This is a genomic window from Arthrobacter oryzae, assembly GCF_037911235.1.
GTDB lineage: Bacteria > Actinomycetota > Actinomycetes > Actinomycetales > Micrococcaceae > Arthrobacter > Arthrobacter oryzae_E.
Map to the genome: position 1 here is coordinate 1 of NZ_JBBLYW010000022.1, position 56,128 is coordinate 56,128.

A 56,128-nucleotide genomic window follows, 5' to 3' on the forward strand; every position below is an offset into this window, starting at 1 on the left:
CGGATGGCCGCTACGCCTACCCGCAGTCCGGGCCACAGAACTTCTTCACCTGGGTCCGGAGCCACGGAGTCCAGCGCGGGCCGGACCGCTGGATCGGCGGCGTCGCCAGCGGCATCGCACACCGGCTGGGCGTCGACCCGCTGATCGTGCGCGGCGTCTTCATCGTCCTTGCCATCTTCGCCGGCATCGGAGTGTTGCTCTACGGTGTCGCCTGGGCACTGCTGCCGGAGCCCGACGGCCGCATCCACGTCCAGGAAGCCGGCGCCGGACGCTGGTCCACCGGCATGACGGGAGCGCTCATCACCACGGTGATCGGCTTCCCCAGCCTGGGCAACGGCTTCTGGGGCTGGGAACGGAATGGATTCGGCGGCTTCTTCTGGACGGTCTTCTGGATCGCCGGCGCCGTCTACCTCATCTACTACCTCTCGCAGCGAGATAAGGCCACCAACGGAGCACCCATCATGAACAACAGCACCGGAGCCGGCGCCGCTGCCGGTGGAACCGCCTTCGCAGCCACATCGCCGGCAGGCACGTCATCGCCAGGCATCTCATCCCCCGCCGCCGGAGCGCCCTATGAGCCCGGAGTGTTTACGGGCGGACCTTACTCGGGCGGGGCGTACTCGGGCGGGGCGTACTCGGGCGGGGCGTACTCGGGCGGCCAGTACGACGGCGGCGCCCCCGGCTCGGGCGGCTACGGCGCCACTCCCCCGTACGGCGGAGGCTACGGCAGTCCGTCCGCTCCCGCCCCGAAGGCGCCTAACGTTGGCCCGGGCGCCCCCGCCGTCGCAGTGACGGCCGGACTTGCCCTGCTGGCGGGCGGCGGCGTCAAGGCACTCGAAGCACTCAACGTAATCAACCTCGGTGACGCCACCAACGCGGTGGTGTGGGCCAGCGGTGCGGCCGTTCTGGGCCTCGGCATCCTGGTCGCAGGCCTTCGGGGCCGGACGTCCGGGATCCTTGGCTTCTTTGCCGTGGTTGCCCTCGTCATCGGCGGGATCTTCAACGTGGTGCCCAACGGTGACCGCTTCCGGTTCCAGGACGCCAACTGGAATCCTGCCAGCATCGAACAGGCGAGCCAAGGCTTTGACATCACCGGAGGCAGCGGAACCGCCGACCTGACGCGGCTGAACATCACGCCGCCGCTGGGCACCGACGTCGTGATTCCCATGGACGTTACCGCCAGCAACCTGACCGTCATCATTCCGGACACGGTCCCCGTGGAAATCCGGGCGGACATGACACTGGGCAACCTCAACGAGGGTTCGCAGAACCACGGCGGCATGACCTCGCAGCAAAGCAACTACAACACCCATAAGCCGGGCGCCGCGCTCATCCTCGAAATCGACGGCACCATGAGCAACATCACCATCCAGGAAGGAAACTGACGTGAGCAGCTACGAACCTGCCCCGGACACAGGGCCGAAGGCACAAAATCAGGCACAAAATCAGGCACAAAAGCAGGCACAAGAGCAGGCGGCACAATCCACATCGGCAGAACAGGCAGGCACCACAGGGGCCCGGCACGGCGGCCCGTCTCCGGCCCGGGTGGGTACCGTGGTCTGGGGCCTCATCGTCCTGGCGCTCGCGGCGTTGATCATCATCGGCCAGCTCGGCCTCGTGGTGCTGAACGGAACCTATGTTCTCATCGGCCTGATGATCGGTGCGGGCGCCGCCCTGGTGGTTGGCGGGCTCCTCTCGGCCCGCGGACGTGACAAAGAATCCACAACAGGGAAGTCTTGAGGCATGGATAAGTTCTTCAGCATCGTCAGGGGCCTTGGCCTGAAACGCGGACCGCAGCGGTGGCTGGGAGGCGTGTGCGGAGGCATCGCCGCCAAGCTCAACGTGGACGTCGCCTTCGTCCGGATCGCGTTCCTTCTCCTCAGCCTGCTGCCCGGTCCGGCCTTCGTGTTCTACGTGGCAGCGTGGCTCATCCTCCCGGACCAGCGCAATGCGATCATCCTCCAGTCCTTCCTGGACAAGCGGTCGATCAACGGATCCTGATCCCAGGCCTGACGCAGGGCCCCTGCTCTCCGGAGCGGGGGCCCTTCCGTTCGCTGTGTGGCTGGGGCCTTTGTAACCAGTTTGTGTCGTAACCCACACTCACCACTAGAATCTAGGTGAGCTCAGCGTGGCGCTCTGCCTGTACACCCTCACACCAGGATTTGAGCCGAGACATGAAAATTGGAATTCTCACCAGCGGTGGCGACTGCCCCGGACTGAACGCCGTCATCCGCGGCGCCGTCCTCAAGGGAATCGCCATCCACGGCCACGAATTCGTAGGCTTCCTCGACGGCTGGCGCGGCGTCGTCGAAGGCGACGTAATCGACATTCCCCGCACGATGGTCCGCGGCATCGCGAAGCAGGGCGGCACCATCCTCGGCACGTCCCGCACCAACCCGTTCGAAAACGGCGGCGGACCCGAGGTCATCAAGGGCCACATGGACCGGCTCGGCATCGACGCGATCATCGCCATCGGCGGCGAAGGAACGCTGGCCGCGGCCAAACGGCTGACCGACGCCGGCCTGAAGATCGTCGGCGTCCCCAAGACCGTGGACAACGACCTTGACGCCACCGACTACACCTTCGGCTTCGACACAGCCGTCCAGATCGCCACCGAGGCCATCGACCGCCTCCGCACCACCGGTGAATCACACCACCGCTGCATGATCGCCGAGGTCATGGGCCGCCACGTGGGCTGGATCGCCCTGCACGCCGGGATGGCCTCGGGCGCCCACGCGATCCTCATTCCGGAGCAGAAGGCTTCCATGGACCAGATCACCGAGTGGGTGCAGGAAGCCCACGCCCGCGGGCGTGCACCACTCGTGGTGGTAGCCGAGGGATTCGTTCCAGAGGGCCAGGAAACCCCGCACTCCGAGCGCGGACTGGACACCTTCGGGCGCCCGCGCCTGGGCGGCATCGCCGAGATGCTGGCTCCCGAGCTCGAAGCACGGACCGGCATCGAGACCCGCGCCACCGTTCTTGGCCACATCCAGCGCGGCGGCGTCCCGTCCGCGTTCGACCGCGTTTTGGCCACGCGACTGGGCATGGCCGCCATCGACTCCGTGGTGGACAAGCGCTGGGGCACCATGGTGTCGCTCAACGGCACGGACATCGTGCACGTCGGTTTCGACGCCGCCCTGGGCAACCTGAAGAGCGTCCCGCAGCACCGCTACGACGAAGCAGCCGTCCTCTTCGGCTAGGCCGCACAGCGCGAACGGACAGTTGTGGCCCTGGTTTTTAGGGCCCCAACTGTCCGTTCGCGCTTAAGGGTCGGGCCCTAACTGTCCGTTCGCGCTTCACTCCGCTGGGTAGGGTTGAGGCATGACTCTCGACCCCGGTTCCGCAGACATCATCCAGCTGGCCTGGGCCCGCCATTTGGGCCTGGATGACGGAGCCTTTGCCGCGGCGCGGAAGCTCGACGCCGATGCCGCCGTTTCGGAGGCCGGTACGGTTGCGCCGGCGGCACGGATCACGCGGGCGGACGAGTCCCGGAAATCAGTGGAGTTTGTGCGCTTGTTTGGGACCTCGGCCCTCGTGGGACCCCAATGGGCCCTCGACGCCGCCGAGGGCATTCCGGATGAGGAACTCGCCCAGCACGTGACGCTCCTGACCATTACGCGGCGGCACGGCGGCCACGGCCAGGGCGCGGCCGCGCTCTTCTTTGCCGACGATCTCCCCCTCCGCCAGCCGGCCGAGGAGCTGACCGTCTCGCACGGCAACCCCGAGGCAATAGAACTCGAAGGCCTCTGCCCTCCGGACGACGTCAACGAGGTGGGTTTGTCCGACCTTGAACACCGGTTCACCATCCTGCGCGATGACAACGGCCGCAAGGTTCCGGTTGCCTGCGGTGCTTACACCGAGTGGGAAGGCATCCTCGCGCACATGGGGGTCCTCGTGGATCCTGACTGGCGGCGCCGCGGACTGGGTTCCCTGGCCGCGTCCATTGCCGCCCACGAAGCCCTCGCGGCCGGCCTCACCCTGCAGTGGCGCGCGGACGTCAGCAACAAGGGAGCCCTGGCAATCGCCCGCAGCCTGGGATTCTCGACCGGGGGAATCCAGACCAGCGTGCTGCTGCGCTGACGAAGGGCCAGCCCGGCAGCAGGGGGTCGAAGGTTGAATTCAGGCGGACTTCGCCTGGGCTGACTCAGCGGCTTCGGGCGCCGGAGCGCCCGGCACGCCCCAGCCCTGAACCGGCTTGGGCTTGGCGAAGAACAGCGCCACCGCCGCGCCGAGCACAATGACGGCTGCGGGGAGCATGATGGACTGGCTCATCGCCGTCGAGAATCCTTCGTGCAGGGCCTCCGGAAGCTGACCGCCGAAGCTCATCGGACCCGCTTCGCCCGCGGCGCCGCCTGACGCCGCGGGAAGCTCCTCCGCCAGCCGTGCCTGCATCAGGACGGCGACGGCGGCACTGCCCAGCACGGCGCCGATCTGACGGGTGGTGTTGTAGACCCCGGCCCCTGCACCTGCCTGGCGCGGCGGCAGGTTCCTGGTGGCCGTGGAGCTCAGCGGCGCCCAGATGCCCGCGTTGGCGAAACCAAGGACCGCGCTGGGCAGCAGGAAGAGCCAGATCGGTGTATCCGGGTGCATCAGCGCCGAGTTCCAGAACAGCGCCACGGACATGAGCGCGAGGCCGCCGGCGGTGATGTACTTCGGGTTCACGCGGTCGATGATCCTGCCCACCACCGGCGCGAGGCCCCCTGAGATGAGCGCCATCGGGATCATCATCAGTGCGGACTGGGTGGGTGTCAGGCCGCGGACCATCTGGTAGTAGAAGATGAGCGGAAGGCCGAACGCCGTCACAGTGAAGCCCACCGTGGTGATCCCGACGTTGGCGAGCGAGAAGTTGCGGTCCCCGAACAGCTGCAGCGGGAGCAGCGGCTCGCCCTTGTTGAACCGCTGCCACACGACGAACCCGACCAGCACCACAAGGCCCGCGATGATCAGGCTCCACACCGTAATAGGGCCGCTGATGGTGCCCCAGTTGTACGTCTCGCCTTCCTGGATGCCGAAGACGAGCAGGAAGAGTCCAACGGCGCTGAGCAGGACGCCGGGGATGTCGAATTTGTGCGGATGCGTGGTCAGCGAGGGCACAAAGCGCAGCGCCAGGATGAAGCCCGCGATTCCCACGGGCACGTTGATGAAGAAGATCCATTCCCAGCCAAGACCGTCCACCAGGACGCCGCCGAGGATCGGACCCACGAGGGTGGCGACTCCGGCCGTGGCGCCCCAGATGCCCATGGCCGCACCGCGACGGTCGGGCGGGAAAATCCGGGTGATGACTGCCATGGTCTGGGGTGTCATGATCGCAGCGCCGAAGCCCTGGACCACGCGGGCCAGGATGAGGGTCTGGACGTCCCCGGACAGCCCGCACCACAGCGACGCGAGGGTGAACACCACGAGGCCGGTGAGGTAGAGCTTCTTGGGTCCGAACCTGTCCCCCAACCGGCCGGTGATCAGCAGCGGCACGGCGTAGGCCAGCAGGTACGCGCTGGTCACCCAGATGACGGAGTTAATGTCCGCATTCAGGCCTTCCATTATCCTCGGGTTCGCCACCGAGACGATGGTGGTGTCGATCAGGATCATAAAGAACCCGATCACCAGTGACCAAAGGGCCGGCCACGGCCTAGCTACGTTTTCCATGTGGATCCTTCAGGGTGGTTGGGGTGTGGTCCGCTACCACGGGAGTTCCCCGGAGCGGAGCTGGTCCTGCAGGCTGCGTATCCAGCCCATTTCGGACCTCAGCATGGTCTGTTGGTACTCGAGGTCGATCCAGTACTTGCGCGCCACGTCCTTCTTCAGGACGATCGCCTCGCCTTTTTGCAGCAACTCCAGTTGGTCCTGCAGCAGCACCAGCCGGCGGTCGAGGAGGTCAAGGACGACGCCGGCAGGCAGGTTGTACGCCTCGGCCACGGCCAGCGGGAACGACGGGTATTCGTTGACCGGTTCGGCGAGCATGTCCTGGAGTCGTTCCGTCAGGGCTTCCCGGCCGGCTGGCGTGATGCGGTAGGTGGTCCGTTCCGGCCGGTTGCCCTCCCGGTCCGTTCCGGCCGTTTCCACGAGCCCGCGTTCCGCCAGCCGCCCGACGGCGTGATAGAGCGTTCCGGGGCGCACCTTGACCAGCCGGTCTTCATGCCGGGCCATCAGGAGCTGGTACATCTCGTACGGATGCATCGGCGCCTCGACAAGCAGCGACAGCGCAGATATGCCGAGCGGCGTCAACGGTGCGGATCGGGGCATTTTTCCGTTCACTCCCAGCTGTTCGACCACACGTTCGCAATTATTCCGCTCCAACTATTCCACATGGAATATTAGGGATGCAAGAAAGCCCGCGGGTCCGTTGACCCGCGGGCTTTCAGGCGGTGGCCCTCCCAGGATGAGCGGTCAGCCCAGCAGGGCCTTGATTTCGGTCCGGGCAAACATGTCCGCCGCCGCACGCGCGGAGGGCGTTCCGGCGTCCGGGTCCGCGCCCGCCCCCAGGAGCGCTGCCGCCACGTCGGTATAGCCCTTGAAGGCCGCTCCGGCGAGCGGCGTCTGGCCGCGGTCGTTGATGGCATTGGCATCCGCGCCGTGTTGCAGGAGAAGCTCCACCGCCGGCGCATGGCCGTGGTAGGCGGCCAGCATCAGCAGGGAGTCGCCCGCCGCATTCGTCATGTTGGCCGGGGCACCGGCGTCGAGATAGCTGGCCAGCAGGGCCGCGTCGCCCTGCCGGGCCGCATCGAAGAGGGCATGCGCCAAGGCGAGGGTCTCGTCGTCGGGTCCGGCTGCGCCTGAGTTATTGGGCATCGGGTTGTCGGGCATCGGGTTGTCGGTCATCGGTGTGTTCCCTTCAGGAAGCCTGTCTGGCGGCCCACCACCTGGCCGGCGTCGGGAGCCACGATGACTTCCTGCGCGGCCGTGTATGGTTCGTCGCCGTCTACGACCGTCAGTATTTCATCCGGTGAGACCGAACGTTTGATGACTGCCAGCGCGATGGGACCCATTTCGTAGTGCTGCACCACGGAGGTCACCGTTCCCACTTTGCGTTCCCCGAGGCGCACTTCACTGCCTGCCGCAGGGAGGGTGTGCTGGGAGCCGTCCAGCTGGAGGAAGACCAGGCGCCGCGGCGGGTGGCCCAGGTTGTGCACCCGGGCGATCGTCTCCTGGCCCTTGTAGCATCCCTTAGCCAAGTGAACGGCGGTGCGCAGGAGGTCCAGTTCATGCGGAATGGTCTTGTCGTCGGTTTCAGCGCCAAGACGGGGACGCCAGGCGGCAATGCGCAGCGCTTCCGAGGCCCAGACGCCCGCCAGCGTCCGGTCGCCGACAGTCGCCTCAAGTTCCGCGGCCGGCACCAGGTATTCAAACCAGGGACGCTCGAGGCCGGGGTGCGATTCCTCTCGGACCACCGAGTAGGCATAGCCGCCGGCAGCCACGTGCGGCCAGGGGTCCTCCCACACCAACAGCTCCGACCATTCCTCCACACGCCGGGTGGTCCCGATGACGGCCCAGTCATCGGAGACATCCGCGATTTCAACGCGGAGCATGAACTTCATCCGGTTCAGCCACTCCGCCAGCGGCGCCGCTTCGGCGGCCTCCACCACCAGCCAGGTGGTCCCGCCGTCGTCAATCACCCGCGCATCGAACTCGATGCGGCCCTGGACGCTGAGCAGCAGCAGTTCGCTGGACTGCCCCGGCGCAAGGTTGGCGACCTGCTGGGACGACAGGGTGTTGAGCCAGCTCAGGCGGTCGGGCCCGGAGACCGTGACCACGCCGCGGTGGGAAAGGTCGACGACGGCGGTTCCGGCCGCCAGCGCGCGCTGCTCACGCAGCGGCTCACCGTAGTGCGACGCGACACCGGAATCCGCGCCGCCGGCCTCGACCGCGCCTGGGCGCGACAACAGGGGGCTCTTGATAGTCATATGTAGTAGAAGTCCTTACGGGCTAGCGGTATTCCGGATTTTCGAAGTCGAACCGGGTGCCGGCTTTCCATTCCTCCGGCAGGTTGCCGTAGGCGGGGATCCCGCCGACGTCCTTGAGGGTCCGTGCCAAGTGCAGCAGGTTCCACGTCATGAAGGTGGTGTTGCGGTTGGTGAAGTCGCTCTGGGGACCTCCGGAGCCTTCATCCAGGTAGCTCGGGCCCGGCCCCACCGGGCCGATCCAGCCGGCGTCGGCCTGGGGAGGGATGGTGAACCCGATGTGCTGAAGGCTGTAAAGAACGTTCATCGAGCAATGCTTGATGCCGTCTTCATTGCCGGTAATGAGGCAGCCGCCCACTTTGGGATAAAAGGCCCACTGGCCCTTGTCGTTCAGCTCCCCGGAATGCGCATACAGGCGTTCGATCAGCTTCTTGGTCTGGGAGGAGTTGTCGCCCAGCCAGATGGGACCGGCCACCACCACGATGTCCGCTTCCTTGACGGCAGGGTACAGCTCCGGCCATTCGTCGGTGGCCCACCCGTGCTCGCGCATATCCGGGTACACCCCGCTGGCGATGTCGTGGTCAACGGTCCGCATCACACGGGTTGTAACGCCCTGCTTCTCCATGATCAGGCGGCTGACCTCAATCAGGCCCTCCGTGTTGGAGGTCTCCGGGGATTTCTTGAGGGTGCCGTTAAAGAACACGGCTTTCAGATCGGCGTAGCTCGCTTTGTTTCGCTGATCCGGCGTACCCGGGCCTGGCTGCTGCCTGTTCACGGTCTTGCTCCCTGCACTCGTTGCGGACAACAAAAATCAGTGAGACCTGGTGGCCGGGCTGCCTTTAGGACGTTTTGCTGAGGATGGCCGAAGCGTGGGCTTCCAAGCCGCCGCCCGGTGTGGAGCCCTTCCCTGCCGCCACGTCCCAGCGCCAGAGCAGTTTTCCGTCCACCAGGCCGAAAATCCGTGTGGCGGCGGTGTACTCCTTGGAGTGGCTGCCGCGCATCACCATGTCGGTGCTCAGCTGAATCTGGGGCCCCTTGATCTGGCCGTAGTACAGCTCGGAGATTCCGCCGGGATGCGAGATGGAAACGGAGATGTCGAAGCCGCCGTCGCTGTTACGAAGCGCCTCGACTTCGTCGGCGCTCTTCAGGACGGGAACGATATCGGCCGGGATCAGGCCCGGACCGCCGTCTTCCTCCCGCTGCTTGCGCTCCAGCGCCCAGAAGCCGGTCTCGACGGTCAGCGGCCGCAGCCTGGTGCCTTCGTCGTCGGTCAGCCAACTCTCGGCGCGGTATTGGAGGTACGGCAGCCCGTTGTGTGTAAAGGAAACGTGCTGGGCAAAATGCTCGGAATCCTCCTCGCCGGCGCCCAACCGTCCGCTGCCCTCCCACTCACCAATGAGCCAGGACAGCGGGACGAGTTCGGGCGTGAGGTCTGTAGGTATTTCGATCGGCACAGTAACTACCTCCGCAGACAACTAGCTCTGGACTGGTATTACTTCTGGCCTTTGAAGAGGCGGTACACCACAAAACCAGCGAACCATGCCATGGAAAGGCTGGCAATGCCAAGCAGGACAAGGAAGAAAATCTCAAATGCAAGTACGGACATGATGCCATCCTAACGCGTTAGTAGATGAGTAGTTTGTCTATGAAGTAGGTGAGCGAACCCACCGCGGCAACGGGCGCGAGGCCCATGCCGAGGGCCGCTGGAAAGTTAAGCCGGTCCCCGCGGAGTATAACCAGTCGGCGCAGGCTGACGAGAACCGCGCCCACCACAACCCCCACTACGGCGGCGGGTATTACGGCGATGTTGGAGAAGATCAGGCCGGCCAGCGGGGCAGTAATGCCGGCCAGCACGATGCCCAGCGGGGCCACGATCCGGTCCGGCCACCGGATGAGTCCGGCCAGCAAGGCAAATGCGGCACTGATGCCGGCTACGAGCACCATCTCCTTGACGCCATTGAACCTTGAAGCCGCAATCCATCCTGCCCCCAGACAGGACAGCAGCACTCCGGCGCTCGAACCCAGCGTCGACTCCAGCCGCTGGGCCTGGCCCGTGCCGCGCATCAGCTGCATCAGGAAAACAGCCATCACGCCTGCCGCGATAAACGCCGGGGTCCAGTCCAGGAAGCCCGGCGCCGGGACATAGGTGGCAGCCACGGCCGAACCTGCGCCCGGGAGTCCGATGATTGCTGCGAGGGTCTTCTTGGCGGGAATGTCCAGGAAGTGGGGCCATCCGACTCCGACAGCCAAAGCCACGAGGACGGCTACGCCGAGCAGCACCTCCGGCGAGGTGTAGGCCCCGCCGACGAAGACAGCAAGCCCGGCCAGGCCGATGGTTCCAATGGTCCACGGCTTCACTGTTTACCCGCGCTCACTCTCTGCTGACGTCTTCTTCGCTGCGTACGCGTCCGGTACTGCCCCGGGGGTCCTGACGGTCCAATCCTGCCTTATGTGACCTGCATATGTCGCAAAACGCGAACTGAACCCGGCCGGATCAGTGTCTGTTAAGGGGCGATTGGGTATACTCAAAGCTCAGCTACGCTTCCTTCGGAGGATGCGGGCCCGGCCGGATTTCCGGCCGGCCACTACCGACGCGGGCAGCCAGTACCGGCCGGTGAAAGCCCGGTTCAGACGCCCAATGATGCGCGGACAGCCCCTTGGAGGAACAATGTCGCACATCCTGCTACTGACGAACAGCACCGGCTCATCGGTGGACATTCTGCCTGCCTTGGAACTTCTGAACCACCGCGTGCACATCCTCCCTGCCGAGCCCACGGCCCTGCTGGAAACGGATCCCTGCGATGTCGTCCTGCTGGACGCGCGCAAGGACCTGGTGGGAGCGCGGTCCCTCACGCAGCTGCTCAAGGCCACCGGACTGAGTGCGCCCTTAATGCTGATCCTCACCGAAGGCGGCATGGCCGCCGTCTCCTCGGCCTGGGCCGTGGATGACATCCTGCTGGACTCCGCGGGTCCGGCTGAAGTCGAAGCCCGCATCCGCCTCTCTGTCGCGCGGGCCGTGCCGGAGAAAGAGGATCTTCCCACCGAAATCCGCGCAGCCGGCGTCGTCATTGACGAAGCAAGCTACACGGCGAGGGTCAACGGCGCTCCCCTTAACCTGACGTTCAAGGAATTCGAACTCCTGAAGTACCTGGCGCAGCACCCCGGCCGGGTGTTCACCCGCCAGCAGCTGCTCACCGAGGTGTGGGGCTATGACTACTACGGCGGCACCCGCACCGTGGACGTCCACGTCAGGCGGCTGCGCGCCAAGCTCGGCGCCGACCACGAAAACCTGATCAGCACGGTCCGCAACGTCGGCTACCGCCTGACCCTGGTCCGGCAGCCCGAAGAGGAGCTGACGGAGGCTTAGCCCCCGGCAGCGCTGCGCGAGCGGGGTTGGCCAAACGCTCCCGCCTAACCTCCGCCGACAAACACGTAAACGAAGAAGCCCCGGACCAGTGGTCCGGGGCTTCTTCGTTGGCTTTCTAGGCCTGCAGTGGAGGACATACGGGTCGAACGTATCGAGGCCACCCCAGTGGTGGATCCCCCTCAGTTCCCGCTTCAGGAAGCCGGAACAGGTAATGACTATACGTGCCGGATCCGGCCGCATCAAATCGGACCCGAATCCAGCCGTCAGCCGGACGGGCCGTATAGCCTGTACACCATGAGTCCTGCGCATCCCGAGAACTGGCCCGTGCTCGTCATCAAAGGCGGAGTGGACGACGAACTGCTCAGGGATTTCGCCGCCCTCGCCGCGGCCGCCGAAGAATCGGACGGAAACCCGCCCCTGTCCGAGCAGACGTTTGTGACGCTTCGCGCCGGTGAGTCCGGCAGCCACTCGCTCCTGGCCCTGGCACTCTACGCCCCTGATGAGGATTCCGATCCTGCCACCGCCCAGGACCTGGCCGGATTCGCCGTGGTGGTGGAGGAACCTGACGGCACCGGCGTCCTGGAAGTGGCAGTTCACCCGAGCTACCGGAACCAGGGGGTGGCGGACCGGCTGATAGCCACACTGAAGACAACCCGGGGTTTCGACCGGCTCACGGCCTGGTCCCACGGGAACCACGAGGCGGCAGCCGACCTCGCGGCCAAGTACGGCTACGCCCCCGTAAGGGAACTGTGGAAGATGCGGCTCACCACCTCCACCGCCGAACTGCCCGACGCCGGCCTCCCGGACCGCGTGGCGCTGCGGGCCTTTGTTCCCGGACAGGATGAAGAGGCCTGGCTGGCAGCGAACAAGGCCGCCTTCAGTCACCACCCCGAACAGGGCAACATGACACGGCAGGACCTGGACGCCCGGATGGCCGAGGACTGGTTCGACCCCGCCGGCTTCCTGCTGGCCGTCGACCCGGCCGGGCGGATCCTCGGCTTCCACTGGACCAAGGTGCACCCGCGCCACGGCAGCCATCCGGCAATTGGAGAGGTCTACGTGGTGGGGGTGACGCCGGAAGCCCAGGGCATGGGCCTCGGCAAGGCGCTCACGGTGGCCGGGATCAAATACCTGCAGGACAAGGGCCTTCACGCGGTGATGCTGTACACCGATGCGGACAACGCCCCGGCCGTTTCCCTGTACCGCGGACTCGGCTTCACGCGGTGGGACGCGGACGTCATGTACGGGCCCAAAATCGGCGGTTAATCCAATCGGCTGACGCATGCACCGCGGTTCAGGAAATCTGCGTAACCGCTGAAACGATTGCTTGTAAGGTTGAAGGTAAACCGCGCCAGCAAAAGGAGTGACCATGCAACCGGAACCTGCCGGAATCGCCACGTCTGAGGCCAAGGTGCTCCCGGTGCGCGCCCGCTTCGGGTCCTCCGAAGTACCGGCATCCCGCGCCACACAGGACCGGATCGACATCCCCGAGTTCGCTCCCAACCTTGAGCCCGAGGGCGACATCAGCCCGGACCGTTTCCTGGACCGTGAATTGAGCTGGCTGGCCTTCAACGCCCGGGTGCTGGAGCTTGCCGAGGACCCCAACCTCCATCTGCTGGAGCGGGTCAGCTTCCTCTCCATCTTTGCGTCCAATCTGGACGAGTTCTTCATGGTCCGCGTGGCCGGGCTGAAACGCCGGATCGCCACCGGGCTGGCCGTCCCGTCACCGGCAGGGCTGAGCCCCATGCAGGTGCTGGACCAGATCGGCGAAGCGGCGCACCGGCTCGCCCAGCGCCACGCACGGGTCTATGCCGAACAGATCCGGCCGGCCCTTGCCTACGAGCACATCCACCTCATGCACTGGGATGAACTGGACGACCAGGCCAAGGACCAGCTCAGCGCCATGTTCGCGGAGAAGGTCTTCCCGATCCTGACACCGCTCGCAGTGGACCCCGCCCACCCGTTCCCGTACATTTCGGGGCTGTCCCTGAACCTGGCCGTGGTGGTCCGCAATCCTGTCAGCGACAAGGAACTGTTCGCCCGCGTCAAGGTTCCGGATCAGCTGCCCCGCCTCATTTCCATCGACGGCCCGCGTGCGGGCTCTGTTCCCGGCCGGGTGGCCCGGTTCATCGCCCTGGAAGAAGTCATTGCCGTCCACCTGGACCAGCTGTTCGCCGGCATGGAGGTCCTGGAGCACCACACGTTCCGCGTCACCCGCAACGAGGACGTTGAGGTGGAAGAGGACGACGCCGAGAACCTGCTGCAGGCGCTCGAAAAGGAACTGCTGCGCCGCCGGTTCGGCCCGCCCGTACGGCTCGAAGTCACCAATGACATCAACCCGAACATCCGCGCTCTCCTGATCCGCGAACTGGGGGTGGAAGAGTCCGAGGTCTACTCCGTTCCGGCACCCCTGGACCTGCGGGGCCTGTCTGTCATTGCCGGGATCGACCGCGCGGACCTGCACTACCCGAAGCATGTGCCGCACACCTCGCGGTACCTGAACGAATCGGAAACGTCCAAAGCAGCGAACGTGTTCGCGGCCATGCGCCGGCGGGACATCCTCCTGCACCACCCGTACGATTCGTTCTCCACGTCCGTCCAGGCCTTCCTGGAGCAGGCCGCGGCGGATCCGAAGGTCCAGGCCATCAAGCAGACCCTGTACCGCACGTCGGGCGACTCCCCCATCGTCGATGCCCTCATTGACGCCGCCGAGGCCGGTAAACAGGTGCTGGCACTGGTGGAAATCAAGGCCCGCTTCGACGAACAGGCGAACATCTCCTGGGCCCGGAAGCTGGAACAGGCCGGTGTGCACGTTGTCTACGGCATCGTGGGCCTGAAGACCCACTGCAAGCTGTCCCTCGTGGTCCGGCAGGAAGTGGACGGGCTGCGGCGCTACTGCCACATCGGCACCGGCAATTACCACCCGCGCACGGCCCGCTACTACGAGGACCTCGGGTTGCTGACGGCCAACGAGCAGGTGGGTGAGGACCTCTCCAAGCTCTTCAACCAGCTCTCCGGCTATGCTCCGAAATCCACTTTCAAACGGCTTCTGGTGGCGCCCCGTTCGGTGCGTTCAGGACTCATTGACCGCATTGAAAAGGAAATCCGCAACGCCAAGGCGGGCATTTCGGCCCGGGTCCAGATCAAGGTCAACTCGATGGTGGACGAGGCAATTATCGACTCGCTGTACCGTGCCTCGCAGGCCGGCGTGAGCGTTGACGTGATCGTCCGCGGCATCTGCTCGCTGCGCCCCGGCATCCCCGGGCTCAGCGAAAACATCACGGTGCGTTCGGTGCTGGGACGGTTCCTGGAGCACTCGCGCGTCTTTGCCTTCGCCAATGGCGGGGACCCGGTGGTCTACATCGGCTCCGCGGACATGATGCACCGCAACCTCGACCGGCGGGTGGAGGCGCTGGTCCAGCTCACCAGCGGCGATGACACGTCCTACGTACTGGACATGCTCCGCCGCTACATGGACCCGGAAACGTCCAGCTGGCACCTGGACAGCCAGGGCGAATGGACGCGGCACCACATCGGCGACGACGGGAAGCTCCTGGAGGACGTCCAGTCCTGGCTGCTCGCGTCCCGTTCCCGCCAGCGCCCGACCGTAAGGCGGTAAGACCCTGGCCTTCAAAAGCGTTGCCAAGAGCGGCACCAACAATGACTCGGGGAACGATTCGCTTATTGCGGACCAGACCGACCATCCCGGCGAGCCGATCGCCGTTACCGCGGCAGGCGCCCTGCCTTGGCGCGCCAGCAAGGACAAGCTGGAAGTCCTGCTGATCCACCGTCCCAGGTACGACGACTGGTCGTGGCCCAAGGGAAAGATCGATCCCGGGGAGACCATACCGGAGTGCGCCGTCCGTGAGATCGAAGAGGAAATCGGGCTCAAGGCCACGCTGGGCATTCCCCTTCCGCCCATCCATTACCACGTAGCGGCCGGCCTGAAGGTGGTCCATTACTGGGCCGTGGATGTGAACGGTGCCGTGCTGCGTCCGGACGGCAAGGAAGTGGACAGCGTGATGTGGTGTTCACCGGAAAAGGCCGCCGCCCTGCTGAGCAACCCCGGTGATGTTGCGCCGCTTGAGTACCTCGTGGCAGCCCACGCCCGCAAGGAACTGGATACCTGGCCGCTGTTGGTGGTCCGGCATGCAAAGGCCAAGCCCCGCTCTTCCTGGAGCAAGGCTGAAGGGGACCGCCCCCTTGCGGCCACCGGGCAGCGGCAAGCGCAGGCCGTCCGCCGGCTGCTCCATGTGTGGAAGCCCCTGCGCGTGCATTCGAGTCCGTGGCAGCGCTGCGTGGCCACCATTGCCCCTTACGCGAAGTCTGCGGACGCCAAGGTGAAACTGCATGATGCCCTGACGGAGCACCGCCACGCCAGAAGCCCGAAGAAGACGGCCGCCGTCGTGGAATCGCTCTTTGACAAGCAGCGTGCCATTGCCCTGTGCACGCACCGGCCTGCGCTGCCCACAGTGATCAAGCAGCTCGGTGAGCACATGAACGGGCGGCTGCGCGCCCTGCTGCCGTCAGCCGACCCGTACCTGGCCCCCGGAGAAATCATCGTGTGCCACGTGGCCCGCGGCAGCAACCACAAGATTGTGTCCGTGGAACAGTTCAGGCCCTTCGACGACTGAGGAGCCGCCGCTCATCGGGCCCGGTCCCGCGCCCACGTCTTGACCCCCCCCGGCTTTGTATCAAATACTCAGTACATTGATGCAAAGCTTGGGGGGATTATGCCGTTCCAATTCGAACTGCCGCCGATGCTGTTGCTGGGACCGCTGGCCGCCGCCGTCGTTCTTTACATCATCCTCAGGTGGGTGGTGTGGGAGCCGCGGATGGGCGCCTCCCCCGAGACTGTTTCCCAACATGCGCTGTGGGTAGGAGTCATTGGCTGGATGACCAGTTCACTGCAGGGTGCCATGAACATCGGCATCATCCCTGCGGCCTCAGGCACCGGCCAGATCACCAGTCCGCTCCTGATCACCGCGGAGGCCATCTTCCCGGTTCTTGCCTGGCCGGTGCTGGGCACCCTGGGGGTCCATGCCCTGGGGCAGCTCAGCTATCCGCGCCCCAGGGGCCTCCGCCGCAAGGCAAGCCTCCACGTCCGGAGGATGCGCGATTATCTTCCGCGGCCGCTCGCCTGGACAACCCTGGCCATCTTTACGGCTGCGGCGGTATTCATCGCCTGGACCGCCACCCTTCCTGCATTTGCCGCGATGCCGTACGGGACGGTGCGTGAGGGCGCGGACGTCTACCGGACGGTGGGCGGCGACGGCCGCATCCCGGGCGTTGAACTGGCTGCGTGGCTGGGCGGGGCTCTGGCCGTACTGGCGGCTGGTGCGTTGCTGGTGCTGCTGCTCATCGCCCGACGACGGCAGCTTGAGCAGCTGACAGGGCACGACAATTCGCTGCTGCGGACCATCGCCATGAACAGGCTCCTGCGGACCGCTGCCACCGTGGCGTCCGGACTCGGCGTCATCGCCGGTAACTATGTGGCCCGGCCGGACCCTGCCGTCGGCAGCACGTCGTGGACGAATTTCGGGGGTCTGGCGGGGGTGGCCGTGCTGCTGTCCATGCTGGTGTGGGCGCCGCCGAAACTGACGGGAACCGAAGCGGCCGCCGCGGCCCTGCGGAACGCGAAGCGGGGGCACCCTGGCTCAGGTAGTCACCCGGCCACCAAGCTTGTTGTCTCCATCGGCGCAGCCATGGGCGGTGCGGCGGCCCTCCCGCTTCTCGTAGGAGTGTTTTTGGTCCCCGCCATCGTCGCTGCCGGCGCATCCGGTCCGGCGGTCTTCGTAGCCGTGGTGGCCGGCCTGGTGCTCCTGGTCCTTGCCTGCGGCGAGCTGCTGCTTGAGCGCAATTACGCCAGCCCTGCCGAACCGCGGACGTGGCCACGACAGCCGGTGGGGCCGGCCCTGCTCACCACGTTCATCCTCTCCGTGCTCACGTTCGTGGCAACGCTGGTGGTTGCGTCAGCCGGAAATTCCCTCCTCGGCAGGGACACCGGCTGGATCATGCCCGCAATCTTCGGCCTCGCGGGGGTTGTCTTGGCGGTCCCGGCCTTCCTGGCGGCCCGCCGCCGGCACGGCATCCCGGATACTCCCGCCGGACTCGATGCAGCGCTGCGGGCAATCACTGTGCACCGAATCGTCCGGACGCTGTCGGCCATGTTCATGGCGCAGGCAGCCATGGCACTGCTGGTGAACAGCCACGCGTGGGCGGCTGTTTTCGGGGTTCCATTCGTGCCGTCCATTCCGTGGTTTCCCGCCTCGCTCGCGGGGACGATCCTGGCCTTCGCGGCGATCGCCACAGCCCTCGTGCCGGTGCGGTCCCTTGCCGGATCCAGTTCCCGGCCGGCCCCCCGGCCCCGGAAAGACAGCTTCACATGACCGCCGGCATCGCAGTTGACCTCCGTTCGGCGGTGCCGCCGTATGAGCAGATCCGCCTGCAGATCACCTCCTTGATTGCCGTCCGTTCCCTCGCTCCCGGCACACGTCTGCCCACCGTCCGCAGCCTGGCGGCGGACCTCGGCATCGCAGCGGGGACCGTGGCGCGGGCCTATAAGGAACTCGAGCAGGCCGGCCTGCTCGCAACACGGCGGCGGAACGGCACTATCGTCCTCGGGATGCCCGACGACGGTCTCCCAGCTGGCGGCGCCGTGCCCGCAGACCTGATCGCCGCCGTCGACCGTTACATTGCGGAAGGCCGTGGAGCGGGCCTGGATGACGGCACGCTCCTGGGCATTCTGCGTGTGAGACTCGGCCTCAGTAGACTGGGACAGTGAGCATTCCAACGCCCTATGAAGACCTCCTGCGTGACGTTCTTGCCAACGGCACGCACAAATCTGACCGAACCGGCACCGGCACCCTCAGCGTGTTCGGACGGCAGATGCGCTTTGACCTCAGCCAAAGCTTTCCGCTGGTCACCACCAAGCGCGTCCATTTCAAGTCCGTGGCCGTTGAACTGCTGTGGTTCCTGCGCGGCGAGACGAACGTGAAGTGGATGCAGGACCAGGGCGTCACCATCTGGAACGAGTGGGCCGATGCCGACGGCGAACTCGGTCCCGTCTACGGCGTCCAGTGGCGCAGCTGGCCCACCCCCGACGGCGGCCACATCGACCAGATCGCCGAGCTGGTGGAGAACCTCAAGTCCAACCCGGACTCGCGCCGGCACATCGTTTCCGCCTGGAACGTGGCGGAACTCCAGGACATGGCGCTGCCGCCGTGCCACGCCTTCTTCCAGTTCTACGTTGCGGACGGCAAGCTGTCCTGCCAGCTGTACCAGCGTTCCGCGGATACGTTCCTGGGCGTCCCGTTCAACATCGCCTCCTATGCACTGCTGACCTGCATGCTGGCCCAGCAGGTGGGCCTGGAGCCCGGGGAATTCGTCTGGACCGGCGGCGACGTGCACATTTACGACAACCACATGGACCAGGTGCTCAAGCAGCTGAAGCGGGAGCCGTACGATTACCCGCAGCTGAAAATCCTCCGGAAGCCGGACTCCATTTTCGACTACACGCTGGACGACTTCGAAGTGGTCGGTTACCAGCACCACCCTACGATTAAGGCGCCGATCGCAGTATGAGCACCGACAACGCCATGGATCCCCTGGCCTTCACTGAAAAAATCGCCGACGCCACCACCGGAGTGGGGCTCGTCTGGGCCCAGACCACGGCCGGCGTGATCGGCAAGGACGGCGACATGCCCTGGCACCTGCCCGAGGACATGAAGCACTTCACCCGGCTCACCAGCGGGCACCCCGTGATCATGGGCCGCAAAACCTGGCTCTCGTTCCCGGACAAATACCGCCCGCTGCCGGGGCGCACCAACATTGTCGTGACACGGCAGGAAGGCTGGGGTGGCACAGCGGAAGCAGAAGGCGCCCTAGCGGTGAAGTCGCTCGACGACGCGCTGCTGGAGTCCCAGTTCGCGCCGGGCCACGAAACGGTGTGGGTGCTGGGCGGCGGGGAAATCTTTGCCCAGACCCTGGACATCGCCGATGTCGCGGTGGTCACCTTCATCGACTCCGAGACCGACGGCGACACCTACGCGCCCGAGCTCGGTTACGAATGGAAGCTTGCCGCCAGTGAGCCGGCCACCGGATGGCTGACGTCCGCCACCGGCACGCGGTACCGCTTCACCATGTGGCGCCGGACGGAGGCCTAGGACCATGCTGAAGAAGCCGGAAACACTTTTTGTCCTGGGCTACATGCTGCTCCCGCTGCTGGCCCTTCTCTCCGCCATCGTGGGGCTGACCATGATCCTGGGCGGCAACAAAATCGCCGGGGCCATCGTGCTGGTGGTGGTCACCCAGGCATTCGCCTTCGGTGCCGTCTACGCGCTGCGCCTCCGCAAGGCGGCGGTCCTGGAGAAGCACGACGCCGAGTAGCGGCTCCGGGGGACCGCGGCCCGGGCGATGGGGCGAGCAGCCCATCGCGACCATGGAGCGGCGCTACTAGAGTGGGGCGGGCGGCCTGAGGAAAATCTGCTGCTCGGACATTTTGGGGGATGATGCCTTGTGGCAGGTAACTTGTGGGGCGCGGATGTTGCCCAGCTACGGACGCTCGCGCAGCAGTTGGGCAAAACGTCCGACCGGCTGCTCCAGCAGTCAACGCAGTTGAGCAACCAGATCAACAACAATCCGTCCTGGAAGGGCCAGGATGCGGTCACGTTCCGGTCCGACTGGAACGGCACTCACCGGGCCGTCATCCAGCAAGCGGCCTTTGCCCTCAAACAGGAGTCCAGGAAACTGCTCGAGCACGCCGACCAGCAGGACCAGGCGAGCAATGCCGGAGGTGCCGGCGTCGGGCCGGCCGGCGTCGGGCCGGTCGGCCGCGGGTCCGGTTCGAGCGGCGGGTCCGGTTCGAGCGGCGACGCTGGCGGAGGAGCCAGCCCCTGGGGTCCCAGCTGGATGTCGGACGGAGATTCCGACTTCCGCAGTGGCTGGGATGCCTACAACGGGGTCCTTGGACTGAAGGCAGTTCCTTTGGGACTCAGGGATCTCACTCAGTTTGTAGTTCGGCACGGCGAAAGTGTCACGGACTTGCTGATGGCTGGAGACGACATCGCCGCCATCAAGCAGTTCATGGACAAGGATCTCTGGGAGACGGCGGCCCGTTCAGACGACCTTCGTGGGGCTTTTTCCGGTACCGGAGACCTGCTCAGCGGCAAATTCGGCGACTTCGCCGAGATGGCGCGCGGCACCGGAGCAGCGGACTTGGGGCCGTGGACAAAGTTTGGGTTGAACTCCGCCGGGCACGTTCTTGGCGGGCTAAGTGTGGGCCTTGATGGCCTGGACACCGTCAACGCAATCCGCAGCGGAGAGACTGGCGATGCAATGAAGTCAGGCCTCAAGACCGCACTTGGCGTCGGTTCGTTCTTCCCTCCTCCAGTGGGGGTGGCCTGCATGGTGGCCGGAGGCGCTTGGGCGGCGGTCGAACTGATCCCCGGAGCCAAAGATACGATCGACAACGCCTTCGACGTGGTTGGAAACGTCACCGAGGAAGGCGTCGAGAATATTGGCGAGGCCGTAGAGAACATGGGCGAGGGCGTCAAGAACTTTTTCGGCTTTTAGGCACGGCTCTCTCATAGGATGAAAAATATGACTATCGCACAAACCACCGTGGACACGTCCCTAGGATTTGGCCTGGCGGAAATGGCCTACCTCTTGCAGCTGCAGTCGACCGCCGGTTCGAAGGCAAGCGCCTCGTGGCTACGCCTCAGCGAAGAGTCAGAAGACGTGGACCTGATCCGTGCAGGCTTGTCTTCACTTATTGCCCGCGGTTTGGCATCCGCAAAGGGGGCCGATGTCGAATTCGATGCGCGTGTCGATGTTGTCGCGTACACCATGGCCAACGCAGCAAGGTGGACACAGCTGGATTTGCTCCTGGACGCCAAGCGCGGCGATTCAGTCCTGCATATCGAGTCGGATCGGACCAAACTGATTCTGCAGCCGAGGACCATGATGAGTTGGTTTGCGCTGCCTCAAGACCCGGGCATGTCTGCGGAAGCAGCTGAAGCCATTATTATCAAAACCCATTTAGATCAAAATCCTGGCGGTGGCGTCAGAGTCCGCTCCGGACTCCACCCCAGCTCCCGGCAGATGCTGGTCCGCAAGGCGGATGGCGGCTGGATCCACGCCAGGGCGCTGGACGACGTCGTTGGGCCCGAGGCATTGGCCAAGAGCGGCGACGAGCTCACGGAAGCGCTGGCTGCCTTCAGGACAGAAGAGGAAGCAACAAATGGTAACTGAGCCGACAGTGCGCACAGCGGTAGTGAAGCGCCCTTACTACTACGCCACCAGCATGGAAAAGACCGTTTACGCCTACACGGCGGCCGAATGGGGTATTGGAGGGTCGCAGCCAAGCGGCAACTATTCGGTTCACACCACCACCGGCCTGTACGTAGTTACCATCCTGATGACCGTACCCGCCATATTTTCGCCGGTTCTCCTCATTATCGCGGTGGCAAGCCTGAACATCATTGTTGGCCTGCTCGCCGCCGTGTGCACCGTCCTGTTTACGGGAGGGTGGCTCCTCGGAATTAGCAATCTTCGCCGGGAGCGGCAGGCATCCAGGCAGCGACAGCTCAAGGGACTGCCGAAGCCCCGCTTCGCCCTCACCGACGACCAGGCCCGGGATTGGTTTGAATCCCGCCCGTCAGGCATTGCCATCACCCGTGAGAATTTTCCCGACAGCAAACGTCCGTTTCCGGGCGAACCGATGTAGTTGAAGGCTGGTCTGCCGACAGCCTTGCCGCCGGCGTTTGTTCCTATAGCCCGCCGGACAGAGACCCCGCCGGACAGTGACGTAACCGACTGCGCCGTGCCGGTTCCGAAGTCTAAACTGGACGAATGACTACAGCAGCTACCCCCTCCGTCGGCCTGGTCGGATGGCGCGGCATGGTCGGCTCCGTCCTGATGCAGCGCATGCAGGACGAAGGCGACTTCGCCAACATCAACCCGGTGTTCTTCTCCACCTCCAACGCCGGAGGTGCGGCCCCGACTCTCGCCGGTGCTGCCGCAGGCGCGGCCGGCAAGCTCGAGGACGCGTTCGACGTCGACACGCTGGCTAAGCTGCCGATTATCGTCACCGCCCAGGGCGGCGACTACACCAAGCAGGTCCACGGCGAGTTGCGCAGCCGCGGCTGGGACGGCCTCTGGATCGACGCCGCCTCCACCCTTCGCATGAACGACGACTCGATCATCGTGCTGGACCCGATCAACCGCGACGTCATCGACAAGGGCCTGGCCAACGGCACCAAGGACTTCATCGGCGGCAACTGCACCGTGTCCTGCATGCTGATGGGCCTCGGCGGCCTGTTCAAGAACGGCCTCGTCGAGTGGGGCACGTCCATGACCTACCAGGCTGCCTCCGGCGGCGGTGCCCGCCACATGCGCGAGCTGCTCAGCCAGTTCGGCACGCTCAACGCCGAGGTCAGCTCGGAACTGGACGACCCGGCGTCGGCCATCCTCGAAATCGACCGCAAGGTCCTGGCGCACCAGCGCACCGACATCGACGCGACCCAGTTCGGCGTTCCGCTGGCCGGCTCGCTGATCCCCTGGATCGACGCGGACCTGGGCAACGGCCAGTCCAAGGAAGAGTGGAAGGCGGGGGTCGAGACCAACAAGATCCTCGGTACGGCCGGCGAGAACCACATCATGATGGACGGCCTGTGCATCCGGATCGGCGCCATGCGGTCACACTCCCAGGCCCTCACCCTCAAGCTCCGCGAAGACCTCCCCGTGGCCGAGATCGAGAAGCTCCTGGCCGAGGACAACGAGTGGGCCAAGGTGGTTCCGAACACCAAGGAAGACTCCATGGCCGCCCTCACCCCCGTGGCCGCCTCCGGCACGCTGGACATCCCCGTGGGCCGTATCCGCAAGCTCGAAATGGGCCCGGAATACATCAGCGCTTTCACTGTTGGCGACCAGCTCCTGTGGGGCGCCGCCGAGCCGCTGCGCCGCATGCTCAACATCGCCACCGGCACGCTCTAGCCGAGGAACTTCACGTACCTCGCGGCCTGCAGCTCAAATGACTTTTGGGCCGCAGGCCGCAGTCCGTTAACGGTGTCAAAGGGCTCAGGTACGACGGCGGCCGTCCGGCCCGTGCCTTTCCGCGCCCAGGTGCCGATCACTTCCCCGCCCGCAACGATGGTCTTCTTGAACATCCCGTTGCCGCCCGGAACCACCTTCTGGGCGTGTTCGGGCGGAAGCACCAGCGACCGGTCCGTGTACCCCAGCAGGAACTCGTCGAACCCCGGCAGGATCAGCAGGGAGCGCTGGCCGGGGACGCCGTCGTCGAGCAGCGCCGCGGTGGCCGGCGCCATCCAGTAGCTGGTTCCCTCGAACTCCAGCTCAGCGAGCTGGTCCTTCACCGTGGCCAGCGCGCTGCGCACCTCCGTCACAGGAGTGTTGGACCACCAGGCGAAGTCACGTTCCGTGGCCGGCCCGTGGCTGAGCATGTACCGCAGCACCAGCTCGGCGATGCCCTCGGCCCGGTCCAGTTCCCGGGATTTTGGAATCCACTCGTCGAAGGCCTTAAGGAGCTGTTGGTTTCCCGTGAGCGGTCCCTGCACAAGCCAGGCCCGCTGGCACAGGACACCCAGCAGGTGGATGCCGCGCTGGCCAGCCGTGGACTGACCCGCGGCTTCGAAGGCCTCGAAGAGCTGCTGGCGCGTGGCCGCTCCGCCGCCGGACACGAGTCCCAGCGCCGTCTCGCGGGCCACGTCGACGTCGCGGGCATCGATCCCCAGCTCCCGGTGCCGGCCGCCCATTCCCCGGATCAGGCGGTCCGCCGTGATGTCAAGGATCCAGCGCAGGTCCTCCGGAGCCAGCAGGTGCAGCGTCCCGCGCATGGGCCAGGAGCGGACCACCAGCCCTTCATCCAGCGCAGACCGGACGGTGTCAACGCCCGCACGGCGGACCCTCAGCCCGACTGCCCACAGCGCGGCCTGCAGGTCCTGGGCCTGCATGGCCGTCATCCATCGCACGGCGTCCGGGACCGAGTCGACGTCCGGTGCCAGCAGTCCCTGCGCGGCGAGCCGCAGCCGTCCGATGACATGCCGGGTGACCCGGGTCCGTTCTCCCATACGCCTATCGTAGGTCGCGGCCCGGCCAATTCCGGTCCCGGGAAGTACACCGCAGGCTCCCAGCCGGTTTACAGCCGGGGTCCCTACTCTGGATGGATGACCGTCGGAGAGCTCTGGCCGCAGCTGCGGCCCCTGTGCCGGGCCCTTGCCCTGCTGGGCTGGGCCGCCAGTGCCGCCGGGATGGCTGCTGGGCTCTCCATTGCTATTGCCGGCGGGACCAGCCTCTCCCCCACCGTGCAGGCCTTGCAGCTGGTGTCGGCGGTCAGCATGGCAGTGGCAGTCATCAGTTTCATCGCCGCTTCCCTGCTGCAGCCCCAACACCGCGGCTGGCGGACAGTTGAACGGGGGCACAGAGACACCGCCCATGAACCTGGCAGCGATCTGCCGCCCACCATCAGGAGCTTCCTGCTGGCCGCCTTCGCTTTGCTGGCCGGCGCAGTGGTGTTCGCCTGTGCGGGGCTGGTCCTCCGCAACGGCCCCAGCGCGCAGTCGGTGGCATTCTGCCAGGTCTTCCTGCTGGGCGCAGCAGCGTCCGGGTTCACTTTCATGCTGTTCAGCAAGGTCGCCCCGCGGCACCGCCGGAACTGAAGCGCCGGAACTGAGTGTCGTTAGAGCTCCACGCCGATCAGCAGCGGTTCGGGGTGCAGTTCAATGCCAAAACGTTCGACTACGCCGCGCCTCACGTCGCGCGCCACGGCCACCATGTCTGCCGCACTCGCGGCACCCCTGTTAGTGATGGCCAGGGTGTGTTTGGTGGACAGCGAGGCCCGGCCGCCGGAGACGCTGCCGGGCTCCAGCCCGTAGCCTTTCCCGAAGCCGGCATGGTCGATCAGCCAGGCGGCGGACAGCTTCACCAGGCCGTCCGCACCGGCCGGGTACCTGGGGGCGTCTGCGGGGAGCGAGTCGGCCGCGTCCGCGGGGACGATCGGATTCGTGAAGAACGATCCCGTGGAATACGTGTCGCGGTCCTCCGGGTCCAGGACCATGCCTTTGGAGGCCCGGAGCCGCAGGACCTCCCGGCGGACATCGTTGGAGTACGCCCTCGTCCCGGGCTCCACGCCGAGGGACTTCGCCAGTTCGGCGTAACGGATGGGGGCACTCATCCGGCCCAGCGGCAGCTGGAACTCCACCGTAAGCACCACGAAGCGGGGGGACCCCTGGACGGTGGTCTGTTTCAGGATCGAATCCCGGTACGCGAACTTCAGCTCCGAATTCGTGAAAGTGCGGACGGCGTTCCGTTCCCGGTCCCAGGTCCGGACTGCGGCGATGGTCTGGGAGACGTCCGAGCCGTAGGCACCCACGTTCTGGACCGGTGTGGCACCCGTGGACCCGGGGATGCCGGACAGTGCTTCGATTCCGGACCAGGCGTGGCGCACGGCGTGCTCCACCAGCGCGTCCCAGTTGTGCCCGGCCTGGACCACCACAGAAACGCCGCCACAGGAGTCCTCGGCGTTGACGGCGAACCCTTCAGAGGCGATCCGGAGCACGGTGCCGGGGTACCCGTCGTCGGAAACCAGCAGGTTGGACCCGCCGGCGATGATCAGCAGCTGCTCACCGGCGGCATCAGCGGAGCGTACGGCGTCGATGATTTCCGACTCCGTCCGCGCCTCGATGTAGTTGCCGGCGGGTCCGCCGACGGCGGCAGTGGTCAGGTCGGAAAGCAAGGTCTGGGTCACGTGTCCAGCCTATAGGTGATTCGGGCGGGACCAGGATTCAGGGGAGCTTCCGGGCCACCGGGGAAAGCAGGAAGCTGACCACGAGCATCACCATCACGGCGAGCAGCGAGTGCAGGATTCCCACATGTTCGGCCAGCAGGCCAAGGAGCGGCGGTCCGCACAGGAACGCGCCGTAGCCGATGGTGGACACTACGGAAACGCGGGCGGCGGCCTTGGCCGGGTCGTCGGCGGCTGCGGACATGCCGACGGGAAAGCCGAGGGAAGCGCCAAGGCCCCAGACGGCCAGCGCCACGAACGCCAGCCAGGGCACGGGGGCGAAGACGAACAGCCCCAGGCCGGCGACGGCCAGCGCGGCGCACCAGCGCATCACGGGAACCCGGCCAAAACGGTCCAGGACCAGCGTCCCGGCGAAGCGGCCGATGGTCATGAAGGTGACGAAGAGCCCGTAGCCCGCTGCTCCGGCGGCGTCGGTCTGGCCGTGGCCGTCGGCCAGGGCAAGGGCCACCCAGTCACCGGCGGCGCCTTCGGCAAGGGCAAGCCCGAGGACCAGGACGCCGAGCAGCAGCGTGCGCTTGTCCCGCCAGGCCTGGGCGATCAGGCGTTTGTTGTCCAGCGGCTGCTCCGGGACCGCATCCGTCTGGCGGACGATGGGAATCGGTCCAGTGGACGGATCCTCGAAAGTGTCTGTACCGGACGCCTTGAACCGGCGTTCCGACTGCACCGGTGTGATATCCGCTCGGAACCAGGAAGCCGCCGTTGCCACCGATCCGGCCACCAGAAGGCCGCCGGCGGCCAGGTGCCAGAACACAGGAATACCGGCGCCGGCGGCCCAGGCACCCAGCCCTGCTCCGGCCACTGTTCCGAGGCTGAAGGAGCCGTGGAGCCGGGGCATGATGTGACGGCGGACGGCACGTTCCACAGCGGCGCCCTCGACGTTTGAGGCGGTGTTCCAGCTGGCGGTGCCCAACCCGATGATCGCCAGTCCGGCGGCAACCGCCACCGGATTGGCGAGCACGGATGTACCGAAGCCGGCCAGCACCAGTCCAATGCCCACCATGATGCTGCCGATCCGGATGGTCCGTTTGGAGCCCAGCCGGAGGACGATCAGCCCCGACGCGGACACCGAAAGGAACGAGCCGGCCGTCATGCACAGCAGGAGCAGCCCGATGGTCCCCGGCGTCAGGTCCAGGCCGTCCCTGATGGCAGGCAGGCGCGACACCCAGGTGGAGAACGCCAGGCCGCTGGCCCCGTAGGCCACCACCACGGCGTTGCGCCAGCGCGTGACCTCGGCAGCCGGGGCGAAGACGTCCCTGGTCACGGCAGTGCCCCTATCACGCAAACTCTGTCACGCAAACTTTGTCACGCAAGCCTGACGACAGCCTGGGCCTTCATCAGGACCTTCTGGCCGGCGAAGACCACGGTGAGGTCCACGCGGGCGGTGCCGGCGTCGGCGTCGAGCGCGCCAATGGCGCCGCTGACCTCGATAACCGCCCCTGGCTCGTCCGTCCCGGTGGTGTCGGTGACCAGCACCGGCTTGGTGAAGCGGGTCTGGAAATCCACGACGGCGGCCGGGTCTCCCGCCCAGTCTGTCACCAGCTGGACTGCGGCGCCCATGGTGAACATGCCGTGGGCGATGACGCCGGGCAGTCCCACGCCGGTGGCGAACGCTTCGTTCCAGTGGATCGGGTTGAAGTCACCGGAGGCGCCGGCGTACTTCACCAGGTCCTGGCGGGTGACGGTGATGCTGCGCGTGCCGACGTCCTGTCCGACGCTGAGTTCGGACAATGCGGGGCTGATGGATGCGGTGCTCATGGTTACTGTCCCTCTCCGCGGACAAGGATGGACGAAGTGGTGGTCGAGACGGCCTCCCGGGAGGCGCCCGGGCCGTCTGCATCGTTGCCGGTGAGGGCGAAGATCTCGGATCGGGTGGTGATCATGGCGCCGCCGCCCATGGCACGGACGCCGTCCACGTGCAGCTCTGCCACCAGCCGGTCACCGGCGAAGATGGGCCGGTGGTGGACAAAACGCTGGTCCGCGTGGACCACGCGGGAGAAATCAATGCCCGACTCCGGATCCTCGATCAGCTGCGCATCGGCACGCTGGGCCACGATGATGGCGAAGGTTGGCGGGGCCACGAGGTCGCGGTGGCCAAGGGCCCTTGCCGCTTCCAGGTCGAAGTGCGCGGGATGGGTGGCCTTGACCGCCCGGGCAAACTCGCGGATCTTCTCTCGTCCGACGTCGTACACCTCTGCGGCAGGGTAGCTGCGGCCCTGCAGGTCCGGATTGATAGTCATGGCCTCAAGCCTATCGCTCCCCGCGGTCAGGCCAGCGGCCGGTTACGAGGAGGGGGGCGGGCCGCTCAACGGCCTGTTACGCGGCAGGGTCTGGCAGGTTCTGCGGACCAGCGGTATGATGAATTTATCATTCCATCAAATCACGCGGCGGGCCCTTACCCGGACCACCGCATGACCCAGGCGACAGCAGGTCCCCATGATTTCCCCGGCACAGGCCCCTTTGTACGAAATCAAGGCCAACCTCTTCAAGGCCCTGGCCCACCCGGCACGCATCAGGATCCTCGAACTGCTTGCGGCCGCCCCGGACACAACAGCCCCGGTCAGCTTCCTCCTCTCCGAAACGGGGCTGGAGGCCTCGCACCTCTCCCAGCATCTGGCAACGCTGCGCCGGCACAAGGTGGTGACCTCGGTCCGGTCCGCGAACGCCGTGACCTACCGCCTGGCGAACCCCAAAATCGCAGAACTCCTGGCTATTGCCCGAACGTTCCTGCTGGACACGCTGGCGGACTCCAATGAGCAGCTCCGTCTGGCGCAGGAACTGCCGGGCGCACATCTCACCGGCCCGTCCTTGTGAACGGGATGCGGACCCTGCGGGCGTTCCTGCCGTCCCGCCGCGACTACGACGGGCTGCGGTCCTCCTGGAAAACGGACCTGACAGCGGGCATCACGGTGGGGATCGTCGCACTCCCCCTGGCACTGGCGTTCGGAGTCAGCTCCGGTGTGGGCGCTGAAGCGGGCCTGATCACCGCAGTGGTTGCCGGCCTGGTGGCTGCCGTCATGGGCGGCTCCAACGTCCAGGTGTCCGGCCCGACCGGCGCGATGGTGGTGGTCCTCGCCCCCGTGGTGGCCAGCCACGGTGCGGGCAGCATTCCGATTGTTTCACTGCTGGCGGGGCTCATGGTCTGCGCGCTCGGCATCAGCGGACTGGGCCGCGCCGTCGCATTCATCCCCTGGCCGGTGGTGGAAGGCTTCACCCTTGGCATTGCCGCCATCATCTTCCTCCAGCAGGTGCCGCTGGCCACTGGCACAGCAGGCATCCCGGGCCACAACACCCTCATAGCCGCGATCGAAGCCGCCTCGGGGGCCACGTTTCCCACCGTCATCCAGACCCTCGCCGTGGTGGCGGCGGTCGCGGCCATCATGTTTGTGGTGCCAAAGGTTCATAAGTCCCTGCCTGCCAGCCTGACCGCCGTGCTGCTGGCCACCCTGTCCGCGGAACTCCTTGGCCTGGACATTCCCCGGATCGGCGAGCTGCCGCATTCCCTGCCTGCCCCCGCCCTGCCCTCGATCGATCCCGCGGCGCTGGGGGGTCTGCTGATGCCTGCCGTGTCCATCGCTGCGCTGGCCGCCATCGAATCACTGCTTTCAGCCAGGGTGGCGGCCGGAATGGTGGGGCCCGACGGCAGACCGGGCGGCCGTTACAGCCCGGACCGCGAACTGAGCGGGCAGGGGCTGGCGTCCATCGCGGCCGGCCTGTTCGGCGGAATGCCCGCGACGGGCGCCATTGCACGCTCCGCCGTCAACGTCCGGTCCGGGGCGAAGACACGGCTGGCCGCCGTTGTCCACGCCCTGGTGCTGTTGGCCATCATCTACCTCGCCGCCGGGATGGTGGGCCGGATTCCGCTTGCCGTGCTGGGTGGAGTGCTGATGGTCACGGCTACGCGGATGGTGTCGACCCACACGGTCAGCGCCATCCTCCGCTCCACGCGGGCGGACGCGGCGGTCTTCATTATCACTGCCCTGATCACCGTGGCCTTCGACCTGATCATCGCCATCCAGATCGGACTGGCCGCCGCGGCGCTCCTGACCCTTCGCAAGTTTGCCTCGCTGAGCGGGGTCCGCCGGGAGGCCATCACGGGCGCAGCCGCCGAGGGCGACTCCCACATCGCAATCTTCAGGCTGGACGGCGCCATGTTCTTCGGCGCGGCGGAGCGGATCCTGCAGGAAATCAGCGAGGTGAAGGACATCCAGGTGGCCATCATCCGTTTGTCCCAGGTGCGGATGCTGGACGCCACGGGTGCCCATGCCCTGGTGGAAGTCATCTCAGCCCTGGAACTGCGCGGGATCACCGTTTTGCTGAAGGGCGTCCAGCCGGAGCATCTGGAACTGGTGACGAACGTGGGAGTGATCCGGTCCCTCCGGCATCACAAGCATCTGTTCACCACGCTGCCGGCGGCTGTGGAGCATGCCCGGAGCCACGTGCTGCGGAACGCCGCCGCTAGCGCCTGAGGTTCTTCCTGATCTGCTGGCCGCGCACCACGATCCCCACGATATGCAGCACCAAGCCGAGCCCGATCACCGGAAGCGAGGCAACGGCGAGGCCCTGGTTGCCGGAGGTGTTGCCCACCAGGTTGAGGACGATGCCCACGGCGATCAGGCCCATGGCGCTGAAAACGATCACTTTGTAGGCGGTGGACGCGGTGGCCCAGAATTCAGTCAGCACCGTCCCATTCTATGTGCCCGGTCCCGAAGGCCAGGTCAGAACAACGATTCCTGCACCGCCGGCACCTCTGAGGAGTGGTGGTCTCCGAGTTCCACGGTCCGCGCCTTCAGCTGGCCGAGGTTCACCACGAACTCCATGTCGGCGCCGTCCAGGGCTGCCACCGCGATGCTGCCGCTCACCGCGGCAATCCGGAATCCGTGGGCTCCGGCGCCCAGGTCGTTCGGGTAAGCGTGCCGCGCCGCGGGCGTGCATGCCCGGTCGGCCAGCCCCGGCCGGGACCACCGCTCGTCCACCACGTCGAAGCCCCCTACGCCGGCACGCACCAGCAGGGCGCGGGCGTCACCGGCGAACTGCCGGTTCACGGCATCAAGTTCGACGGCGGGTGCCGGGGCCACCAGCGCGGCTGCCTTGGCCGCCGAACGGACCTGCTGCGGCAGCCCGGCGTCGCGGGTCAGCATGTCTTCAAGAATCCGGACCACCCTGCCGTCGTCCGCGCGCGCCACGTACCTGGCCACCACGGCTCCCTGCTCGGCCAGCCGGTTCCATTTCCGCAGGTTCGAGGCGGTGCCGACCTTGATGGCGCCGTTGGCGAACGTTGCCACATACAACCAGTGCTGCTGCATCAGGTAGGCGCGGAGCCCCTGGGGAACACCTCCGCCCCGGTGGAAGTCGTGGATGAGCCGGAAATCGTCCACCACGAAGCAGCGCTCGCACTGGGTGCCCCTGACAGCGGGCGCCTTGGCCTGGCAAAGAACGTGGTCCCGGTCCGCCGGACCGTGCACCTTGTGGTGGCCCAGGCAGGACTTGCCGCCAGCGGCGACGCGGAAACCCAGCCGGCTGCCGGCGTCGAGCTCCAGTTCCCGGAAACGGCCGGAAGGTTCCTGCAGGCGCATGACCGGAGTGCCGCCGTCGCGGTCTGCCGGCCCTGCGCCGGGCGGCCGGCCCGCCGTGGAACCGGGCGGCGCACCATCCCAAAAGACCCCGTGGACCAGATAGCGGGTATCGGTCACGGGGTCTCCTTGGGCTTTCGGTTTGCTGCCCGGCGCTAGAGCGCCGGCTGCACCCCAAAGGCTACCGCGAGCTTCATGATCTTTTCGGCGCGGCCCAGGCGCGGCAGGTCGGAGCCGTCGCGGATGACGCGGCCGTTGGCCTCGAAGTCGGCCATGAAGTCGGTGGCCCAGGCGACGTCGGACGGCGTGGGGCTGATGACCTCGTTGATGACGTTGGTCTGGTCGATGGCCAGGCAGAGCTTGCCGGTCATGCCCATCATCACGGTGATGCCGGTCTGTTCGCGCAGGATGGGGTGGTTGGTTCCCACCGTGGGGCCGTCGATGGGGCCCGGGAGGTTGCCTACGCGGCTGGCAACAACCAGCTTGGCCCGCGGGTAGGCCATTGCTTCAGGCGTAGCAGCCATGCCGGTGTCGCGGCGGAAATCGCCGGAACCGAAGGCGAGGCGGAAGGCGCCCTGGGCCTTGGCGATGTGGTTGGCTTCTTCGATGCCGACGGCGGATTCCACCAGCGGAATCACGGGGGTCTTGCCGTCCATGCGGTGGTAGCTCTCGGTGACCTGGTCCGCGGACTCGGTCTTGGCCAGCATGACGCCCAGCAGGCCCGGGGTTCCACGCAGGCCGGCGAGGTCCGCGGCCCAGAACGGGCTGGTGGCGTCGTTGATGCGCACCCACGCCCGGCCGCCGGCGGTCAGCCAGTTGATCACGTGTTCGCGGGCGGTGTCCTTCTGCGAGGGGTCCACCGCATCTTCGATGTCCAGGATGATCGAGTCCGCGCGCGACACGGCCGAGACGTCGAAAAGCTCAGGCTTCATCGCGTTCACCAAAAGCCACGAACGGGCGATTTCGGCGGGGATGTTTCGTTCGGGCCGTACGGTGTCGACGGCAGCGGAGGTAGAGGTGGTCATACTCCTACCGTATCCGCCCGGAACGCCCTAACGCTAAGTAACAGCGGTTCGCCCCCGGAACAATACCGCGAACAATACGACCAAAATCCGGAACGGCCGGCGCGTCAAACTCCTTCACGCGCCGTTACCGGGCGAAACCGGGCGTCTTATGACCCGGAGTTTCCTCCTGTTTCCGCTCATTTCCGCGGGTTTCCCGGCGTGACAGCAGCGCTTTTCCTTGCCCCGAAGGTGCGCTTACATCGTTCCAGCGGCAGGCAAACGGCCACCGCTGCTTCAGCCCAAAACTTCCCCCGATGCCTCACAAAGGAACCCCGAATGAAACGACACCTGACCATCATGAGTGCCGCGGCCGCCGTCGTCATCGCGATGACGGTGTCCGGCTGCGGCGGAGCCGCCAACGGCACAAGCTCGGGCGCAAATTCAGTGGCGGATACAGCTGGCGGGGGTGCCGGCGGCGCCACCGAGGTGAAGGAGCTCCGGTACCAGGGCTGGGCCAACAGCGTGACGCTCCCCGAACTCGCGCAGGACCTCGGCTACTTCGGCGACGTCAAGCTGAACTGGGTGGGCAACACCATCAGCGGCCCGCAGGACATCCAGTCGGCGGCCACCGGCCAGACGGACTTTGGCGGCGCGTTCGCCGGCGCGGTGGTCAAGCTGGTGGAAGCCGGCGCCCCCGTGAAGGCCGTCATCAATTACTACGGCGAAGACGAGAAAACCTTCAACGGCTTCTACGTCAAGGAGGACAGCCCCATCCGCACCGCCAGGGACTTCATCGGCAAGAAGATCGCGGTGAACACCCTTGGGGCACACGCGGATGCCGTCATCAACACGTACCTGCAGAAGAACGGCCTGAGCGCCGAGGAAATCAAGCAGGTCCAGTTGGTGGTGGTGCCGCCCAACGACACCGAGGAGGCCATCCGCCGGGGCCAGGTGGATGCAGGTTCGCTGGGCGGCGTCCTGCAGGAAAAGGCGATCGCCAACGGCGGCCTGCGCTCGGTGTTCAGTGACGCCGAGCTCTTCGGAACGTTCGCCGGCGGGCCGTACGTGCTGCGCACCGATTTCATCGCCAAGAATCCGAACACCACCCGGACGTTCACCACCGGCGTGGCGAAGGCCATCGAGTGGGAACGGACCACACCGCGTGAAGAAGTGATCGCCCGCTTCACCAAGATCCTGCAGGAGCGCGGGCGCAACGAGAACCCGGCAGCGCTTCAGTACTGGAAGAGCGTGGGCGTTCCCGCCAAGGGCGAGATCAAGGATGAGGATTTCACCCGCTGGGGCAAGTGGCTCAAGGACACCGGAATCGTCAAGGGCGAACTGGACCCGAAGAAGCTCTACACCAACGAGTTCAACGGGCTGGTGACGGGATGAGCGCGGGCACCAGGCCTGCCGCGGACACCAGCATCGGCATCACAGCCAGCAACACGGAAGGAGAATCATGACCCCGAAAATCAGCCTCAGGAATGTCACGAAGGAATTCGCGGTGCGCCAGGGCAAAGGGACCGGGAAGCAGGCCGGCCCGTCCGCGCTGACTGCCCTGGATGACCTCAGCCTGGACGTCGCCGCCGGCGAATTCCTCACGCTGGTGGGTCCCAGCGGTTCGGGCAAGACCACGCTGCTGGACCTGCTGGCGGGCCTCTCCCGGCCCAACTCGGGAAGCGTGCTGGTGGACGGCAAGGAGGTGACCGGACCGGGTCCGGACCGCGCCGTGGTATTCCAGCAGTACGCGCTCTTCCCGTGGCGCACTGCCTCGGCCAACGTCTCCATCGGCCTGGAGAACTCCGGCCTTTCCCGGAAGGAACGGGCCGCGAAGGCCAGCGAGTTCCTGGACCTGGTGGGCCTGGCGGGGTTCGAGGACCGCTACCCGCATGAACTGTCCGGCGGTATGAAGCAGCGCGTGGCCATCGCCAGAAGCCTCGCCTATGAGCCGGACATCCTGCTGATGGACGAACCGTTCGCCGCCCTGGACGCGCAGACCCGCGAGCAGCTCCAGGACGAGCTGCTGCGGATCTGGAAGGCCACGGGAAAGACCATCGTCTTCATCACCCATGGCATCGACGAGGCCGTGTACCTGGGCCAGCGCGTGGCTGTGCTCAGCGCACACCCGGGCCGGCTCAAGGAGTTCGTGGACATCAACATCCCGGACCGGGACGGCGAGGACGACGTGCGCTCCCACCCGGCCTTCGTGGAACACCGGCACCAGGTCTGGTCCCTCCTGCACGACGAGGTCCGCCTCGCCCGGGACTCCGGACACCGCAAGATCCTCCCCGACGGCACGGCCCCCGACGAACAGCCCCTTGAACGACCCACAGAAAGGAGCGCTGCCTGATGAGCGCTGTGCTGACCCGACCGCCCGAGGCGGCTGCCGCCGTCGAACGTCCCGTCCCGGGGGGAAAAGCGAAGACCGGACCGTCCGGTCAGGAAAACGGACAACGCCCGACGCCGGCGGCACGGCTCGGTGGCGCGGCCCGCCTCGCGGGACGGGCGGGCTGGAAGTCGCTCGCCGTGCTGCTGTTCCTGGCGCTGTGGGAACTGGGCCCCACGTACCTGGCCAGCCCGTCCACGCGGGTGTTCCTGCCGCCTCTTCACGAAGTCATCGCGGCCGGCGTGAAGCTGCTGGAGGCCGGGCAATTGCAGAACCACCTGCAGGCAAGCCTCACCCGCTCGGTCTCCGGGTTCAGCATCGCCGTGGTGTCCGCGGTGATGCTGGGGCTGCTGATCGCCTGGTACGGCTGGCTGAGCTCGTTCCTGAACCCGCTGCTGGAGCTGTTCCGCAACACGGCGACGCTGGCCCTGCTGCCGGTGTTCACGCTGCTGCTGGGCATCGGCGAGGAATCCAAGATCACCATCGTTGCCTACGCGGCGTTCTTCCCGGTGCTCCTGAACACCATCGCCGGCGTCAGGACCGTGGACCCGCTGCTCATCCGGGCCGCCCGGTCCCTGGGGCTGAACAGCTTCCGGCTGTTTCAAAAGGTCATCCTTCCCTCCGCTGTCCCGACGATTTTCACGGGCATCCGGATGGCCGGCACGTCGTCCATCCTGGTGCTGATCGCCGCCGAAATGGTGGGGGCCAAGGCCGGTCTGGGCTACTTGATCGTCAACTCGCAGATGAGCTTCCTCATCCCGGACATGTACGCCGGCATCCTCACGGTCTCCATCCTGGGGCTGGCGGTCAACGTCCTCCTGGTCGCCCTGGAGCGGCACTTCTCCCGCTGGCGCACCGCCGTCGGGTCCGGGAACTGACGCTCCACCTGCTCCACAAGCTATCCGCATCATCAACCAGTAAGGAAAAAAGCAATGTCCACCATCACCGAAACAAAACTCGAATTCGCCAAGCTGGGCTCCCGCATCGGGGCTGAAATCCGCGGCCTGGACCTGAGCGGAGACCTCTCCCCCGGCACCGTGGCCCGGATCCGCGAGGCTTTGAACGAACACAAGGCCCTGGTGTTCCGCGAGGCCAACATCCGCACGGACGAGGAGCAGGTGAAGTTCGCCGGCCACTTCGGCCCGCTGACGAAGGCGCACCCCACCGTGGCGTCCGTGGTAGGCGAAGAAAATGTCCTGCCCGTGGACAGCGAGAACGGGTCAGCCAACAACTGGCACACCGACGTGACCTTCGTGGTGAATCCCCCGCAGGCATCGACCCTGCGCAGCATCGACCTTCCGGCGTACGGCGGGGAAACCCTGATTGCGTCCTCGGCCGGCGCCTACCAAGACCTGCCCGAGGAGCTGCGGAACTTCGCGGACACCCTGTGGGCCATCCACACCAACGACTACGACTACTCGGTGCCCAAGAACCTGGAGCACCAGAACGCCGAGGAACGCCGGAAGGAGTTCACCCGGCTGAAGTTCGAGACGGCCCACCCGGTGGTCCGGGTCCACCCCCTGACCGGCGAGCGCGGATTGTTCATTGGGGGCTTCGCGCAGCGGCTGCGGATCGTGGGACTGTCCAACACCGAGTCCAAGGACATCATCCGCTTGCTGCAGGCCTATGTCACCCGGCCGGAGAACGTAGTGCGGGTGAACTGGGAGCCGAACCAGCTCGTGCTGTTCGACAACCGCATCACCCAGCACTACGCCCCGGACAACTACGACGGCCAGCCGCGCAAGCTCAACCGCGTGACCATCGCCGGCGACATCCCGGTAGGCGTGGACGGCAAGCAGAGCCAGGCCCTGAAGGGCGACTCCACCACGTACTCAGTGGTCGCCCCGCTGTAGTGTCCTCACCCAACTAGGTCGCAGTTAATGTCGTTATGAGCGCTCATAACGACATCTACTGCGACCTAGTTGGGTTAAGCGGGCACGTGGGCGGGCCGGTTTTAGGGGATGTTGCTCCCCCGGGCCGTGACCCACAGTTTGTACCATTCGGCCCGGGTCATGGCGGCGGCAACATGGGCCGCTCCGGCACATGCCCGGATGCGGTCCGGGTTGGCCGACCCGATCACCGGAGCGATCCCGGCCGGATGCCGCATCAGCCACCCGAGGAGGATGGCCTCACGGGTGGTCCCCTTGGCCACCGCCATCCCGGCGACGAGCGCCGCCGTGGCGTCCTCGGCCGGCGTCGGGCTTTCCGGCGGAGCTCCGGTGTAGTGTCCGCGCGCCAGCGCTCCGTAGGCCTGCAAGGTGATCCCCTTCCGGGTGCAGAACTCCACGGTGCCGTGCGGGAAGCTGTAATCCAGCCCCTCCGCGTGGTTCACCAGCACGGCGCTTTCCAGCCAGGCCCGTTTCAGCAGGCTCATCTCCAGCTGGTTGGCCACCACCGGAGTTTCGAGGCGGTCCTGCAGCGCTTCGATCTGCGGGGCGGACATGTTGGACACACCCACCTGCCGCACTTTGCCTTCCCGCATCAACTGTCCGACGGCGGACGCCACCTCGGCGGGGTCCGCCAGCGGGTCAGGGCGGTGCAGCAGGAGGACATCGACATACTCGGTCTTCAACCGCTTGAGGCTGCCGTTGATCCGCTCGAGGATCCCGTCGCGACTCAGGTCGTAGTGCGTCTCCAGCCCCTGCTCGTTGAGCCGAATCCCGCACTTGGTCTGCAGCCGGATCCGTTCCCGCAGCCCCGGCGTAATCGCCAGGACCTCACCGAAGACGGCCTCGGACTTGCCCGCGCGGTAAATGTCCGCATGGTCGAACAGCGTGATGCCGGAATCCAGTGCAGCGTCGATCGCCGCAGCCGCCTGTTCCACATGCCGAGGTTCGTACGGCTCAGCGGACCAGCTGCCGCCCAGCCCCATGCAGCCGTAGATCAGCTCCTGGCCGGACCGGTGGGCAACGCCGGGCAGGCCGGACGCGGGGGTGTCCCCCTGCGCCCGGCCTGCCTCTCCACTCACGGGAGTGCTCACCGCAGCCAGACAGTGGTGTTGCCGGGCAGCTTACCGGCTTCCAGCGGCGCGCTGCTGAGCAGCACCTCGCCGGCCGGGAGCTGTACCGGCTGGTCACCGAAGTTGGTGACGGACTGCCAGCCCCCGTGGCGGCTGAACTGCAGCACCTTGGGGTTGCCGGTTTCCACCCACTCCAGTTCCTCGGCCGTCTGCAGCTCGCGGCGCAGCTTCAGCGCCTTGCGGTACAGCTCCAGCGTGGAGCCCTCCACACCGTCCTGCGCGTCAACCGCATAGCGGGCAAACCAGGCCGGCTGGGGCAGGTGTGCATCCCCGGCGCCGAAGCCGAAGGACGACCCCTCAGCGGCCCACGGCAGCGGCACGCGGCAGCCGTCGCGGCCGATCTCCACGCCCTTGTTGCGGAAGAAGGACGGGTCCTGGCGCTCCGAGTCCGGGATCTCCGCGACTTCCTGCAGGCCGAGCTCCTCACCCTGGTAGAGGTAGGCCGATCCCGGGAGGGCGAGCATCAGCAGGCTGGCCGCACGGGCGCGGCGCAGGCCCAGTTCGACGTCCAGTTCCTCGGCCGGTGCACCGGCCAGCAGCCAGCCCTTGCCGTCCTGGCCCTTGGCGTGGACGCCGCCGCCCTTCGGCAGGCCATAGCGGGTGGCATGCCGGACGACGTCGTGGTTGGAGAAGACCCAGGTAGAGGAGGCGCCGGTGGCCGTGGCTTCGGCAAGGTTCCGGGTGATGATTTCGTGGAACTCGTCAGCGTCGAAATCGGCCTGCAGGAGGTCGAAGTTGAAGGCCTGGCCCAGGCCCTGCGGGCTGGCGTAGCGGGCGCGGCGGGTGGCGTGCACCCAGGCTTCGGCGACGGCGGTGCGCGGCGGGTTGTACTCGTTGAACACCTCGCGCCATTCGGCGTAGATCTCGTGGACCTCGTCGCGGTCCCAGAACGGGTGCGAGCCGTCCGGGAAGCCGTCGGTGCCGGTGTTGGCTTCAGTGAGTTCGACCTTGGAGAGCAGCGGCTCGGTGAGGTCCTTGGTGAGGGCGTGCGCCACGTCCACGCGGAAGCCGTCCACGCCGCGGTCGGACCAGAAGCGCAGGGTCTTCAGGAAGTCGTCGCGGATCTCGCGGTTGGACCAGTTCAGGTCCGGCTGCTCCTTGGCGAAGATGTGCATGTACCACTGGCCGGGAGTGCCGTCCGGCTCCGTGATGCGCTCCCATGCCGGACCTCCGAAGACGGAGTCCCAGTCCGACGGCGGCAGCTCGCCGTTCTCGCCCAGGCCGTCACGGAAGATGTAGCGCTCGCGGGCAGCGGATCCCCGCGGGGAGGCCAGGGCTTCCTTGAACCATTCGTGGCGGTCGGAGGAGTGGTTGGGGACGATGTCCGCAATGAGCTTGATGCCGGCCTCGTGCAGCGCGGCGGACATTTCGGCGAAGTCCTCCAGGGTGCCCAGCTTGGGGTCGACATTGCGGTAGTCGTCGACGTCGTAGCCGCCGTCCGCGAGCGCGGACGGGTAGAACGGGCTGAGCCAGACGGCGTCGATCCCCAGTTCCTTCAGGTACGGCACTTTGGCCGTGATGCCTTTGATGTCGCCCAGTCCGTCACCGTTCGAATCCGAGAAGCTGCGCGGATAGATCTGGTACACGGAGGCCTGGCGCCACCAGTTGGGATCGGCTGCGAGGTTTGAATCGGACAGGGTTGCCAGAGTGGCGGTGGTGGACAAAGGAGATTCCTTTTCTTGTGTCGGTTGTTCTTTTTGGTAATGGGAAAAATAGATGGGTGCCCGGGTTGGGGCCCTGCTTCACTGCGTCCTATTTCACTGCGCCCCGCATGACTCCGGACAGTACCCAACGTTGCGCCAGGATGTAAACCACCAGGGTGGGCGCCATGGCCATCAGGTAGGACGCGAAGGCCAGGCTGTAGTTGGTGTTGAATTCGCCCTGGAAAAGCATCTGCACCACGGGCAGGGTCTGGAGCGCGGGATCGGCAATAATCATCTGCGGCAGCAGGAAGTCGTTCCACGAGCCGAGGAAGGCGAAGATGCCAACGGTGGCGTTCATGGGGGCAAGCAGCGGGAAGATGATCTTGCGGAACACCTGCCACGTAGTGGCGCCGTCCATGCGGGCCGATTCCTCGAGTTCCACCGGGATGGAGCGGACGAAGGCGATGTAGAGCAGGGTATTGAAGGAGATGCCGCCGAGGACATGCAGGAACACGACGCCGGCGGGGTTGTCCAGGCCGAGCAGTGCCGTCTGCTTGATCAGGGGCAGGATGATCACCGGGAAAGGGATGAACATTGCCGAGAGCAGGTAGACGAACGAGCCCCGGAAGAATTTGTGGTTCCAGTTCCTCGCGATTGCGTAGGCCACCAGCGAACTGCAGGCCAGGGAGCCGATGACGCTCAGCACGGTAACGAACGCCGTGGACATGAAGGCCCGCGGGAAGTTGGTTGCCACGTAGGCGGCGGCGAAGTTCTCCCAGTTCATCGGGTTCGGCCAGGCGAGGCCAGTGCCGGTGCCGATCTGGTCCGGGGACTTGAGTGCCATCGCCACGGTGAAGTAGAGCGGCAGCAGGACGGTCAACGAGGCGGCCAGCATCAGCGCGGTGATCCACCAGTTGATTTTGAAGCCCTCGCGGTTGGACCGGCGGTTCTTCGGAGCAGGCGCCTTGGCCCCGGGAACAGCGGAAGCACGCCCCTTCGAGGCGGGAAGTGTGGATGCGGTCATTAGAGTGAAACCCCCCGGCGCTGGATGAGGCGCAACTGGATGACGGAGATCAGCAAGGTGATCAGGAAGTAGATGACGGCGTTCGCCATCTGGTAGGAGTAGTCGCCCCCGGTGAAGCCGGAGAAGATGCGCATGGCCACTGACTGGGTTGCCATGCCGGGACCGCCGCCGGTCAGGCCCACGATGATCTCGTAGGTTCCCAGGAATCCCTTGAAGCCGAGGATGACGTTGATCACGAGGTACCCCATAATCAGCGGCAGCGTCAGGCTGAGGAACTGCCGGAAACTGCCGGCGCCGTCGAGGTCCGCGGCTTCGTAGACTTCGGAAGGCACGCTCTGGAGGCCGGCCAGGTAGATGATGGTGGCGCCGGGCGCCGCCTGCCACACAGTGACGATCACGATGGCCACCCAGGCGAGGTTCTCGTTGGCCAGGATGCTCGCGGCCAGCGGGGTGACGCCGAACCGTTCCGCCAGCACCGGAAGCGTGTTGGAAAACAGGTAGTTGAACACGAAAGAGACGATCAGGGCGGAGAGAACCATGGGGATGAAGAACACGGTGCGAATGCCGGTGCGCCATTTGATCTTCGCGTTGAGGCCCAGCGCGATCGCGAGGGCCACCACGTTCACCACCACCGTGGTGGTCAGGGCGAACACAAACGTGAAAATGTACGACTGCAGAACAGCCGGGTCCTTGAAGATGTTGACGTAGTTCATCAGGCCGATGAACTTCCAGTCCCCGTAGCCTGCATAGTTCGTGAGGCTGAAGAAGACGCCCACGAGTGCCGGCAGGGTGATGAAGAAGGCGAACAGTGCCAGGACGGGCACCACCATCCAGTAGTACGTGGGATCGATCCTGCTCTTGGACCGGGACGTGCCGGCAGGGCGGGAAGTCTGGTTCTTGCGTCCTGCGGGAGGGGCTGTCTGGGCCACCCGGGATGTTGTAGTCATTGAGGCTCCTGGATTCGGGTGGGGGTCAGACCGCGGTACGCTCGGCGACGCGGCGCCATTCGTCGTCGAGGGCGGCGAGGAACTGCTCGCCGTTCTTGCTGTACACGAAGGACTGGATGTAGTTGTTCACGGGCACCGACGGCGGGAAGTAGGTCACGGCGCCCTGGAAGTAACGCGCCTCTTCCACTGCCGCGTTCAGTCCGCTGATCTGCGGATTGCTGACGGCGGGAGCGTCCTTGAGCGGTGAGAACGCGGCGTTCTTTTCGTTGTAGGTGTTCACCACTGACGGTTCCAGCAGGTAGTTGACGAACCGCTGTGCCGCTGCCATGTTGGGCGTGTTGCGGGTGATGGAAAGCGCCATGTCCACGTTCACGCGGGCCTTGGTCTCGTCCGGGTTGTTCGTCACCGGCAGCGGGAAGGTTCCGAGCCTGATGTCCTTGTTGGCTGCGACAAGCTGTGAGAGGGCCCACGGACCCTGGAGGTACATGGCCGCCTGGCCCTTGGCGAAGGCGGCGTTTCCGTCCGCGTAGTTCTTGCTGGCCGCTCCGTTCTGCGAAAACGAGGCAAGCTGGAGCATCCTGGGGAGGGCGGGCCCGAAATTGTCGGCAAACGACTCAGCGGAGTCCTTGGTGATCCCGGCACCCTTGGCGTTGAGCTTCGTAAAGAATTCCGCAACATCCAGCGTGCCGCCGGACGCGTAATCGAACATGCCCTGGGCGAGGGTCCAGGGATCCTTGTACGTTCCGTAGATCGGCGCGATCCCGGCCGCCTTGAACTTTTCACAGGCCGCCACGAACTCGTCCCACGTGGTGGGCACTGACACGCCCTGCGCCTCGAAGATGCCGCGGTTGTAGATGACGCCGGCTGCCGCAATCGAGAACGGCAGGGCACTGACCTCGCTGCCGTTGTACTGGCCCCAGGAGTTGACGAGCTCCTGCATCTCGGGGTCGATGGTGTCTGCCACGGGCATCCCGGAGAGGTCGGCGAAGATGCCCTTTTTGACGAAGTCGGCGGTGGCCTGAGCGAAACCGCGGGTCACGACGTCCGGCGGATCGTTGCGGACCAGGCCGGGAACAAAGTTGCCCTCGTTGAAGTCCTGGATCACGTGGACATCCGGGTTCAGCGCCTCGAAGTCCTTGATGACCTGGTCGAAGTAGTCCACCACCTCCGGCTTGTTCTGCATGAACCGGAGCGTGGTGACCCCGTTTTGTGTGGCAGGCGTGGCGCCGCAGCCGGACAGGGGAACCACGAAAGCGGCTCCGGCCAGGCCTGCTGCCCGGAGCAGGGAACGCCGGCTGAGCGGTGACGCGGGTGCAGCCGCGTTCACAGGGCAGGAACTGACGTGCGGAGGTGGCTGGGCTGTGCGGGCGGCGCGGGCAGGCAGTGCTTCAGGATGCTGTTCACAGTTGCTCCTTTGCAAAAGGCGGAGTGAAGGGCTGGAAGTAGAGGCAGAGGTCGGCGGCCGTCCGGGCCATCATGCCTAGTTTATATGGAATCTAAATTTAGTTCCTCAAGTATTATGTGGTGCAAAGCACAGAGAGGTCAACACCATGTCTGAAATGTCCGCCGCAACGCCCCAGCTTTTGCGGCGCGTGAGTGCCGGAGCAGTGCTCGACTTCATGCGCGCCTCCCAGGCCGTGACGGTCACGGAAGTCATGGAAGCCACCGGATTGACCCGGGCCACCGCCATTTCCGTGTGCGAGGACCTCATGGAGCGCGGCTGGATCAGGGAGCTGGAAAACCAGCGGGCATTTGGCGGCTACCAGAAGGGAAGGCCGGCGCGCCGGTTCGAACTCAACGAGCGCGCCGGCTACGTCCTGGGCATGGACGTGGGAATCTCCAAAGCAACGGTGGTGGTGTCCGATCTACGCGGCAAGGCCCTGGGCCGGTCCAGCCAGCCGTTCGCCGGGGCCGAGATCACGGCCCAGGAACGGGTTGCCGTGGTTGACCGGACCGCCATGATGGCCCTGCACAGCGTGGGGGCCTCCCCGGACTCTGTACTCGCAGTCTGCGCCGGAATCGCGGCCCCCGTGGACCGCAACGGGGACGTGCTGGCGACCCAGCACTTCTGGGGACTGTTCGACGTCGGCCTGAAGGCTGCGCTGCGGGACCTGCGCGGGTGGACGGTGCTGCTGGAAAACGACGCCAATCTCGCCGCCCTGGGGGACCGCTGGCGAGGTGCGGCGGCCGGCGTGGACGACGTTGTGGTTATTCTCGCCAGTGAACGCTTCGGTTCGGGCGTGATCGACGGCGGGCGGCTGCTGCACGGCCGCGGCGGCGGTGCCGGTGAGCTTGCGTTCCTGGACATGCTGGAGGGCGTGGGAGACACGTTCGGCATCGCGAACCTTGCCCGCACCTGGGGCGCCGAAGCCCTGGCCGGGAAGGCCAAAACCACGCTCCGGGAGCATGCCGGCGAAGGCGTCGAGGCGGAGCATGTTTTTGCCGCCGCCGCCGCCGGGGATGCTGTGGCCCTGAAAATCCTGGACCGGCTGGCAGAGAGGATGGCACGGGTGATCGGGGCCGTGGCCACCATCATCAACCCCGAGCTGGTGGTCATTGGCGGCGCAGTGGCAAACTCGGCTGGCGTGCTGCTTGGGCCGATCACCGAACGGCTGCCCAAGTTCACCGCCACTCCCCCGACCGTTGCCGTTTCCCCCCTGGGCGACTCGATCGTGACCGTGGGTGCCGTGCGGTGCGCCCTGGATTACGTGGAGGCAAACACCCTCGACCTGGAGCTCGCGGCCACGGCCTAAGCAGCTTCGCCTCCAGCAGCCCCGTCCGAAGAGCCGCTCGCGCTGGTGACGCTTAGCCGGCAGGCTGCAGCGCGGCTGAGACCGGGAGGGTGCCGTCCCGGAACTCGATGGTTCGGCCCGCGGTGTCCGGCAGGCCCAGTACGGCGGCCGTCACCAGTGCCACGTTCGCCCGTGACGTTGCGGTGCCCCCGGAGGTGTCCGCCGGGTTGACGTCGATGAGCCCGTTGCCCGGGCCGTCCGTCAGGGTTCCGGGGCCCAGGATGGTCCAGGCCAGGTCCGTGCCGCGCAGGTACTGGTCCGCGGCGGCCTTCGCCTCGGCATAGGCATGAAAGCTGTTGTCCGCCGGGACTCCGTGGTCCGGTCCTGCACCGAAGTAGGACACCATGACATAGCGCCCGACGCCGGCCTCCGCCGCCGCGTCCATCGACCGGATGGCGGCGTCCCGGTCCACGGCATAGGTGCGTTCGGGGCTGCCGCCGCCTGCACCGGCGGACCACACCACGGCGTCGTGTCCGCTGAGTGCGCCGGCGAGTTCCGCCGTCGTCGTATTCTCAACGTCCAGGACCGACGGCGTGGCGCCGGTTGCCGCGACGTCCTCCGTGTGGTCCGGGTTGCGGAAGAAGGACGTGACGTCCTTACCGTCCGCCGCGAGGATTCTGGCCAGTTCCAAAGCCACTTTGCCGTGGCCGCCGATGATTGCGATGCGCGTCATTGACCCAGCTTACGAGTACTTCAGGCTGAGCAGGAGTGCCTTCAGCTTTGCGTACCGTTCGCTCGCCATCCACTCCCTCGCCGCATCGGGCGTGGCGAAGACGGGCTGCTTTTCGTAATCGAACACCACGTAGGCGGACATGACCCCGTTGGGCAGGAGGACCTGGTTGCTTCCCGAACCCTCCTGCGTCGGCAGGAACTCCTTGGCCAGCCGGACGTCCATGAAGTAGTAGAGCGCGGTGCTGTCCGCCGGCTGCGTTGACTCCGGCATCCCTGGATAGGAGACGGGAAGGATCTGGTCCGAGGCGAAGCCGAACTCTGCAGCGTTCCCGGATACGTCCGTGATTCCCGGGACAGGGGCGTTGTCCAGAACGGTCCGCTTGACGCGGCCGGCCGCTCCATCGCCGTACATCCCGCTGAGGACCCGGGCCACCTCGGCGCCGGAGCTGTCTGCGACCACCGCGGCCACGGAGCCGGCCTTCGACTCCTCCGTCAGGTACGGCCCCTGTTCCGTCCGCACGCTCCACCCTTCGGGGTATGTGAAGGAAAGGTGCCCGTCGGGGAAGATGAAGGTCTGCGCAGACGCGGCCCCGGGCGGCGTCCCGGTCGGTGTAGGCCCTGCCGAAACGCTGGCGGGATCACTGCTGATCGGTGCTGTTGTAGCCGGCGCCGCGGTTTCCGATGCGGTGACGGTGGTGGCCGGTCCCGGCGCGGACGCCATCGGACCGAGGTTGGTGGCCGCCAGGACCCCTGCGGTGACAGCGGCCGCGGCCAGCGTGATCGCCCCGGCAAGCCGGGCGCGCCGCAGCCTGCGCTCCTCGAGCGAAGTCTCACCGGCCGGGAGGCTGTCGCTGAACGCGGCCGGATCGGCAAGCATCCGGCGGAGGGCCGCGTCGCCCTCCGGTGTTGACGGATCGTTGCGGACGGGATCCGTCGCGGAAATCATGTTCTTGATCGGATCCATTTCAGGCACCCATCCTCTGTGTGATCGCTTCTGCGCCCGCAGGCATGTGTTTCCGGAACGCTGCCCGCGCCCGGTGCAGCCGGACCTTTGCGGCGGACTCGCTGCACTTCAGCACACCCGCGATCTCCGCCGTGTCCAGCCTGTCCCAGTAGGCCAGCTGGAGAATGTCCCGGTCCTTCTCCCGCAGACCGGCCATGGCATCATGCACGGCCAGGTTGTCGGAGCCCTCCCCGAAACTCAGGACTGCCGTGGCTCGCAGCTTTTCCTGGAGCGCGCGCTGGCGGTCACGGCTCCGGTACGCATTTCCGATCATGTTCCGCGCCACGGTGACCAGCCAGGCGGTATCCGTCCTCGGTTGGTCGCCCCACTTCTGCCACACCACCCGGAAAACGTCTGCAGCGATTTCCTCGGCCACTTCCGGGGATTCCACCCTTCGGCGCACGAACCTGAAGACCGCTGGATAGCTATCTTTGTGTAAGGCGATAAACGCCAGTTCACGCTCGGAAAGCACAATTTCCCCCTGATGAGTAGTTCTGAGCCGCGATCTATCTGTATTGTTTCCGGCCCGCCGCCATGCGTTACTCACGGCGTAAAAGTTTTTCGGTCAGTGCCTGGACGGACGTTGTCAGGAGTCCCGAGGTCGACCAGCTGCCCGCTCTGTAACGATGTATTGCTGGGCCAAGGTCCAGAGGTTGGAAACGGTCCAGTAGATCAGGACACCAATGGGGAAAACGATGCCGCCAGCGCCGAAGACGACCGGCAGGATGTAAAGGATCACCTTCTGTTGCATCATGGCCGGCCCCGCGGCTGCCTCTTCAGGCGTGCTCCTGGCCAAGACCAGCTTCTGTGTGAAGAACTGCGCCGCCGTCATGGCCAGGATCATCACTACGGCCAGCACGGTCACCGCAACAGCATTACCGCCGGAGCCGTGGAGCAATGACGCGGACAGCGGGGCGCCGAAAATGCTGGACTGATCAAACTGCACCACCTGCTCGTGGTCCATGGTCCCGATACCTTCGCCACGGCCGGCCGCAGTGCCGACGCCGGAGAGCACCTGAAAAAGGGCCAGGAAGAACGGCGTCTGGATCAGCAGGGGAAGGCAGGCCGAGAAGGGGTTAGTGCCGTGTTTCTTGTAAAGTGCCATCTGTTCCTGCGCCATGGCCGGGCGGGACAACTGATCGGCCTTGCCCCTGTATTTGTCCTGCAGCTTTTTGAGGTCCGGCTGCAGGCTGCGCATTCGCCGCTGCGCGCTGACCTGCTTCAGGAAGACAGGGATCAGGGCGGCCCGGATGACCAGCACCAGCCCGATGATGGAGAGTGTCCAGGTCCAGCCGCTGGCAGCCGGCATACCGAGGGCGCCCAGCCCGTCGTGGAAGGCCACGATAATGAGGGAAACCAGCCACTTGAACGGAAACATGATTGCTTCAAAGAAGTCCACTGAGATCCCCATCCGCCAGTTGCTGCAAAGCTACTGCCAAACGCGGCACTTGTCACGGGCCGCTGCCGGCGGTCGGGCCGGCGGTTAAAAGTCCGTGGAAACAGGAAAGCCCCCGGAATCTCAAGGATTCCAGGGGCTTATCCTGTAGCGGTGGGGAGGCTCGATCTCCCGACCTCACGATTATGAGTCGTGCGCTCTAACCAACTGAGCTACACCGCCACGAATGAGAAAAACCTGCATCAAGCCGGTCAAAACCGCCTTGACACAGGCCCTCATTCAGAGCCCCCCACCGGAATCGATCCGGTGACCTCGTTCTTACCAAGAACGCGCTCTACCACTGAGCTAGGGGGGCAACGAGTAAATACTCTACCGGAAGATTCCGCTCCCAACAAATCGGCGGCGGGGACGCTCCGGGAAGCGGCCAAACGCGCCGAAAAGCGCGGAAATCCGGGGCCAAAACTGCCACGGAGGAGCCGCGCGGGGACGGTTGCGGCTATCTCGCCGGCCCGGTGTGACGAAGCGAACACGGGCGTCGGATCGGGAATCGGCTCACACGGCGGACGCGCTGGTCCGCATGAGCCAGTCTTTCACCAGCGCGGCAGTAAGATCCGGGCGCTCGAGATGAGCGTTATGGCCAGCGGCGTCCAGCACCGCGTAGGTGCCCCGGACATAGTGATTGCGGAGTTTCCACCCGTCCTCGTAGCCAGTTACATGGTCCTGACGCCCAAAAAGGTGCAACGAGGGCGCCTCGAAGGGAGCAGGGTGCGCGACCTCCGGTTCGACAGAGAGCGCGTACTCCGCTGCCACCCGGTCGAGAATGGTTTGGTTCGCTGCGCGAAGACCAGGCAGTGCATAGCGGGTGAATGCCTCGAGCGTGGCCTCGCTCTGGACGACGGTCATCTCTTCGTAGTCATCCCGCACCTGTCCAGCCAAAGCCAGAACGGAGGGGTCCTCCCGGACAACCTGCCGGCGGGGAAGGCTACGCGCCTGATGGGTCGGCTCGTACACACCCGCAAGAGTAGCCAGGCCAAGGACCTGATCTCGAAGCTCGTGAGCTACGTACCGGGCAATCATGCCTCCGAAGGAGTTGCCGATCAGCGCGAATGGCCGGTCTCCAAGATAGTCATGGATGTCGTCCAGAGCCCCCTGCGCGACGTGGTCCGTGCTGGTGATGTTGAAGTCAGAATTCCCCGCGGCCCACGGTAGGTCGATATAGATCCGCTGCCACCCGCACTCATCGATGGCGTCCTCCAATGGCAGCATGATCCGATGATCTACACCGAATCCGTGGATGACGACGAGCGGAAGTCCTTCTCCTAAGATTTGAGCAATCACGAACCAGAGCCTACAGGCCCAGTTGGAGCCTTCAGCGTTCGCGTGGGGCACGCATTGGTCCCGCCCGCAAGCCGGTCCCTCATCTAAGTCCACGGCTCTCTGATGTTTAAGGAGCCGGCTCAACAGGGACTTAAACGAGAAGGGGCCGGCTCGAAAGCCGGCCCCTTCTCAGTGCCTGGTGCTGCTAGGGCTTACCACTTGCCCTTGCGGTTGAAGTCGCGCTGTCCGCCTTCGTTGCCGTGGCGGGGCTTGCGTGAGCCGTCGCCGTGGCCGCCGAAGCGGGAGTCGCTGGCCTGGCCGCGGGTGGGTCCGCTGTCAGCGCCAACGCTGCGCTCCGAACGGTCGCTGTAGGAACGGCCGCCGCGGTCGGCGGAGGAACGCTCGCCGTCGTTCTTGCGGAATTCCTTCTTGAACCCGCCGTTGCCCTTGAAGTTGCCGCCACGGTCTCCGCCGCCGGAGTAACCGCCGCGGTCGCCGCCACGGCTGCCCTGGTAGCTGCCGCGGTCGCCGGACGGCTTGCGGCCGTTGTCCAGCTCGAGGTGGATCAGCTCGCCGCCGATCCGGGTGCGGGACAGGGCACGCAGCTGCTCGGGGCTCAGGTCAGCCGGGAGCTCCACGAGGGAGTGGTCCGAGCGGATGTCGATGCCGCCGATCTGGGCCGAGGAAATGCCGCCTTCGTTGGCAATGGCGCCGACGATGGAGCCCGGCATGACGCGCTGGCGGCGTCCGACGGCGATCCGGTAGGTGGCGTTACCTTCGGTCAGGGTGCGGGTGGGACCGCGTGAACCAAAGCCGTCCTTGGAGCGCTCGCGCTTCTGGAACTCGGGAGCTGCCGGCAGTTCCTTGACCAGCAGCGGCTGTCCGCCCTGTGCCATGACGGCCAGTGCAGCAGCGATCTCCGAGGCGGGCACATTGTGCTCTTCCTCGTAGGAGGAGATGAGGTCGCGGAACGCGGCAACGTCCTCGGACTCGAGGGTCTCCGTGATGCGCTCGGCGAACTTGCCCAGGCGCAGCGTGTTCACGGTCTCGGCCGTGGGCAGGTGCATCTGCTCCACCGGCTGGCGGGTGGCCTTCTCGATGGAACGCAGCAGGTACTTCTCCCGCGGCGTCATGAACAGGATGGCGTCGCCGGAACGGCCTGCACGGCCGGTGCGGCCGATGCGGTGGACGTAGGACTCGGTGTCGTGCGGGATGTCGTAGTTGACCACGTGGCTGATGCGCTCAACGTCAAGGCCGCGGGCCGCGACGTCGGTGGCCACCAGGATGTCGATGCGACCCTCCTTGAGGGCGTCGACAGTGCGCTCGCGCTGCTGCTGCGGGATGTCGCCGTTGATGGCGGCAGCCTGGAAACCGCGCGCCTTCAGCTTGTCAGCCAGGTCCTCGGTGGCCATCTTGGTGCGGACGAAGGCGATAACGCCGTCGAACTCTTCAACCTCGAGGATGCGGGTCAGTGCGTCGAGCTTGTGCGGGCCCATGACCTGCAGATAGCGCTGGCGGGTGTTCGCGCCGGTGGTGGTCTTGGACTTAACCGAGATTTCAGCCGGGTTGTTCAGGTACTGCTTGGACATGCGGCGGATCTGGCTCGGCATGGTGGCCGAGAACAGGGCGACCTGGCGGTCCGAAGGCGTCTGCTGGAAGATCTGCTCCACGTCTTCGGCGAAGCCCATGCGGAGCATTTCGTCGGCCTCGTCCAGCACCAGGTACTGGAGTTCGGACAGGTCCAGGGAACCCTTGGAGATGTGGTCGATCACACGGCCGGGGGTTCCGACAACAACCTGGGCGCCGCGGCGCAGGCCGGCGAGCTGGGGGCCGTAGGCGGAGCCGCCGTAAACCGGGAGGACCGTGAAGTCGTCAATGTGCTTGGCGTAGGAGGTGAAGGCCTCAGCAACCTGGAGCGCCAGCTCGCGGGTCGGGGCGAGGACCAGGGCCTGCGTCTTGCGGGACGGGCCGTTGAGGTCGTGGAGCTCGGCCAGGCGGGACAGTGCCGGTACTGCGAATGCTGCAGTCTTACCGGTGCCGGTCTGGGCCAAACCCACGACGTCGCGGCCTTCGAGCAGCAGCGGGATGGTTGCTGCCTGGATGGGGGAAGGCTTCTCGTACCCGACATCCTGCAGCGCGGCGAGAACGCGGCCGTCGATGCCGAGGTCGGCGAAGCGGACGCCTTCTTCTTCGTCCTCGGCCTTGGGGGCTTCAGCGGCAGGCGCTTCAGCCTTGGGAGCTTCAGCCTTGGGGGCTTCTTCTGCCTTGGGGGCTTCTGCGGTGGGGGCTTCAGCGGCAGGCGCTTCAGCGAAGAGGGGGGCGGAGCCGGCTTCGGGAGCAGCGGTCTCGGGGGCTTCGACGGCGGTCTCGGCAGTGGCTGCTTCGTTGATGGCGTCGTTGTGATTTTCGGGCATAGGGAAGTTTTCCTCATCCATAGGGGGCCAGGCGGCACAACCCGAGGTGAGCGGAGCCGCAGTGCATGTGCCGTTTGGACGCCGGGCAGACATTGACCGGCCGGTCACGTAGAAGTCCGGCGCTTTCGCAATCCCGTGGCAGGACTTCCCGCTGCATCTCTTGGCTGCTATCCCAGCAGTCTGTACAGCGTTTTCTTTAGCCGGCTCTCCCTATGAAAATGCCCGCATCGCTTGTGCGGGCCCCAACACTTGCCAGTCCTGCCTCAAAAATTGGGCAGGAATAAGGGATTTCCGGAGTGGGGGATATTTCAAGTGTAAAGCATGGTTCCGCGTTGCACTAACCCGCCGGCCACCCAGGGGCGGTGACGTTGCGCACACGGGCTGCGCGGCGCCCGGCGGAGCTAGACGCCCAGGCGCCGCTGAAGCTTCTCGAATTCCTCGTGGTACTCCGGCTGCAGGCGGATCTCGCCGTCAGCGTCGGCATCCCGCAGCGCTTCCATGTCCTCGAGCGTAGGGTCGCTGAACCAGTTGCCGACTGTCACGCCGTGGGTGGGGACGAACAGGCGGTGGACATGGTCGCCCGCCTGGATGGTCCCGGTCTTGATGACACGGAGGTAGGTGCCCACCCGGCCCGCTTCGGTGAATCGCTTGACCCAGCGGGCTTCGTCCATGCGGCGCTGGAACGTGGCGCAGGGAACGCGGGGCGATGTCACCTCTACCTCGACGTCGAGGCCGATCCTCCACCGTTCTCCGATCACCGCAGTGGTGGCCCCGATACCGGCCACCCGCAGGTTCTCCCCGAATACCCCCGGCGGGAGTTCGCGCTGCAGCTCTCCCACCCAGAAGTCGGCGTCGTCCTGCGAATAGGCATAGAGTGCCTGGTCCACACCGCCGTGGTGGATGCGGCTGGCCTGGATGTCGCCGTGGAGTCCCAGCTTGTGAACCCTGACCGGACCTTCGACGGCACGCTTGTCGATGGCCGTGACGCCCACACTCCCCTCATCGCTCAGGAGCTGGTGTACCCGGCAGACGGCAAGCACAGATGCGGTGTCCATGGCTACAGTCTAGGCGGGCATCACCGGCTGCGGGCGTCAGGGATCGAACCGGTACCCCATGCCGGCCTCCGTGTGCAGGTGGCGCGGTTTGGCCGGGTCCTGCTCGAGTTTCCGGCGAAGCTGGGCCAGGTAGACACGAAGGTACTGGGTCTCCTTTGCGTAGGCCTGGCCCCAGACCTGGGTGAGGAGCTGCTGCTGGCTGACCAGCTTGCCCGCGTTGCGCACCAGCAGCTCCAGGATGTTCCATTCCGTCGGGGTGAGCCGGATCTCGTGCCCGTCCCGGACCACCTTCCGGGCTGCCAGGTCCACCACGAAGTCCGCGGTTTCCACCGTGGGAGCCTCGCGCTGCGCCGGCGAGCGCCGGGAGGCCGCGCGCAGCCGTGCCAGGAGCTCGTCGAGGCCGAACGGCTTGGTCACGTAGTCGTCCGCTCCGGCGTCGAGCGCGTCCACTTTGTCTTCCGAGGCGTGGCGGGCGGAAAGCACGATGACGGGCACGGAGCTCCAGCCGCGTATCCCCCGGATCACGTCCACCCCGTCCATGTCCGGCAGCCCGAGGTCCAGCACCACGATGTCCACGGGGTGCTGGGCGGCCATCTTCAGCCCGTCCGCGCCGAATCCCGCGGTGATGGCCTGGTAGCCGTGGGCGCGGAGGTTGATCTGCATGGCCCTGGCCAGCTGGGCCTCGTCTTCGATGATCAGTACCAGGGTCACGGCCGCGGCCCCTCCCACAGCGGCAGGGTGACCACCATGGTCAGCCCGCCGCCCGGCGTCGCCTCCGCTGCCAGGGTTCCTCCCATGGCTTCGGAGAAGCCTTTGGCGACGGCAAGGCCCAGCCCGATCCCCACGGTGCGGCCGCCGCCCGTGCGCTGGGAATCGTTGAGCCGCTGGAACGGCTGGAACATGTCCAGTACGGCGGCCGGGGCCACTCCCGAGCCTTCGTCCACCACACGGAATTCGCTGGCCGGCCTTCCGCCCAGTGCGATCCCCTCCCCCGCGCGCGCTGTCAGCACGACATCGGCATCCGGCGCGTATTTGAGCGCATTCTCCACCAGGTTCGCCACCACGCGCTCCAGCATGCCGGCGTCGGCCTCCACCCGGGGAAGGTTGGGCGGCAGTTCCACCCGGATCCGGGCCGCGGGCAGGCCCCGGAGCGCATCGGGCAGTACGTCCGCCCAGCCCAGTCCGCCCAGGAGCGGGTTAACCGAGTCCGCCGTAATCCGGGACATGTCCAGCAGGTTGCCGATCAGGTGGTCCAGCCTGTCAGCTGAATCCTCGATCGTGGCAAGCAGTTCACGTTCGTCCTCCGGGGAAAACCGGACGTCTTCCTGGCGGAGGCTGCTGACCGCCAGTTTGATTCCGGCCAGCGGTGTGCGGAGGTCGTGGCTGACAGCCCTCAGGATGGAGGTTCGCATCTTGTTGCCCTCGGACAGCCGCTGGTTGTCCTCCATGCTTGCCACGAGCTGCCGGCGTTCCAGGATGGCCACCAGGAACGCTCCGAAGGCGGCCAGCATCCGCTGGTGCTGGCCGGAGAAGGGCTGACCCGCCGGCGGCCCGCCGTTGATCAGCAGTGTGTAGCGGGAATCGACGACGACGGCATGCTGGGCGGCCGCATGGGTCACCGGCGGGCTGGTCCCGGCGCTGGCAAGTACTGTCCATTGCGTGTGGCTGCCCGGCCCCCGTCCCGGGCCTCTTCCGGGCGCGGGACGGGGGCCGGGGGAATCCCCCGACGGGCTTCCCGCCACCAGGGTGACGGCGTCCACTCCCAGCCTGCTGCGGACCTTCTCGAGGAACGTCTCCACGCTGCCGTCGGAACTGAGGATCCGCAGGGAGAGCTCACTCAGTGCCGTGGCTTCGGCCCCGGACCTCGCGGCTTCCTGGGCCCGGCGGGTCGCCAGGCCCACGGCCAGGGCCACGCTGCAGGCGACAGCCAGGAACACCACGAGGGTGAACAACGTGGACGGATCGGCGATGGACAGCGTGCCCACGGGATCGGCGGAAAAGTAGTTGAGGAGCGTGGTGCCCAGGACAGCCGCCACCACCGCCGGCCAGATGCCCCCGATGGCAGCCACTGCCACGGCGACGGCGAGATGCAGCAGCATGATGATGCTGAAGTTCCGGTATCCCGCCAGCGTCACCAGGACTTCCACGGCAGGGGGGAGGACCACTGCAAGGACCATGCCCAGGACGAAGCGGCTCCGGCCGATTCCCCGGAGAGCCAAGCGCTCTGCCCCGGGGCGCGCCGTCCCGGAACCCGGGCGGCGGGAACTCCCTGCGCCGGAACTCCCTGCGCCGGACCGGCCGGGACGGGCGGATTCAACTGCTGCCATGGCTCCATCTTGGCACGGGCAGATCTCCCCCGTTTTTCGTTAACAGCACCTCTCTTCAGGCACTAGGCTGACTTCAGGATTTACCCAGCTCCGCCCGTTGACAGGCGGACCTGCCACCCGCGTGGCCGTAAGCCTTGCCGCGTGCCTGGCCGGACAGATTGAACATGGACAACCAAGGGGGACCCATGGACCCGCAGGACCCGACCGAGGATCCAAAGAAGGATCCGAAGAACGCCCGTACCGGGCACCAGGGCACGGACGGCCAGCCGGCAGAAGCCGGCGGTCCCGGTGCCGCCAAGCCCGGCTGGATGACCGCGCCCGAAGACTTCACGCCGCAGCCGCACGATCCCGCCGCGGGCCAGCTGCCGCCGTGGCAGGTCCCCAAGCCGGAGCTGCGCCCGGACCTTCTCAACCGTCCCGCAGCTGGCGGCCTGCCGCCCGAACCCGGGAAGGGGCCGGGGCCCGTGCTCGACCCCTTTGAACACGAACGCGAGCGGGAAGCAGCGGCACGCAAGAAGCGCTCGCAACGCCGTACCGTCGTCGTCGGCCTGGGCGTCACTGCCCTGCTGGCAGGCACCATCACCGCCATCGTGGCCAGCAACGAGGCGGAAGCCGACTACGCGCAGGTTTGCTTCAACGATGAAACCGGCGAGCGCGTGGATGACGCCCAGTGCGACAACAGCAGCAGCGCCGGCCGAAGCTCCGCCATCTACGCCTGGTACTTCTACTCCCGCGGCGCCAGTGTTCCTGCGGTAGGGCAGAACCGCTCGCAGTACCCCAGCTTCACCAAGACCGTGCCGCAGGGGGCGAAAACGTCCAAGGGCTACAGCACCAAGGGCGGCACGGTCAGCAGGGGCGGCTTCGGCAGCAGCTCCAAGGGCGGAAGCACGGGAGGCTAGGCGTGAAGAGACTGAGCGCAGCCCCGAGGCCCGACTGGAAGCAGAAGATTGAGGAACAGGGGCTGGTCTTCTCCACCACCACCATGCCGGACGGCAAGAAGATCGAGTACTGGAACGAGTCCGCTTACTACGAATTCACCATGGACGAGGTGGAAACCCTCGAAAAGACCGCCGAAGACATGCACCTGATGTGCCTGGAGGCGGCCAAGTACCTCGCCACCGGGGCCATGGGCAATATCGGGATCGGGCCTCAGGCCCTCGAACTTGCCGCGGAATCGCTGCAGGCCGGGGACCCGGACATCTACGGCCGCTTCGACTTCGTGTATGACGGCCGCGGCGGCCCGGCCAAAATGCTGGAGTACAACGCCGACACCCCCTCGGGCCTGATCGAGGCCGCCGTGGCGCAGTGGTTTTGGCTGCAGGACGTGTTCCCGGACAAGGACCAGTGGAACGGAATCCACGAAGCCCTGATCCGGCAGTGGAAGAAGCTGCAGTACCGGACCGGCATGAGCACGCTCCACGTCGCCCACTCGGAAGCCGAACAGTCAGGCGAGGACTGGATGACGGCGGCCTACAT

The 56,128-nt window shown here is 66.1% G+C and carries 56 protein-coding genes, 2 tRNA genes and 1 pseudogene (1 of these 59 cut by a window edge); 28 read left to right on the forward strand and 31 right to left on the reverse strand.

Going from position 1 to position 56,128, the window contains the following annotated elements; genetic code table 11:
- From WMN78_RS07065 to WMN78_RS07085, 5 genes are all read left to right on the forward strand, one after another.
- Positions 1–1,385 (forward strand): PspC domain-containing protein (locus WMN78_RS07065; RefSeq protein ID WP_340532875.1); only part of this gene is annotated, 1,385 nt, incomplete at its 5' end.
- A 1-nt stretch (position 1,386) separates the two neighbouring features.
- Entirely contained in the window at positions 1,387–1,740 is a 354-nt protein-coding gene (locus WMN78_RS21125) for a hypothetical protein (protein ID WP_425341130.1), read from the forward strand.
- A 3-nt stretch (positions 1,741–1,743) separates the two neighbouring features.
- A complete protein-coding gene (locus WMN78_RS07075) occupies positions 1,744–2,001 on the forward strand; it encodes a PspC domain-containing protein (protein ID WP_209743076.1) in 258 nt (85 codons plus the stop codon).
- A gap of 173 nt (positions 2,002–2,174) precedes the next feature.
- The gene (locus WMN78_RS07080) at positions 2,175–3,200 is read left to right on the forward strand and encodes a 6-phosphofructokinase (RefSeq protein WP_340532877.1); all 1,026 of its coding nucleotides are present in this window, start codon (positions 2,175–2,177) and stop codon (positions 3,198–3,200) included.
- Between the two features lie 121 nt (positions 3,201–3,321).
- A complete protein-coding gene (locus tag WMN78_RS07085; RefSeq protein WP_340532879.1) occupies positions 3,322–4,080 on the forward strand; it encodes a GNAT family N-acetyltransferase in 759 nt (252 codons plus the stop codon).
- 39 nt (positions 4,081–4,119) lie between these two features.
- Here the strand turns inward: WMN78_RS07085 and WMN78_RS07090 are convergent, their stop codons facing one another.
- The 7 genes from WMN78_RS07090 to WMN78_RS07120 form a co-directional block, all read right to left on the reverse strand.
- Positions 4,120–5,643: a DHA2 family efflux MFS transporter permease subunit gene (locus tag WMN78_RS07090; protein WP_340532881.1), complete on the reverse strand. Its 1,524-nt coding sequence runs from the start codon at positions 5,641–5,643 to the stop codon at positions 4,120–4,122.
- Positions 5,644–5,676: 33 nt separating this feature from the next.
- Positions 5,677–6,240 carry a PadR family transcriptional regulator gene (locus tag WMN78_RS07095; RefSeq protein WP_340532883.1) on the reverse strand — a complete coding sequence of 188 codons (564 nt, stop codon included), beginning with the start codon at positions 6,238–6,240 and terminating at the stop codon, positions 5,677–5,679.
- Positions 6,241–6,384: 144 nt separating this feature from the next.
- The gene (locus WMN78_RS07100; RefSeq protein WP_340532885.1) at positions 6,385–6,816 is read right to left on the reverse strand and encodes an ankyrin repeat domain-containing protein; all 432 of its coding nucleotides are present in this window, start codon (positions 6,814–6,816) and stop codon (positions 6,385–6,387) included.
- Positions 6,813–7,898: a folate-binding protein gene (locus tag WMN78_RS07105; RefSeq protein WP_340532887.1), complete on the reverse strand. Its 1,086-nt coding sequence runs from the start codon at positions 7,896–7,898 to the stop codon at positions 6,813–6,815. Before WMN78_RS07105 ends, WMN78_RS07100 begins: the two co-directional genes overlap by 4 nt.
- A 22-nt stretch (positions 7,899–7,920) precedes the next feature.
- The gene (locus WMN78_RS07110) at positions 7,921–8,670 is read right to left on the reverse strand and encodes a flavodoxin family protein (RefSeq protein ID WP_340532888.1); all 750 of its coding nucleotides are present in this window, start codon (positions 8,668–8,670) and stop codon (positions 7,921–7,923) included.
- Positions 8,671–8,734: 64 nt separating this feature from the next.
- Positions 8,735–9,349: an FABP family protein gene (locus WMN78_RS07115; protein ID WP_340532890.1), complete on the reverse strand. Its 615-nt coding sequence runs from the start codon at positions 9,347–9,349 to the stop codon at positions 8,735–8,737.
- Between the two features lie 169 nt (positions 9,350–9,518).
- Positions 9,519–10,253 (reverse strand): permease, encoded by a 735-nt coding sequence (locus WMN78_RS07120; RefSeq protein ID WP_340532892.1) that lies wholly within the window; start codon positions 10,251–10,253, stop codon positions 9,519–9,521.
- 310 nt (positions 10,254–10,563) lie between these two features.
- On the opposite strand from WMN78_RS07120, the gene WMN78_RS07125 reads away from it, so the two are divergent.
- From WMN78_RS07125 to asd, 13 genes are all read left to right on the forward strand, one after another.
- Positions 10,564–11,262 carry a winged helix-turn-helix transcriptional regulator gene (locus tag WMN78_RS07125; protein ID WP_011692843.1) on the forward strand — a complete coding sequence of 233 codons (699 nt, stop codon included), beginning with the start codon at positions 10,564–10,566 and terminating at the stop codon, positions 11,260–11,262.
- A gap of 294 nt (positions 11,263–11,556) precedes the next feature.
- Entirely contained in the window at positions 11,557–12,528 is a 972-nt protein-coding gene (mshD, locus tag WMN78_RS07130; protein ID WP_340532896.1) for a mycothiol synthase, read from the forward strand.
- Between the two features lie 103 nt (positions 12,529–12,631).
- The gene (locus WMN78_RS07135; protein ID WP_340532897.1) at positions 12,632–14,881 is read left to right on the forward strand and encodes an RNA degradosome polyphosphate kinase; all 2,250 of its coding nucleotides are present in this window, start codon (positions 12,632–12,634) and stop codon (positions 14,879–14,881) included.
- Between the two features lie 64 nt (positions 14,882–14,945).
- Positions 14,946–15,896 carry an NUDIX hydrolase gene (locus tag WMN78_RS07140; RefSeq protein WP_340532949.1) on the forward strand — a complete coding sequence of 317 codons (951 nt, stop codon included), beginning with the start codon at positions 14,946–14,948 and terminating at the stop codon, positions 15,894–15,896.
- A 99-nt stretch (positions 15,897–15,995) separates the two neighbouring features.
- A complete protein-coding gene (locus tag WMN78_RS07145; RefSeq protein ID WP_340532898.1) occupies positions 15,996–17,651 on the forward strand; it encodes a hypothetical protein in 1,656 nt (551 codons plus the stop codon).
- A complete protein-coding gene (locus tag WMN78_RS07150) occupies positions 17,648–18,046 on the forward strand; it encodes a GntR family transcriptional regulator (RefSeq protein WP_340532899.1) in 399 nt (132 codons plus the stop codon). The genes WMN78_RS07145 and WMN78_RS07150 overlap by 4 nt, the downstream gene beginning before the upstream one ends.
- Positions 18,043–18,846 carry a thymidylate synthase gene (locus WMN78_RS07155; protein WP_340532900.1) on the forward strand — a complete coding sequence of 268 codons (804 nt, stop codon included), beginning with the start codon at positions 18,043–18,045 and terminating at the stop codon, positions 18,844–18,846. The genes WMN78_RS07150 and WMN78_RS07155 overlap by 4 nt, the downstream gene beginning before the upstream one ends.
- Positions 18,843–19,427: a dihydrofolate reductase gene (locus WMN78_RS07160; protein WP_340532901.1), complete on the forward strand. Its 585-nt coding sequence runs from the start codon at positions 18,843–18,845 to the stop codon at positions 19,425–19,427. Before WMN78_RS07155 ends, WMN78_RS07160 begins: the two co-directional genes overlap by 4 nt.
- A 4-nt stretch (positions 19,428–19,431) precedes the next feature.
- Positions 19,432–19,650 (forward strand): NF038396 family protein, encoded by a 219-nt coding sequence (locus WMN78_RS07165; protein WP_340532902.1) that lies wholly within the window; start codon positions 19,432–19,434, stop codon positions 19,648–19,650.
- A gap of 129 nt (positions 19,651–19,779) precedes the next feature.
- Positions 19,780–20,835 carry a hypothetical protein gene (locus tag WMN78_RS07170; RefSeq protein WP_340532903.1) on the forward strand — a complete coding sequence of 352 codons (1,056 nt, stop codon included), beginning with the start codon at positions 19,780–19,782 and terminating at the stop codon, positions 20,833–20,835.
- 27 nt (positions 20,836–20,862) lie between these two features.
- Positions 20,863–21,513: a hypothetical protein gene (locus WMN78_RS07175; RefSeq protein ID WP_340532904.1), complete on the forward strand. Its 651-nt coding sequence runs from the start codon at positions 20,863–20,865 to the stop codon at positions 21,511–21,513.
- The gene (locus WMN78_RS07180) at positions 21,503–21,988 is read left to right on the forward strand and encodes a hypothetical protein (RefSeq protein ID WP_340532905.1); all 486 of its coding nucleotides are present in this window, start codon (positions 21,503–21,505) and stop codon (positions 21,986–21,988) included. Before WMN78_RS07175 ends, WMN78_RS07180 begins: the two co-directional genes overlap by 11 nt.
- Positions 21,989–22,113: 125 nt before the next feature.
- Positions 22,114–23,256, forward strand: coding sequence for an aspartate-semialdehyde dehydrogenase (asd, locus tag WMN78_RS07185; RefSeq protein WP_340532906.1), 1,143 nt, complete (start codon positions 22,114–22,116; stop codon positions 23,254–23,256).
- Here the strand turns inward: asd and WMN78_RS07190 are convergent.
- Positions 23,253–24,350: a winged helix DNA-binding domain-containing protein gene (locus WMN78_RS07190; RefSeq protein WP_340532907.1), complete on the reverse strand. Its 1,098-nt coding sequence runs from the start codon at positions 24,348–24,350 to the stop codon at positions 23,253–23,255. The two genes, asd and WMN78_RS07190, sit on opposite strands and share 4 nt — an antisense overlap.
- 96 nt (positions 24,351–24,446) lie before the next feature.
- On the opposite strand from WMN78_RS07190, the gene WMN78_RS07195 reads away from it, so the two are divergent.
- Positions 24,447–24,938 (forward strand): hypothetical protein, encoded by a 492-nt coding sequence (locus WMN78_RS07195; RefSeq protein WP_340532908.1) that lies wholly within the window; start codon positions 24,447–24,449, stop codon positions 24,936–24,938.
- A 20-nt stretch (positions 24,939–24,958) separates the two neighbouring features.
- On the opposite strand, the gene WMN78_RS07200 is transcribed toward WMN78_RS07195, so the two are convergent.
- Genes WMN78_RS07200 through WMN78_RS07215 form a run of 4 tightly spaced genes read right to left on the reverse strand, consistent with a single transcriptional unit; the run spans position 24,959 to position 28,320 of the window.
- Positions 24,959–26,026, reverse strand: coding sequence for a UDP-N-acetylmuramate dehydrogenase (locus WMN78_RS07200; protein ID WP_340532909.1), 1,068 nt, complete (start codon positions 26,024–26,026; stop codon positions 24,959–24,961).
- Positions 26,027–26,063: 37 nt separating this feature from the next.
- Positions 26,064–27,344 carry an MFS transporter gene (locus WMN78_RS07205; protein ID WP_340532910.1) on the reverse strand — a complete coding sequence of 427 codons (1,281 nt, stop codon included), beginning with the start codon at positions 27,342–27,344 and terminating at the stop codon, positions 26,064–26,066.
- Positions 27,345–27,385: 41 nt separating this feature from the next.
- Entirely contained in the window at positions 27,386–27,838 is a 453-nt protein-coding gene (locus WMN78_RS07210; protein WP_425341131.1) for a MaoC family dehydratase, read from the reverse strand.
- Between the two features lie 2 nt (positions 27,839–27,840).
- Positions 27,841–28,320, reverse strand: coding sequence for an FAS1-like dehydratase domain-containing protein (locus WMN78_RS07215; RefSeq protein WP_340532912.1), 480 nt, complete (start codon positions 28,318–28,320; stop codon positions 27,841–27,843).
- A gap of 196 nt (positions 28,321–28,516) precedes the next feature.
- Here WMN78_RS07215 and WMN78_RS07220 point away from each other — a divergent pair, with 196 nt between their 5' ends.
- Both WMN78_RS07220 and WMN78_RS07225 read left to right on the forward strand, forming a co-directional pair.
- Positions 28,517–28,894: a metalloregulator ArsR/SmtB family transcription factor gene (locus WMN78_RS07220; RefSeq protein WP_340532913.1), complete on the forward strand. Its 378-nt coding sequence runs from the start codon at positions 28,517–28,519 to the stop codon at positions 28,892–28,894.
- A 5-nt stretch (positions 28,895–28,899) separates the two neighbouring features.
- A complete protein-coding gene (locus tag WMN78_RS07225; RefSeq protein WP_340532952.1) occupies positions 28,900–30,549 on the forward strand; it encodes a SulP family inorganic anion transporter in 1,650 nt (549 codons plus the stop codon).
- Here WMN78_RS07225 and WMN78_RS07230 read toward each other — a convergent pair.
- The 3 genes from WMN78_RS07230 to WMN78_RS07240 are packed head-to-tail and all read right to left on the reverse strand — an operon-like array spanning position 30,539 to position 32,678.
- Positions 30,539–30,763, reverse strand: a complete 225-nt coding sequence (locus WMN78_RS07230) for a DUF3188 domain-containing protein (RefSeq protein ID WP_340532914.1) — start codon at positions 30,761–30,763, stop codon at positions 30,539–30,541. The genes WMN78_RS07225 and WMN78_RS07230 overlap by 11 nt on opposite strands.
- 35 nt (positions 30,764–30,798) lie before the next feature.
- On the reverse strand, positions 30,799–31,773 hold the full coding sequence (locus WMN78_RS07235) for a DUF2797 domain-containing protein (RefSeq protein WP_340532915.1): 975 nt from the start codon (positions 31,771–31,773) through the stop codon (positions 30,799–30,801).
- A gap of 35 nt (positions 31,774–31,808) precedes the next feature.
- Positions 31,809–32,678: a CoA ester lyase gene (locus WMN78_RS07240; RefSeq protein ID WP_340532916.1), complete on the reverse strand. Its 870-nt coding sequence runs from the start codon at positions 32,676–32,678 to the stop codon at positions 31,809–31,811.
- A gap of 315 nt (positions 32,679–32,993) precedes the next feature.
- Here WMN78_RS07240 and WMN78_RS07245 point away from each other — a divergent pair, with 315 nt between their 5' ends.
- The 4 genes from WMN78_RS07245 to WMN78_RS07260 all read left to right on the forward strand — a co-directional run bounded on the left by WMN78_RS07245 (position 32,994) and on the right by WMN78_RS07260 (position 36,896).
- Positions 32,994–34,049 (forward strand): ABC transporter substrate-binding protein, encoded by a 1,056-nt coding sequence (locus WMN78_RS07245; RefSeq protein ID WP_340532917.1) that lies wholly within the window; start codon positions 32,994–32,996, stop codon positions 34,047–34,049.
- A 67-nt stretch (positions 34,050–34,116) separates the two neighbouring features.
- Positions 34,117–35,007, forward strand: a complete 891-nt coding sequence (locus tag WMN78_RS07250; protein WP_340532918.1) for an ABC transporter ATP-binding protein — start codon at positions 34,117–34,119, stop codon at positions 35,005–35,007.
- Positions 35,007–35,921, forward strand: a complete 915-nt coding sequence (locus tag WMN78_RS07255; protein WP_340532919.1) for an ABC transporter permease — start codon at positions 35,007–35,009, stop codon at positions 35,919–35,921. The genes WMN78_RS07250 and WMN78_RS07255 overlap by 1 nt, the downstream gene beginning before the upstream one ends.
- A 54-nt stretch (positions 35,922–35,975) precedes the next feature.
- A complete protein-coding gene (locus tag WMN78_RS07260) occupies positions 35,976–36,896 on the forward strand; it encodes a TauD/TfdA family dioxygenase (protein WP_340532920.1) in 921 nt (306 codons plus the stop codon).
- 101 nt (positions 36,897–36,997) lie between these two features.
- On the opposite strand, the gene WMN78_RS07265 is transcribed toward WMN78_RS07260, so the two are convergent.
- From WMN78_RS07265 to WMN78_RS07285, 5 genes are all read right to left on the reverse strand, one after another.
- On the reverse strand, positions 36,998–37,963 hold the full coding sequence (locus WMN78_RS07265) for an aldo/keto reductase (protein ID WP_340532954.1): 966 nt from the start codon (positions 37,961–37,963) through the stop codon (positions 36,998–37,000).
- Between the two features lie 56 nt (positions 37,964–38,019).
- Positions 38,020–39,726, reverse strand: coding sequence for a glycoside hydrolase family 13 protein (locus WMN78_RS07270; protein ID WP_340532921.1), 1,707 nt, complete (start codon positions 39,724–39,726; stop codon positions 38,020–38,022).
- Between the two features lie 88 nt (positions 39,727–39,814).
- Positions 39,815–40,729 (reverse strand): carbohydrate ABC transporter permease, encoded by a 915-nt coding sequence (locus WMN78_RS07275; RefSeq protein ID WP_340532922.1) that lies wholly within the window; start codon positions 40,727–40,729, stop codon positions 39,815–39,817.
- Positions 40,729–41,676 (reverse strand): sugar ABC transporter permease, encoded by a 948-nt coding sequence (locus WMN78_RS07280; protein ID WP_340532923.1) that lies wholly within the window; start codon positions 41,674–41,676, stop codon positions 40,729–40,731. The genes WMN78_RS07275 and WMN78_RS07280 overlap by 1 nt, the downstream gene beginning before the upstream one ends.
- 25 nt (positions 41,677–41,701) lie before the next feature.
- Positions 41,702–43,003, reverse strand: a complete 1,302-nt coding sequence (locus tag WMN78_RS07285) for an ABC transporter substrate-binding protein (protein WP_340532924.1) — start codon at positions 43,001–43,003, stop codon at positions 41,702–41,704.
- A gap of 223 nt (positions 43,004–43,226) precedes the next feature.
- On the opposite strand from WMN78_RS07285, the gene WMN78_RS07290 reads away from it, so the two are divergent.
- Positions 43,227–44,429 (forward strand): ROK family transcriptional regulator, encoded by a 1,203-nt coding sequence (locus tag WMN78_RS07290; protein WP_340532925.1) that lies wholly within the window; start codon positions 43,227–43,229, stop codon positions 44,427–44,429.
- 52 nt (positions 44,430–44,481) lie between these two features.
- Here the strand turns inward: WMN78_RS07290 and WMN78_RS07295 are convergent, their stop codons facing one another.
- From WMN78_RS07295 to WMN78_RS07345, 11 genes and pseudogenes are all read right to left on the reverse strand, one after another.
- Positions 44,482–45,141 (reverse strand): SDR family oxidoreductase, encoded by a 660-nt coding sequence (locus tag WMN78_RS07295; RefSeq protein WP_340532926.1) that lies wholly within the window; start codon positions 45,139–45,141, stop codon positions 44,482–44,484.
- Between the two features lie 9 nt (positions 45,142–45,150).
- Positions 45,151–46,104 (reverse strand): hypothetical protein, encoded by a 954-nt coding sequence (locus tag WMN78_RS07300; protein ID WP_340532927.1) that lies wholly within the window; start codon positions 46,102–46,104, stop codon positions 45,151–45,153.
- Between the two features lies 1 nt (position 46,105).
- The gene (locus WMN78_RS07305; protein WP_340532928.1) at positions 46,106–46,615 is read right to left on the reverse strand and encodes a sigma-70 family RNA polymerase sigma factor; all 510 of its coding nucleotides are present in this window, start codon (positions 46,613–46,615) and stop codon (positions 46,106–46,108) included.
- Positions 46,616–46,756: 141 nt separating this feature from the next.
- Positions 46,757–47,542: pseudogene (yidC, locus tag WMN78_RS07310) on the reverse strand (membrane protein insertase YidC); the annotation flags it as partial.
- Positions 47,543–47,687: 145 nt separating this feature from the next.
- Positions 47,688–47,761, reverse strand: a tRNA-Met gene (locus tag WMN78_RS07315).
- A gap of 61 nt (positions 47,762–47,822) precedes the next feature.
- Positions 47,823–47,894 (reverse strand) — tRNA-Thr (locus WMN78_RS07320).
- A 197-nt stretch (positions 47,895–48,091) separates the two neighbouring features.
- Entirely contained in the window at positions 48,092–48,877 is a 786-nt protein-coding gene (locus tag WMN78_RS07325; RefSeq protein ID WP_340532929.1) for an alpha/beta hydrolase, read from the reverse strand.
- A 191-nt stretch (positions 48,878–49,068) separates the two neighbouring features.
- Entirely contained in the window at positions 49,069–51,270 is a 2,202-nt protein-coding gene (locus WMN78_RS07330; RefSeq protein ID WP_340532931.1) for a DEAD/DEAH box helicase, read from the reverse strand.
- 401 nt (positions 51,271–51,671) lie between these two features.
- A complete protein-coding gene (locus WMN78_RS07335; RefSeq protein WP_340532933.1) occupies positions 51,672–52,325 on the reverse strand; it encodes an MOSC domain-containing protein in 654 nt (217 codons plus the stop codon).
- Between the two features lie 36 nt (positions 52,326–52,361).
- A complete protein-coding gene (locus WMN78_RS07340; RefSeq protein WP_340532934.1) occupies positions 52,362–53,036 on the reverse strand; it encodes a response regulator in 675 nt (224 codons plus the stop codon).
- Positions 53,033–54,652 (reverse strand): sensor histidine kinase, encoded by a 1,620-nt coding sequence (locus WMN78_RS07345; protein WP_340532935.1) that lies wholly within the window; start codon positions 54,650–54,652, stop codon positions 53,033–53,035. The genes WMN78_RS07340 and WMN78_RS07345 overlap by 4 nt, the downstream gene beginning before the upstream one ends.
- Positions 54,653–54,837: 185 nt before the next feature.
- Here WMN78_RS07345 and WMN78_RS07350 point away from each other — a divergent pair, with 185 nt between their 5' ends.
- Both WMN78_RS07350 and WMN78_RS07355 read left to right on the forward strand, forming a co-directional pair.
- Positions 54,838–55,551, forward strand: a complete 714-nt coding sequence (locus WMN78_RS07350; RefSeq protein WP_425341132.1) for a Tat pathway signal protein — start codon at positions 54,838–54,840, stop codon at positions 55,549–55,551.
- Between the two features lie 2 nt (positions 55,552–55,553).
- Positions 55,554–56,128, forward strand: partial view of a glutathionylspermidine synthase family protein gene (locus WMN78_RS07355; protein ID WP_340532936.1) — the 5' portion only. Its footprint extends 646 nt past the window's final position; only the first 575 of its 1,221 coding nucleotides appear in the window; it begins with the start codon at positions 55,554–55,556; its stop codon lies off the right edge, out of view.

Bases quoted from the DNA above. Each gene is read 5' to 3' on its own strand.
- WMN78_RS07075 (WP_209743076.1), top strand. From the start codon at position 1,744: ATGGATAAGTTCTTCAGCATCGTCAGGGGCCTTGGCCTGAAACGCGGA.
- WMN78_RS07080 (WP_340532877.1), top strand. From the start codon at position 2,175: ATGAAAATTGGAATTCTCACCAGCGGTGGCGACTGCCCCGGACTGAAC.
- WMN78_RS07085 (WP_340532879.1), top strand. From the start codon at position 3,322: ATGACTCTCGACCCCGGTTCCGCAGACATCATCCAGCTGGCCTGGGCC.
- WMN78_RS07090 (WP_340532881.1), bottom strand. From the start codon at position 5,643: ATGGAAAACGTAGCTAGGCCGTGGCCGGCCCTTTGGTCACTGGTGATC.
- WMN78_RS07095 (WP_340532883.1), bottom strand. From the start codon at position 6,240: ATGCCCCGATCCGCACCGTTGACGCCGCTCGGCATATCTGCGCTGTCG.
- WMN78_RS07100 (WP_340532885.1), bottom strand. From the start codon at position 6,816: ATGACCGACAACCCGATGCCCGACAACCCGATGCCCAATAACTCAGGC.
- WMN78_RS07105 (WP_340532887.1), bottom strand. From the start codon at position 7,898: ATGACTATCAAGAGCCCCCTGTTGTCGCGCCCAGGCGCGGTCGAGGCC.
- WMN78_RS07125 (WP_011692843.1), top strand. From the start codon at position 10,564: ATGTCGCACATCCTGCTACTGACGAACAGCACCGGCTCATCGGTGGAC.
- mshD (WP_340532896.1), top strand. From the start codon at position 11,557: ATGAGTCCTGCGCATCCCGAGAACTGGCCCGTGCTCGTCATCAAAGGC.
- WMN78_RS07135 (WP_340532897.1), top strand. From the start codon at position 12,632: ATGCAACCGGAACCTGCCGGAATCGCCACGTCTGAGGCCAAGGTGCTC.
- WMN78_RS07145 (WP_340532898.1), top strand. From the start codon at position 15,996: ATGCCGTTCCAATTCGAACTGCCGCCGATGCTGTTGCTGGGACCGCTG.
- WMN78_RS07150 (WP_340532899.1), top strand. From the start codon at position 17,648: ATGACCGCCGGCATCGCAGTTGACCTCCGTTCGGCGGTGCCGCCGTAT.
- WMN78_RS07160 (WP_340532901.1), top strand. From the start codon at position 18,843: ATGAGCACCGACAACGCCATGGATCCCCTGGCCTTCACTGAAAAAATC.
- WMN78_RS07165 (WP_340532902.1), top strand. From the start codon at position 19,432: ATGCTGAAGAAGCCGGAAACACTTTTTGTCCTGGGCTACATGCTGCTC.
- WMN78_RS07175 (WP_340532904.1), top strand. From the start codon at position 20,863: ATGACTATCGCACAAACCACCGTGGACACGTCCCTAGGATTTGGCCTG.
- WMN78_RS07180 (WP_340532905.1), top strand. From the start codon at position 21,503: ATGGTAACTGAGCCGACAGTGCGCACAGCGGTAGTGAAGCGCCCTTAC.
- asd (WP_340532906.1), top strand. From the start codon at position 22,114: ATGACTACAGCAGCTACCCCCTCCGTCGGCCTGGTCGGATGGCGCGGC.
- WMN78_RS07190 (WP_340532907.1), bottom strand. From the start codon at position 24,350: ATGGGAGAACGGACCCGGGTCACCCGGCATGTCATCGGACGGCTGCGG.
- WMN78_RS07195 (WP_340532908.1), top strand. From the start codon at position 24,447: ATGACCGTCGGAGAGCTCTGGCCGCAGCTGCGGCCCCTGTGCCGGGCC.
- WMN78_RS07210 (WP_425341131.1), bottom strand. From the start codon at position 27,838: ATGAGCACCGCATCCATCAGCCCCGCATTGTCCGAACTCAGCGTCGGA.
- WMN78_RS07215 (WP_340532912.1), bottom strand. From the start codon at position 28,320: ATGACTATCAATCCGGACCTGCAGGGCCGCAGCTACCCTGCCGCAGAG.
- WMN78_RS07220 (WP_340532913.1), top strand. From the start codon at position 28,517: ATGATTTCCCCGGCACAGGCCCCTTTGTACGAAATCAAGGCCAACCTC.
- WMN78_RS07225 (WP_340532952.1), top strand. From the start codon at position 28,900: ATGCGGACCCTGCGGGCGTTCCTGCCGTCCCGCCGCGACTACGACGGG.
- WMN78_RS07240 (WP_340532916.1), bottom strand. From the start codon at position 32,678: ATGACCACCTCTACCTCCGCTGCCGTCGACACCGTACGGCCCGAACGA.
- WMN78_RS07245 (WP_340532917.1), top strand. From the start codon at position 32,994: ATGAAACGACACCTGACCATCATGAGTGCCGCGGCCGCCGTCGTCATC.
- WMN78_RS07250 (WP_340532918.1), top strand. From the start codon at position 34,117: ATGACCCCGAAAATCAGCCTCAGGAATGTCACGAAGGAATTCGCGGTG.
- WMN78_RS07255 (WP_340532919.1), top strand. From the start codon at position 35,007: ATGAGCGCTGTGCTGACCCGACCGCCCGAGGCGGCTGCCGCCGTCGAA.
- WMN78_RS07260 (WP_340532920.1), top strand. From the start codon at position 35,976: ATGTCCACCATCACCGAAACAAAACTCGAATTCGCCAAGCTGGGCTCC.
- WMN78_RS07275 (WP_340532922.1), bottom strand. From the start codon at position 40,729: ATGACCGCATCCACACTTCCCGCCTCGAAGGGGCGTGCTTCCGCTGTT.
- WMN78_RS07280 (WP_340532923.1), bottom strand. From the start codon at position 41,676: ATGACTACAACATCCCGGGTGGCCCAGACAGCCCCTCCCGCAGGACGC.
- WMN78_RS07290 (WP_340532925.1), top strand. From the start codon at position 43,227: ATGTCTGAAATGTCCGCCGCAACGCCCCAGCTTTTGCGGCGCGTGAGT.
- WMN78_RS07295 (WP_340532926.1), bottom strand. From the start codon at position 45,141: ATGACGCGCATCGCAATCATCGGCGGCCACGGCAAAGTGGCTTTGGAA.
- WMN78_RS07300 (WP_340532927.1), bottom strand. From the start codon at position 46,104: ATGGATCCGATCAAGAACATGATTTCCGCGACGGATCCCGTCCGCAAC.
- WMN78_RS07330 (WP_340532931.1), bottom strand. From the start codon at position 51,270: ATGCCCGAAAATCACAACGACGCCATCAACGAAGCAGCCACTGCCGAG.
- WMN78_RS07335 (WP_340532933.1), bottom strand. From the start codon at position 52,325: ATGGACACCGCATCTGTGCTTGCCGTCTGCCGGGTACACCAGCTCCTG.
- WMN78_RS07345 (WP_340532935.1), bottom strand. From the start codon at position 54,652: ATGGCAGCAGTTGAATCCGCCCGTCCCGGCCGGTCCGGCGCAGGGAGT.
- WMN78_RS07350 (WP_425341132.1), top strand. From the start codon at position 54,838: ATGGACCCGCAGGACCCGACCGAGGATCCAAAGAAGGATCCGAAGAAC.